Raw genomic sequence first — 57,671 nt, forward strand, 5'->3', positions numbered from 1 at the left:
ACGGCGACACCGGAGCAGTCCTGACCTCCGGCAGCGGTGCGGGCGTCATTGCGGTCCCCCGAACCTCGCTGAGCAAGATCACCTTCGAGATCACCAGCTCGACGGGCACGCCGAAGATCGCTGAGTACGAGACCTACGCCGGATAGCGACGCGGTCCCGTCGACCGTCTGGGGTCGGCATCCCCGGACGCGCCGGGCAGCCGCCACGGGGGCCGTCGCACCGACGGCCCCCGTTCAGGTCCATCAGCAGAGCGTGGCGGTCACGGCGGAGCGCGGTGAGAACGAGCCCAGACGCATCCGAGTCCACCACCATGGCGTGCCGTGAGGGGCGCGGGCCACGAGGCCGGACCCCATCTCCCTCGCGCACTCGGGTACTTGGCGCAGCGGATGGCGCCCGGGAATTGTCGGGGTTCTACGCGTTGAGAATCTCGGTTCGTCGGGCCCTGCGAAGTCGGTGCTCAGGATGCCGGCCGGCTGCCAGAGATAGGCTCGATCATAATCGCGAGATCGCTGACGTTGATGGTTCGGGCATTGAGGAGTCGTTGATGGACCACCCGGACCCGCGGCATGTCGCACGTCTGGCCACGTACGGATCCGTTTCCACGCACCTGTCGCTGCTCAGCGACCATCGACTTGGCGAAGTCGTGGCCGCTGCCACCCCTCTCGGGTCCGGCATCGGGGGCAGGTCGGCGGAGCTCAAGGTCGGTGGGACCCGAGTCTTCGTCAAGCGAGTCCCTCTGACGGACATCGAGATGCGGCCGGAGAACCTACGGTCGACGGCGAACCACTTCGGCCTGCCGATGTTCTATCAGTACGGGGTGGGCTCAGCCGGCTTCGGGGCCTGGCGTGAGCTGGCCGTGCACACGATGACCACCAACTGGGTCCTCGGGAACGAGTACGAGGGCTTTCCGCTGATGTACCACTGGCGAGTCCTGCCGGACTCCCCTCCCCAGGGATTCACCGACGCCTTTGGGGGCATCGACGGGGCGGTCGCTCACTGGGAGGGCTCATCAGCCGTGCGTGAGCGGCTGGAGGCCATCGGTCGGTCCTCCTTCAGCCTTGTGTTCTTCCTGGAACACGTCCCGCACACACTTGCCGGGTGGCTGGGCGAGCAACGGAAGGCCGCTCCGGAAGGCGAAGACGGTCCTACGTACGCGTGGGCGGAGGAAGCTCTGACGCGTGGAGCCGCCTTCATGAGCACCCGCGGGCTCGTACACTTCGACGCCCACTTCAACAACGTCTTGACCGACGGCCGGTTGGTCTACTTCGCGGACTTCGGTCTCGCCCTGAGCTCCATGTTCGAACTCTCGCAGGGTGAAGTCGAATTCCTCACGGCCCATCTCACGTATGACAGCTGCTACATCGGGAACCATCTGCTGCGCCACCATCTACCCGACGGCGTGCGCGGCAAGGTGGAGCACGAGGTATTTCTGCACAACTGGGTCGCAGGTGAAAGGCCCGAGGAGGTCCCGTCCGCGATCGCCGCGATCATCGACCGGCACGCCCGGGCTTCCGTTGTGCTGGACGGATTCCACCGCCAGCTGCTTGCGGTGAGCAAACGGGCACCGTATCCGGCTGCCGACATCGAACGGGTCAGGCCGGGTGGTTGTTCGGCGCGGTAGGGGCAGGCGGGTCGGCTTGCGTTCGCAGGCACGGTCACGCGTCATCTCTTCACGGTCGATGGGGAGCGGCCAGGTCATAGGCGGACGACGACCACGGCCGTGTCATCGGTGGCGGAGCTGAGGTCGATGAGTGCATCCGCCAGTTCCTCCACCTCACCGTTGCCATGGCGAGCGAGGTGGTCGGCGAGGCGCTGCAGGCCTTGGTCGATGTCCTCCCCGCGGCGCTCGATCAGCCCGTCGGTGTACAGGACGAGCGTGGCGCCGTCGGCGTAGGTGGTGGAGGCCTGGGGCCGGGGGGTGTGTTCGAGGCTCGCCCCGAGTGGCGGGTCGGTCGCCTGGTCCAGGAAGCGGACGGTGCCGTCGGGGTCGGCCAGGGCCGGGGGCGGGTGGCCGGCGCTGCTGTAGGTGATGCGGTGGTCGGCCCAGGCGATGACGGTCTGCACCGCGGTGGTGGACAGGGCACCGGCCACGGAACGTGCGTACAGATCGAGTCCGTCGAGCGCCGATGCGGGGCCGCCCACGACGCGGATGGCGGCGCTGAGGGCGCTGCGCAGCTGGCCCATGACGCCGGCCGCGGCCAGGCCGTGCCCGACCACGTCACCGACGGCCACGGCGTACTTGCCGTTGGAGAGCTGGGTCACGTCGTACCAGTCGCCGCAGACGTTGAGGGCGTGGACGGCGGGGCGGTAGCGGACCGCTGCCTGGTGGTGGGCGAGGGCCTGGGGAGCGGGCAGCATCGAGTCCTGGAGCGCGAGGGCGATTTGTCGTTCGCGGGCGTTGGCCTGCCGCAGTCGCTCGTTGACCTGCTGCAATTCGCGGGAGCGGGCGTACAGCTCGAGTTTCATCTGGCGACGCCGGTGATCGGTGTCCGGGCCGCCGATGCGGACGAGGTCGGTGATTTCCTCGAGGCGGTGCACGATCAGTGCGACCTGTCCGTCGGAGTCCAGGACGGGGGCATTGAGCGGGCTCCAGTAGCGCTCTGCGAACACTCCTGGCCGGTCCGGTTCCTCCAAGTCGTGGCGCATAGGGCCCGCAACGTCCATGTCGCGGCTCTCCAGCACCCGGCGCAGTGACGCCTTCAGGTCCTCCATTTCGGATTCGTCGTTCTGTGGGAAGGCGTCGAACACGTACTTGCCTATGAGCTCGTCGCGGGTGCGACCGACCAGATTCTGATAAGACGGGTTCGCGTCCACAATGACGAACACGCAATTGAGCACCAGCATTGCGCTGGGTGACGCCTCGAAGATGGCGTGGTAATCGATCCCCGGTTCTCTCACGGCATACCCCGGACACGTTGGCGATCGAGTCCGCTGTTCGTGCTCCCTGCGTTCAGTATGCTGTTGGGCTGCCGTGGTCGCCTGTCGGCCGCATATACCTGCCGTCGCAGCTGTGAGCCGGCAGGAACGTCATGGTCCGTGCCCGGCGAAGATCGCCGTCCGACCCTGGCCCGCCACGCTCAGCACGCTTTGCGTATGGGGCATACAGTCTTGCTCATGACGCAAGGTGATGGTGGGCTCGACAGCCTGGTACGCAAACGGATCCGCGCGCTGCGGGTGGCGCAGGGCTGGTCGCTCGACGACTTGGCCGCCCGAGCCCGGCTCAGTCCCTCCACACTCAGTCGGATCGAGACCGGTCAGCGCCGCCTTGCTCTGGACCAGCTCGTCACCCTCGCCCGCGCCCTGGACACCTCGCTGGATCAGCTCGTCGAGACGGCCACAGACGATGTCATCTCCAGTCCGACGATCGACGCGGCCCACCAGATGATGCGGTGGCCCGTCCGGGCGGACCCGGGCATGACGGTCGTGCGTCAGCGGATGACGGATCCGCCGCCCGACAACCTTTCGCGTATGCGTGCCCATCCCGGCCACGAATGGCTTGTTGTCCTCTCCGGCACCGCGATCCTGCTGTTGGGCAACCGCCGCTTTCGCGTAGAGACCAATCAGGCCGCGGAGTTCCCCACCATGCTTCCGCATGCCATCGGTGCAGAGGGCGGCCCGTGCGAGATCCTGGGCATCTTCGACCGCGACGCCCGCCGCGGACACCAAAGCGGCGAGAGCTCAGGGGGCGCCGGCCGTCCGGCGCAGTGATGCGAGCGTCGCGCAGCCGCCTCTACTTGCCGCGAGGCAGCTGCCGCTTGCCGATTCAGCAGGCCAAGGTGCCATCGTCTTGCGCATTCGGAGAGCAACCGTGCCGCACGCCTCTGATCCTCTTAGCGTGGGTGCCATGACGCACACATCCCCGCATGCGGCGCACGACCACGGCGCGCACTCGGTCCACCAGCACGGACAGCAGCAGGACGCCGACGACCACGCGGAGATCCTCGACCTCGATGCGGAAGTGCTCGCCGAGCACATCGACTCCATCACAGCATGGCTGCCCGTCAAAGCCGCCCCCCGTCACATCGTGGACCTGGGCAGTGGGACCGGAGCCGGCACCCTCGCACTGCTCAAACGCTTCCCCGACGCCGAGGTGACCGCCGTCGACGCCTCGACCAGCCACCTGCGCCGCCTGCTCGAGAAGGCGAAGTCGGAAGGGCTGACCGACCGGGTGCATACCGTTCACGCCGACCTCGACACCGCCTGGCCCGATCTCGGCACGCCCCATCTCGTGTGGGCATCAGCCTCTATGCACCACATGGCCGACCCCGACCGCACCCTGCGCAAGGTCCACGACACGCTGGTGCCAGGCGGTCTGTTCGCCGTCGTCGAATTGGCCGGCTTCCCGCGATTCCTGCCCGAGGACGCCCCAGAAGACCGGCCCGGCCTTGAGGAACGCTGCCATGCCGCACTCGACCAGCACCATGCCGAGCACATGCCGCACCGCGGCGCCGACTGGGGGCCCATGCTGACCGCCGCCGACTTTGCCGTCGAGGGCGAACGCACCATCAGCGTGAACCTCGGCCCGCCCCACACCGAGGCAGTCGGCCGCTACGCACTCGGCAGCCTGCGTCGCATGCGCGGCAGCGTCGCCGAGGCACTGACGGTCGAAGACCTGACCGCTCTCGACCAGCTGCTCGATACCGACAGCCCTCGCAGCATTCTGCGCCGCGACGACCTGACGGTACGCACCGAGCGCAGCGTATGGGCGGCACGACGTACCTGATCGGGTACCAGGCGGAAGCCACTGCGGTCGGCACCATAGGCATAGGCGCCGGGGTCCGCGCGGCCGACGGGAGTTCAGGTCACCGTGAAGGTGCAGCGGCAGAGTCAGAGGCGTCTACTGCGGCAGGTGCCCCCATCCAGCGAGCCGTTTCCAACCTGCTTACAGTGCCGAAGCGTCGGCGGGCATGGGCGGTAGGCAACGACGAAGCTCGGGTGGCTGCAACGCCAAGGGAATTATTTCCGGCGGCAGCGACAACAGTGGCGAGTTGTTCGACCTGTGCCGGCTGTACTTCACCGACATCGCGACGGCGAACGCATCGACACGGCGAACACTGCCCGTCGCCGCGCTCTCAGCCGCGACCTCCAGGTCATTTTTCAGGACCCGTACACCCCCTTGAACCCGTCCCTGACCATCGGCGACATCCTGGCCGAACCGCTTGTCGGCCAGGGCATCGATGCCCGCGATGCCCGCAGCCGCGTCGGAGACCTCCTCGAGCGGGTCCACCTTCCGGTGGACGCGGCCGGGCGCCTGCCCCGCGAGTTCTCCGGAGGGCAGCGTCAGCGGGTCGCCATCGCCCGTGCTCTCGCGCTCCACCCGCGGCTCGTCGTCTGCGACGAACCGGTCTCCGCCCTGGACCTCACGACTCAACGGACGGTCCTCGACCTCCTCCTGGAAATTCAGGAGGACACCGGCGTCTCCTACCCCTCGTCTCCCACGACCTGTCCGTGGTCCGTGTCATGAGCCACCGGGTCGCCGTGATCCAGCGCCGACGACGAGGGCCGCGCGGGGGAGTGGATGGGCGGGAGCCCACGCACCGGTGGCTTCAGGCCGAGCCCGTCGTGCAGGTTGGCACCGGAGTCCGACATGTACACACAACCGCTTGATCACCCCCGCGGGACGGCGGGGCCAGGGCGCGGGTTGACTCGTGCCATGCTGGAACTTCCGTTTTATGGTGGCGAGCGGGGAAAGCGGCAGGGTGAGGACAGTGACACGGGCGAGCCGGACGAGGATCTGGGACCGGTTCTCGGCCTCCGATCCCGGACTGTTGCGGCTGATGGCCGGCCTGCGGACAGTCGGCGCCATCGCGCTCACGCTCGCGGTCCTGGCGCTGCTCAAGGCCGATGTGACCCACATGGTGGCCGGTGCCATCTCCGCAATGGTGGCGACCTTCGCGATCAAGGAGAAGCAGCAGCGCGAACAGGCCATCACGCTCGCGTTGGGCCTGCCCGTGGCGCTCGTGGCGATGTCGCTGGGAGCGCTGTTGAGCGCCCAGGTCGTCGCGGGCGACCTCGTCTTCCTCGCCTTGATCTTCGCCGCGGTCTACAGCCGCCGGTTCGGCGATCGCGGTACGGCCCTGGGGCTCATCGGGTTTCAGATCTACTTTGTGTCCCTGTTCGTCGGGGCCGCGGTCTCCGCGCTGCCGGGGCTGTGCGGAACACTGGTGGTCGCGTTCGTCTGCAGCGCGGTCGTACGGTTCGGCCTGGTTGTTGAGACGCCCGAACGCATTCTGCTGCGACTGCGCGAGGCATTCCGCGCCCGCCTAGCCCAATTGGTGTCCGCCCAGATCGAGTTGCTCGTCGCCGGGCCGGACCACGTCGAGAAGGCGCTGGAGGACGTACGCCGGCACACCGCGCGCCTCCACCAGAGCGCGATGATGATCCAGGGGCGGTTGGAGGAGGGCACCAGCGACAGTGCCACCGCCCTGCTCGTCCAGCGCCGTGTCGCCGACGCCGAGATCGCCGCCGAACGGCTCGGCGTACTCGTCCTCACCGCGCGCAGCTCCGAACGCGCCGATACGCTCACGCTGCATCTGCCGCACGCGCCCGCGCCGGCGCCCGGCAACCAGCTGCGGACACAGGACGACATCACCGCGACGCTGCGCCGTGATCTCGATGCGTTGCGTCTGCTCATCGGCCGCCCGGCCTCGGACAACCGCGGCGCCGCGGTGGCCCACCTGCGCAACCGGCTGCTCGGCTATCGGGACGAGGAGAATCTGCCGCGCGCCCCGGTCCCTGTCCAGGACGTCTTCCGCGGCATCGGGGAGGCGGCGCGCGGTGTCATGGGCCTGCGGCTGGCCCTCGACGGGCCCCAGGACGAGTCCGACGACACACCTGCGACGACGCGTTCCCGCGAGGAACTGGACGCCGAGGACGTCGCGATCGCGCAGGCCGAGGAGACCGAGCCTGTCGAGGACGTCCGCAAGGGACTGGAGCGTCCCACGACCCGTGCCGCGGTGCAGGTGTCGGTGGGTTCGGCGCTGGCCATCGTGGGTGGCGAATTCCTCTCCAGTCAGCGGTGGTACTGGGCGGTGCTGACCTGCTGGGTCGTCTTCCTGAACACTTCGTCCACCGGGGAGATCCTGGTCAAGGGCTACCGTCGGCTGCTGGGCACGGTTCTCGGCGTCGTCGCCGGTGTCGGCCTGGCGGGGCTGGTGGGCCACCACACCTGGACGGCGTTCGCACTCGTGCTGCTGTTCGTCTTCGCCATGTTCTTCACCGCGCCGCTGTCGTACGCCCTGATGTCCTTCTTCGTCACGGCGGCACTGGGGCTGCTGTACACCCTGCTCAACACCTACAGCTCCGCGGTGCTTGTCCTGCGCATCGAGGAGACCGCGCTCGGCGCCGCATGCGGCGTGATCGCGGCAGCCTTGATCCTGCCGGTGCACACCGATCGCCGTACCGACGAACTCCTCGGCACGGTGCTGACCCGGCTCGGTGTCGTCACCGATGCCGCGGTGGAGCAGCTGAGCGGCGGCCCAGCGCGCGATCTGCTGGATATGGCCCGGGAACTCGATACGGCACTGGAGGATCTGCAGTCCTCCACGCAGCCGTTGACCCACCCGATCACCCCGTTGCGGACCCGCCGCCAGACCGCTCGCTACGTTGTGGCGCTGCTGGAGACGTGTGCCTACCACGCGCGTTCGCTGGCAGCGACGGCCGAACTCCTCCCGAACAGCAAGAGCGTCGCCGCGGACCCCCTCCTGAAGGGAGCAGGACGGCGCATCGCCCACAACATCGAGGTCCTCATCGCGCGTGTCGAGGACGACGACAGCGACGGCGTGGTGGAGACGGGTGCGAGCCTGGCCTCCATGCTGGAGACGGACACGCCCGGCACCCCTCGGCACGACCGTGTCACGGACCGCGTCCTGCGGCATCTGCAGCGCCTGGACGAAGGGTTGATCGGTCTGGCCCGCCCTCTCGGGGTGTCTGTCGCGACACCCGACCGGGCGTCGTCCCGCGGCAGGGGCAGGGGTGCGTAGCCGGGCCGACCGCGCCGACGACCTCGACGCGGCAACCGTGAAGGGCTGACTGGCCGTGAGGTCGGATCGTCTGGCGGGAGGCTTCGGGTCCATGGACCGCGGCCAGGCGGGCCTGGACCTCACAGGTCGTCAGGCCCTTTGCGGACTGGGAGATCACCATTTCGTCCACGCCGGACGGGCGCTTCTGCCGCTTGCGGACGATCTTCGGCTCGAAAGATCCGTCACGGTCACGGGGGCACGGAAGTCTCCACCGGGCTGACGTCCGTGAGTACGGTCTCGCCACGGGTGTCCGTGGAGGGAGTTTCCGCCGTTCCTCCCGGCCGGGCTGTGTTCGTCATGGCCGAGGAGATCGGTGGTGTCGCCCTCAAGGGCCGACTTCAGCAGCCGCTAGGACGCGTCCTGTGTCGCGAAGCCGTATCGCCACGTCTCGTGCTCGGGCTGCCATCCGCGGGAGCGGGCCAGGGCGTTGGACGCTCCCCGTGCCCAGCTCTGCCGTCCTGATGTGGCTTCCGGGGTGGGTACGCCGAGTGCCTCGGCCAGGACGGGCAGCCACTGGCGCCCCTGTGCCGGCTCGTCGTCCACGATGTTGACAGGGCCGGATGGCCAGTTGAGGGCGGCGACGGTGGCTTTTGCGGCATCGGCCACGTGCACGAACGAAGTGACGGAACGGTCCGCCTCAAGGTATGCGAGAAGACGCGCGGTCGAGTCACCTGCCAGGGCCGCGGCAACGGCGCCGCCGGGCGCGTACCAGGTGCCGGGGCCGTACAGGATGCCGTACCGCAACGCCACGGCAGTCCCCAGCTCAGCCGCGGTTTCTTCCAGGGCCTGGATACCGTCCACCATTCCTCCTCGCGGCTGCGCTGCCCCGGTATCGAGCGGGACGGTCTCGTCGGCCGGCGCCTCTCCCGGCGCGTAAGCCCAGGAGATCGATTGCGCGACGATCCTGCCCACCCCGACGGACTTGGCCGCGTCGACCAGGTTGCGTGTCCCCTCCCGGCGCAGCCGGTTGGTCGCTTCCCCGTCTGCGTCCGACAAGGCGGTGAGCTGGTGGATCACCGCATCTGGTGCGTTTGCCGTCATCACCTGCAGTAGACCGGTTCTGTCCAATGCGTCCGCCTGGACGGCTGAGGCGCCCTGGCGTCGCACGCGCTCGGCTCCTGCAGGCGTTCGGGAGAGTCCTGTGACCTGATGTCCGGCGTCCAGCAGGAGGGGGACGAGCAGTCGGCCGACCGCGCCGGTCGCGCCGGCGATCAAGATGCGCATGGGGATCAGTCCTTCGTTCGGTTCGGGAATCAATCCTTCTCACAGGGGAGGCCGCGCAGAGGGGAAGCCGTCCTTGGAGGTCTGGATGTCGTTCATCCAGATGCAGTGCAGTGGTGTGTCGCGTATGACGACGTCGATCGCCAGGCGGCTCGGCAGTGGCAGCGTGCCCGGGAGCGACTCCACCCCCGTCGCAGCCGGGGTGCGGATCGAGGAACGTCGGCTCACACCGGCGGCAGCATTGCCCTCCGGTGGCGACTGCTTGCTCGCCGGTACCCGCACTTTGCGTGTCAGCGGCCGGCGCCGGCTGAGAAGGTGGTGCAGCCAGGCCCCCAGGACCGCTCCCAGGACCGGCGCGACCAGGTAGATCCACAGATCAGTGCTCTGCCCGGCGAGTGCGGCTGGGCCGAACTGGCGGGCTGGGTTGATTGAGCCGCCGCTGCGGGGACCCAGGACAGCGATCACCAGCGCGACGGACAGCCCGATGACGTACGGCACCAGGCGTGCATAGCGGGCATGGGCCATGGTGAACCCGACAGCGACGATGATGATCGTCATGCTGCCCGCCTCGGCTACGAAGACGGACGTGGGCTGCCACGTGGGTGCGGGCGCGATCGCCGCGTAGTCCACCGACGGAAGCGAGACCGCAGGCCCCCACACCAACCGCCCAAGACCGGTCCCCGCCGCGGACCCGGCGAGTTGGGCCAGTACGTAGGGCACAACGCTGCGCCCGGGGAAGACGCCCATGAGCCACAGGGAGACCGTCACGGCGGGATTCAGGTGGCCCCCACTGCGCCGGCCAGGCGGGCTGAAAATCAGCCCGGTGAGGATGGCCCCGCTGAGACCGCCGATGGCTGCGAGCGCGGCGTCGAGGTCCTCCACGTACAGAGCGGAGTCCGGGTCACGCAGCCACCTGACGACCGTCACCGCCAGGAACAGCATGACGGCGGTGAGCGCGAACTCGTCGGCGGCACGCGACAGGCGCAGCCGACGTGACAGAGAAGAGACGGTACTCACCAAAATCTCCTGGTGTTGGCCTGCCCGAAGCAAGATCGGAGCCGGGATGGTGCCGAACAGCGGGTCCGGTCGTCCCGGACCCGCTCCGGACCTGTCAGCCGACGGGGGTGTAGTGGCCGGGGACGAGGCGAGTGGAGACGCCGAAGCGGTTCCATGCGTTGATCGTGGTGATTGCGACGATGAGGCGGGCCAGCTCGGTCTCATCGAACTCCGCCGCGGCACGCGCGTACACCTCGTCCGGCACGAACCCGTCCGTGAGCACGGTGACCGCCTCGGTCAGCTCGATCGCCGCGATCTCTTTGGCCGTGTAGAAGTGCCTCGACTCCCGCCAGGCGTCGAGCTGGAAGATCCGCTCTGCGGACTCGCCTGCCGCAAGCGCATCCTTGCTGTGCATGTCCAGGCAGAAGGCGCAGTGATTGATCTGAGAGGCGCGGACTTTGACCAGGTTCAGCAGGACGGGCTCGACTCCCTGCTTCGCCGCCGTGTCCAGGCGGACCATGGCCTTGAACGCCTCCGGGGCAAGCTTCGCCCAATCCAGTCGGGGTGCGTGCTCGGGAAGACGTTCCAGGCTTTCGTGTGCTTCGTTCGTGTTCATGGCTGCAACGCTACGCATCCGGTGGCACTGAAGTAGGGTCCATTTCCGTGACAGATTCACAGACCAATTCAGAGACCGGCCCGTCCACGGAACCCGGCACCGACCTCCATCTGGAACTGCGTGGACCCGGGCTGCGCGCCGGTCTGACGAATGCCCTCCGGGACGCCGTGCGCACGGGGAGGTTGGCCCCCGGCACCCGGCTGCCACCATCCCGCTCGCTCGCAGCCGATCTCGGTGTCTCGCGCAACACCGTGACCGACTCCTACGCCGAACTCGTCGCGGAGGGCTGGCTCACCGCCCAACAGGGATCCGGGACCCGGGTGGCCGCGCGGGCCGAGCCGCGCGGGGCCGCACCCGCCGCCTCCCGCGCGCAGCCGCCCCGGAAAAGTCCCATGTACGGCCTGCAGCCGGGTTCACCGGACCTCGCGAACTTCCCCCGCGCGCAGTGGCTCACCGCTGCCCGCCGCGCCCTGACCTCGGCACCGAACGACGCCTTCGGCTACGGCGACGCCCTCGGCCAGGTCAGACTGCGCACCGCCCTCGCGGACTATCTGGCGCGAGCCCGCGGGGTGTACGCCGAGCCGGAGCGGATCGTCATCTGCTCCGGCTTCCACCACGGGCTTGCGCTGATGGCACAGGCGCTCGAGGCGCGGCAGGTCCGGGCGGTGGCCGTCGAGTCGTACGGACTCGACCTCTATCGCGACCTGCTGACCGGCGCCGGCCTGCGCACCCCGCCCGTCCACGTCGACGAACACGGCGCGCGCACCGAAGACTTGGCGCGGTTGGACGGCATCGGCGCGGTGCTGATGACACCCGCCCATCAGTACCCGACGGGGGTCGCGCTGCGCCCGGACCGTCGCACTGCGGCTGTCGAATGGGCGCGGCGCACCGGCGGACTGATCCTCGAGGACGATTACGACGGGGAGTTCAGATACGACCGTCAGCCGGTGGGCGCCCTGCAGGGCCTCGACCCCGACCGGGTGGTGTACTTCGGCTCGGCAAGCAAGTCACTGGCGCCCGGGGTGCGGCTCGGCTGGATGGTCCTGCCGGAGGTACTCGTCCCGGAGATCGTTGCAGCCAAGGGGTACGGCGACTACATGTCCAGTGCGCTGGAACAACTGACGCTCGCGGAGTTCCTGACGTCAGGCGCGTACGACCGTCATGTTCGCTCGATGCGGCTGCACTACCGGCGCCGCCGCGACCAACTGGTCACGGCCCTGGCCCAGAGAGCCCCCCACGTACGCGTGACCGGCATGGCCGCCGGACTGCAAGCGGTCCTCGAACTCCCACGCGGAACGGAGCACTCGGTCACCGAGGCGGCAGCGCGGCAGGGCCTCGCAGTCAGCGGGCTCGCTGAGTTCCGCTACGAAGTGCCGGAGGCCGGCCGGCGGCTGCCCGAACAGGACGCGCTCGTGGTCAACTACGCGGCTCCCTCGGACAGTGCGTGGACGGGTGCGCTGGACACCCTGTGCAGGGTGATGCCCCAGACGCAGGCTTGATGCCATCGGCAGGGCCGCCGTGGCCCGCATGCTGCTTCAGGTGGTCGATCACCAGGGGCCGACGCTCTCGACTCACCGCGATCCGACGGATGCCTCGACGTAGGCGAAGGCGTCGGCAGCCGTGTCGGCGGGGAAGAACAACTTGTTCAGGGGTACCGGCAAGAATCCCTCCTCCTCCATCCGGCGGAGTTGGAGTGTCAGACCGTCGTAGAAGCCAGCCGTGTTCAGGAGCACCACCGGCTTGTCGTGCAGGCCGTGCTTCTTCAGCTCCAGGATCTCGGTCACCTCGTCCAGCGTGCCGAGGCCGCCCGCCATCACGACCACCGCGTCCGCCTGGGCGAGCAGCAGTGCCTTCCGTTCGGCCAGATCATCGGCGAACACCATTTCGTCGGCGTCCTGCTTGGCCCACTCCCGCAGGAAGGTGACCGAGACCCCCTCGAGCCGCCCTCCGGTCTCCCGCACCCCGTCGGCGACGACCTTCATCAGCCCGGTATCGGATCCACCCCACACCAAGGTGTGACCCCCCTTGCCGAGCAGCTCCGCCAGCTCGCGTGCAGGCCGGGTGTAGTGCTCGTCGAGGTCTGCGGCGGAGAGGAAAACACAGATCTTCATCGCGGTGGGCGCTGCTGTCGTCATGGTCCCGACCGTACGTACTGGACATCCCGGCTGCATGGACCAATTCCCAGGTGGCGGAGGGGACCAATTCGCCGATCGGTCGAGCCCTCGCCGTCGGCTGACCGCCGGCGCCCGTCGCCGTCCGAGGGGCCCGCGACACACCTCACGCACGAGCGGTCGACGGACCGTGATCGCTGTGGCCCACGCGACATGCGCCCCGCAGGGCACCCCGGTGAAGGTCATCGACGGTCGGGATGAGGACATGGCCAGGAAGGCCGTACGCGCGCGCCCGCCTTGCCATGCCCGTGCCCGGGTGTTCGGAGATGTCACGGGCGGGGTTGCTGTCTCGTCGTATGAGGTGCAGGCAATGCTCGATCAAGGAGTAGATGATGAACCTCGCATTGTGGATCGCTGCCGGACTGCTGGCCGCAGTAGCCCTGACCGGCGGCATCAGCAAGACATTCGTGCCCAAGGAGAAACTGGCTGCGGTCCATGGTGGGGGATGGACCGAGGACGCCGGCGTCGGCTTCGTCAAGACGCTCGGTCTCTTCGAGCTCCTGGCTGTGTTGGGCTTGATCTTGCCCGTCGCGGTCGACATCGCACCGGTTCTGGTGCCGGTGACTGCCGTCTGCTGGGTCTTGCTGATGGTCGGCGCGATGGTCACCCACGGCCGCCGCGGCGAATCCAAGTTCGTGGTGCTGAACCTGATCTATCTCGCACTTGCAGCATTCATTGCGTGGGGCCGCTTCGGCCTCGAGCCCTTCACCGGCTGACCGGCGGCAACGAGAGTTCCCGATCGCCCGGCCCGTCCCACTCGGGACCAGGGTCCGATGACACCCTCTGGCGGCCGGGCAGTCTCGTCTCGGGATTGAGAGTCGATCGTCGATCATGGAAGGTGATGATCATGCGAGTGTTCGTGGCAGGCGGGGCCGGGGCGATGGGGCGGCGCCTGGTGCATGAGCTCGTGGCGCTGGGGCACCAGGCGTGCTACCCCTCATGGCGCCAGGGCTGCAAGGAGGAGCTGGCATGAGCAGGACCGAGGAGTTCCAGGAGCTGCGGCCTCTGTTGTTCTCGATCGCCTACCGGATCCTGGGCAGTGTGAGCGAGGCCGAGGACGCGGTCCAGGAGACCTGGCTGCGCTTCGAGGCCTCCCCGACACAACCCAGGTCGACCAGGGCCTACCTCTCGGCCGCGGTGACCCGGATCTCGATCGACGTGCTGCGCTCGGCCCGCGTCCGGCGGGAGGTGTACGTCGGGCCGTGGTTCCCCGAGCCGTTGCTCGTCGACCCTTATGAGGATCCGGCGCGGTCGGCGGAGCTGGCCGACTCGGTATCGATGGCAGCCCTGTTGCTGCTCGAGCGGCTCAGCCCGCTCGAGCGGGCGGTCTTCGTACTGCGGGAGGTGTTCGACTTCGGCTTTCCCGAGGTCGCGTCGGCGGTCGGGCGCTCGGAAGCGGCGTGCCGCCAGCTGGCGGTGCGGGCGCGGCGCCATATGGCCGCAGGCCGGCCCCGCTTCGAAGCGGACCGCGAAGAGCGGGCGGAACTGGCGTCGCGGTTCTTCGACGCCGTCCGCGAAGGCGATGTCGTCGGCCTGCAGGAACTGCTCGCCGCCGACGTATCGGTGGTCGGCGACGGCGGCGGCAAGGCCCCGCAGCTGGCCAGGGCCGTCATTGGTGCCGAGAACGTGGCCCGGCTGCTTGCCTCCATCTTCCCCCGGCTGGCCCGGATCGACGTGACGTTCGAGCCGCACGAGGTCAATGGCCAGCCTGGCGCGATCTTCCGCGACCGCGGCGGCAAGGTGCTCCATACCCTGGCGCTCGATGTACTCGACGGGCAGATCCAGACGATCCGCTTGGTGATCAACCCCGACAAGCTCGGGCACATGGGCCCAGTAGCGGACGCCTGGGCAATCGCCCGCGAAGTGAGACAGGCACGCCGGACGACGGGACAGCCGCAACAGCCGACCGCACATCGACCCCCCTACAAGCAGCTCAACTCCATCACCGGCGGAAGCACTTCGCCATCCCGGGGGGATGAGGCAAGGAAGACGGCTGGGGAAGGCCCACACTTCGTGGACGTTCCCCAGCCGCAGTCGGACTGAGAGAACCGACGTCACCCAGGTGGCCGGTCATACAGTGCTCGACGGTTCGCCGACCGTGCCGTCATCGTCTGCGGGTCAGGTGGTGAGGCGGCCGGCGATACGCAGACAGGTCTTGCAGGTCGGTGGGCGGCCGGCATCGACGAGATCGAACGCTACCGAGATCGACCGGATGCAGACAGTCGCTGTTCGCCTCACGGACAGCCGATCGGCGATCTTCGTGTTGCAGTCTCACCACACATGACCAACTCTTTGAGAACTCTTGATCGGCGCAGATTCCTCACCTTGACCGGTGGCGTGGTCGCCGTCCTGACTGTCGCTCAGCTGAGCGAGGCACTCGCCGCCCAGGCCACTGAACTCGACATGGCGCCCTTCACCCTCGGTGTCGCCTCCGGCGACCCCGACCATGAAAGTGTCGTGCTGTGGACCCGCCTGGTGCCGGACCCACTGAACGCCGAAACCGGTGGCATGCCGGCGGAACCCGTCGAGGTGCAGTGGGAGGTGGCGCGCGACGAGTCGTTCAGGAAGGTGATCCGGAGCGGGTCTGTGTCGGCTCTGCCCGAAGCCGCCCACACCGTGCACGTGGTGGTGGACGATCTCGCACCGGACCGCTGGTACTGGTATCGGTTCCGGTCCGGCGGAGTGCTCAGCCGCACAGGACGCACCCGCACCCTGCCCGCACCCGGCAAAAAGGTGGACCGTATGCGGTTCGCCTTCGCCTCCTGCCAGTCGTGGACCGGCGGCCGCTACTCCGCCTACCGCGACATGGCCCAGCAGGATCTCGACTTCGTTCTCCACCTCGGCGACTACATATACGAAACATCCGGTGGCAGCCTGGCCGAGTTCCGCCGACTGCACGCGCTCTACAAGACCTCGCCGGACCTGCGCGCGGTGCATGCCCGCTTCCCGTTCATCCTCACGTGGGACGACCACGAGGTACAGAACAACTACGCCGGTGACATACAGGGCGCGACCGGTGACGGCCGCCCGTTCCTCGAGCGGCGGGCCAACGGCTACCAGGCCTACTACGAGCACCTCCCGATGCGGCCGGAGCAGAAGCCGAACGGCGCCGACGCGCTGATGTACCGCAAGGTCCAGTTCGGCAAGCTCGCCGAGTTCAGCGTGCTCGACACCCGTCAGTATCGAACCGACCAGGCGAACGGGGACGGCCGGAAGCCCCAGACCCCGGAGGTCTGGGACCCCGAGCGCACCATGACCGGCCCGGAGCAGGAGAAGTGGCTGCTGAACAACCTGGCCACCTCAAAGGCTCGTTGGAACGTCATTGCTCAGCAGACCATCATGGCCCAGTTCGACTACGACCTGGGACCTGACAAGATCGTCAACCTGGACCAGTGGGACGGCTATGGCGGGCGCCCGCGACCGCATCCTCGAGTTCATCGCCAAGGAACGGCCGTCCAACCCCGTGGTGCTCGGCGGTGACTGGCACACCCACTGGGTCAACGACCTCAAGACCGACTTCGACGTCTCCACTTCCGAGACCATCGCGACCGAGTTCGTCGGAACCTCGATCTCCTCGGGCGCGGGCTGGGACGCGGACGTCCGCGCGGGCCTGCCCGCCAACCCGCACGTGCGGTTCTACAACGGCACGTATCGCGGCTACGTCATATGCGACGTGACACCTGATCGTTGGCGCTCCGACCTGCGTATCGTCCTCGCGGCGGGCGACGGGGCCTCACCCGCCTACACCATCGCCGCTTTCAAGGTGAAGGACGGCAGACCCGGCGCCCGGCGCATCGACGCGGGTGACGGACTGGTCGGCCGGATAACCAGCCGGGCCACGGGCCGGAGCGCACCGAACGTGCAGATCGCAATCAAGAAGTCGGACGGTTCCACCCTCGGCACCAGCACCACCGACGCGACCGGTGAGTTCCTCGCTTTCGCACCGCCCGGCGACTACACGGTTACTGTCAACGGCGTCGGCTACGAGCCGGTGACCGCCGCGGTGACCGTACGCCCCGACAACCAGACCCGAGTCGACATCGCCCTGCGGCAGGCGGCGGTACGCGTGGGCACCGGCCACTCGGTGCCCGGTCCGCAGTCCCAGGCGACGGCCGATGACCTCGTCCTGTCCAACAGCATGATGGCAATGGCCGTCTCGGCGGGCTCGGAAGATCCCCAACTGTCCGGCGTGACACTGGGCAAGCCGCTGGACATCGCGGCTGTCGGACATCTGGACCAGCTGGACTGGATGAACCTGCCCTACGCCTCGACCGCCCAGCCGCGCGGAACCAACGCCTGGCAGCAGTTGACCGTACGCTCCACGGGATTCGAAGTGCTGTCGGCCGACGGGCCTGCAGCCTCCGCGCGGTTCACCGGCGCCAGCACCCAGGTACCCGATATCGCAGTGGCCACCACCTTCACGATCCGTCAGGACGAGCCCTGGGTCTCGGCCGAAACCATCTTCACCAACAACGGCGCCGTGCCCCGCACCTTCTGGCTGGGCGACGTACTCGACCACGACGGGGCAGGCCAGCGCAGCGGGGTAGCCGGACACGGCACCATCACCGCATCTGCCCCCGCGGACTTCACGCCGGCTCAACCGTGGATCGGCATGACGGGTTCGGATTCCCAGACGTACGGCCTGCTCTACGACGAGCCCGGCTTCACCGCTTATGCCACCGGTATCTGGGTGATGAGCCAGCGCAATGTCACGATCGAGCCCGGCACCACGTTCGCGCTGCGCCGCAGGATCGCCGCCGTCGACAACGGCGGTACGGCCGACCCGTTCGCGGTGCTTGCCACCCTGTGACGAACGAGGTGCGGGCCCGCGAGTGTTGTGTCCGCGGAGGTTGGTGACGGCTCGCACCATGCGGTGACCTCGTCTGGGGAAGGGCCACCCTGATCAGGGCCTTGGGCCTGAAGCAACGGCCGGCACGCGGGAGGGGCGGGGCCGCGGGAGCGCGGTCCCGCCTCGTGCGTCGCGAAGCCGGACGAGTGAGTCGCAGGGGAGAGGCTGTGTCACGAGTTGAGGCTGTCGCTCCTGGCGTTGTGGCGGCGCCGGTGCGGATGAATGCCTTGATCTCCTGTACGAGGGTGGGCATCGCGGCCCGGACAGTAGTCCGAAGAGCACGCGGACGCCGTGCCATGCGTTCCGCTGAACCTCTGTGTGTGCCACAAACGATCGTTCGTCACCGGAAACTCCGGTGCGGCTCGACGGTTTCCTGCGGAATCGCGTACGGCCTCTGGACAACGACGCCCGCTGCGGCCACGATGATGGCTACTCCATACGGTATGCAATCTACAGTGTGGGGTTGTGCAGGCGCGATGACTGCCGTCGTCGCGCAGGGTGTGCGTGTGGGGGCCGGGCCCTCACACGACCGTGTTCCTCTCCAGCCCGAACCCGACGACACGACACATCAGCGAGGTGAGGACGGCCATGGCAAAGGCACTGGAAGGCATCCGAGTTCTGGACATGACGCACGTGCAATCCGGGCCCTCGGCCACCCAGCTCCTCGCGTGGCTCGGCGCGGACGTCATCAAGGTGGAGGCGCCGACCGGCGACATCACGCGCAAACAGCTGCGCGACCTCCCGGACGTCGACTCCCTGTACTTCACGATGCTCAACTGCAACAAGCGGAGCGTCACTCTCAATACCAAGACGGAGCGCGGCAAGGAACTGCTGACCGAGCTGATCCGGCGCTCCGATGTGATGGTGGAGAACTTCGGGCCGGGCGCCGTCGACCGGATGGGGTTCACCTGGGAGCGCATTCAGGAGATCAACCCGAAGATCGTCTATGCGTCCATCAAGGGATTCGGCGAGGGTCCGTACACCAACTTCAAGGCGTACGAGGTCGTCGCCCAGGCCATGGGCGGTTCGATGTCCACCACCGGCTTCGAGGACGGTCCGCCGCTCGCGACCGGCGCGCAGATCGGCGACTCCGGAACCGGCATCCACGCCGTCGCCGGCATCCTGGCTGCACTCTTCCAGCGGGAGAACACCGGGCGTGGGCAGCGCGTGAACGTCGCCATGCAGCACGCCGTGCTCAATCTGTGCCGGGTGAAACTGCGGGATCAGCAGCGGCTCGCGCACGGCCCGTTGGTCGAGTATCCGAACGAGGACTTCGGGGACGAGGTGCCGCGCTCCGGGAATGCCTCCGGCGGCGGGCAGCCCGGATGGGCGGTGAGGTGTGCTCCCGGCGGGCCCAACGACTACGTGTACGTGATCGTGCAGCCGGTCGGCTGGCAGCCGCTGAGCGAGCTGATCGGGCGGCCCGAGCTGGCCGATGACCCCGAGTGGGCGACCCCGGAGGTGCGACTCCCGAAACTCGGCAAGATGTTCCAGCTGATCGAGGAGTGGACCTCGACACTCCCCAAGTGGGATGTCCTGCAGAAGCTCAACGCCCACAACATCCCGTGCGGGCCGATCCTCTCCACCAAGGAGATCGTCGAGGACGAGTCGCTGGTCGCCAACGAGATGGTCGTCCGGGTGGAGCACCCGGAGCGCGGCTCGTTCGCCACCGTCGGATCCCCGCTCAAGCTCTCCGATTCCCCCGTCGACATCACCAGCTCGCCGCTGCTCGGCGAGCACAACGAAGAGGTCTTTGTCGGTGAACTCGGCGTCAGTGACGAGGAGTTGGCACTGCTGCGGACCGGCGGGGTGATCTGATGCCGCTCGGATCGGCCGGCGGCGTGTTCGTACGTACGTGTTGTCGTCATGGCCACGCCGGTCGGCGTCGGTCGTGCGCTGTGCACCGCGTCGCTCGGATTCACGGGTATCCGCACTGCACCGCCCGTACCGCCCGTATGGCCTCAGGCTGAGGCGTCGGCCCTCATCGTGCCCGCGGCGGCGGACCCCGTCCGCCGCCGCGGCGCGGGTGCGAGGCCGGACGGTGTGTTCTCAGGCGCCCCCTGGCACCGTCCGGCCCGCCCACCCGGCGTCATCTCACCTCACGACGGCGCAGTGGAACGGCAAACCGAAGCCATGAGCGCCACCGTGAGCGCCGTCGACGACCCGTCGCACGATCGCACGAGTATGCGGTGCCCACCATCCGCGAGGTCGTCAACTTCTTTCGGCTGCACGGAAATGCAATATCGGCAGGCCCAGGGGCGGGGTGTGCCCTGCGCGCGTCCACAGCGACGTGCGGAGCGACCGCGCCATTGGGGTGCCCGGCCCCTCTTGACGCGCTCAGCACGGAGATCGGCTTCACGCCGCCGAGCCTGCGCGGTCTCGACTCCGTGGATGCGATCCGGCCCCTGAGTGACGGGAGGCGCATCGAGGGCCGCGTACCGCCCGGAGCCCCTGCGCCGGTGTCGCTGGGCTTCGCTGACTTGAGCAACACCCCAACGCCCAAAGGAGATCATGGTCCGATGGGAGCCTGCCGCGGTCCGATGCGACGTACGCGGACCTCCGCGCGACATCCGGGCGAGAAAGACGGAGTGCGGCCCCTAGACAGAGCGGCGGCCCGTCTACAGAATACGGTCTACTCCATATCGTATGCAAAGCGTTCGGCGTGTGGAGTGGATCACTGTTCCCGTCGTCGTGGAGGGGGTTGCACATGTGGTGACGCGAAGTCAGGACTTGTGAGCGCACGCGCGCTCCGGGCCGGGTCAGGGTGCAGGGAACCCAGCCGGCCGTGGGGCGGATCGCGGGGCGGACTGGTCCTGACGGCACGTGGGAACCGGACAGGGGGCGCTGACCAGGGTTCTGCGACGTAGGGGAAATGGCATGACGACAACTGACACACTGTCACACGTCCCGTTCAGGGAGGTGACGGACCGCAACGGCCGCGTGTACCGGCTCGGTGAGAGTGACCGGGACATCATGCGGAGACCGCGCTGGACCATGGTGTTGTTCCCATGGATCGGCATGATGGGCATCAGCTCGTCGGAGTACGCGTTCACCTCCGCCGAGGAGACCTTGCACGACGCGCACCTGTGGGCCAGCGGCCACATCTTCTGGCTGATGGGGGTCTGGATCTTCTTCCAGGCAGCTGTCGCCTTCCCGGCCGGTCAGCTCCGTGAGAGCGGGCGGCTGCCGGCCAAGAGCGCGATGATGCTCGGAGCGCTGGGCACCCTGCTCGGCTATCTCTCGCTGGCGTACGCGCCGCATGTCATCGTCGCCTACTTCGGCTTCGGCATGTTCAGCGGTATCGGCGCCGGACTCGTCTACGCGACGTGCGTGAACATGGTCGGCAAGTGGTACCCGGAGCGCAAGGGCGGCAAGACCGGCATGGTCAACGGCGGTTTCGCCTATGGCTCGGTGCCGTTCGTGTTCCTCTTCACCTCGTACATGGATCTGTCCAACTACCAGGGTGTACTGGTCTCCGTCGGGGTCATCTGCTGTGCGGCCGTCGCGGTCGCCGGCTGGTTCTTCAAGGACCCGCCGAAGAACTGGTGGCCCGATCACGTCGACCCGCTGAAGGTCTCGGACGACCCGAGGATCGTGCGTTCGCTGGCCAAGAACCCGCCGTCGGCAAAGCAATACACCCCGCGTGAGGCGGCCCGGACCCCGGTGCTGTGGATGATGTGGTTCTGCCTGCTCTGCACGGCGGGCATCAACATCTTCGGAATCGCCATGCAGGTGCCGTTCGGCAAGGAGATGGGGTTCGCCGGCGGCATCGTGGCCACGGCCATGTCGCTCAAGGCGATCGTGAACGGGACCGGCCGGGGTGTCATCGGCTGGATCTCCGACCGGTACGGACGCCGCAACACACTGATCATCGTCTGTCTGGTCCTGGGATCCGCACAGTTCGGGGTGTTCTTCTCCGGCGACATCGGTTCGATGCCGTTCTTCCTGTTCTGCTCGATGGTCTCCGGCTTCGGTGGCGGCGCCATCTTCCCGCTGTTCGCGGCGATGACCGCGGACTACTTCGGTGAGAACAACAACGCCTCGAACTACGGAATGGTCTACAGCTCGAAGCTGATCTCCGGCCTGGTCGGCTCCGGTGTCGGCGCCCTCGTGGTCGGTGCCTGGGGCTACGGCGGTGCCTTCGCCCTGGCAGGCAGCATCGGTCTCGCCTCCGCCGTGCTGGCGGTGTTCCTACGGGCACCGAGCCGGCCGAAGGAGGGGACCGGCGCGGCCGCAGGCGCGGTCGAGAGGGAGGCGTTCTGAGCAGGAGGTGAGGGTTCGGCCCGCCGCGCGGGGGGCGCGGAGCCGGGGGGTCCCGGCGCGGCGCCCCCGCAGTGGGCCGCCCACGCTCCTGACGACCACTTCTGGTCTCCCTTCTGTCGCCCCGGTTCGCCGGGGCGACAGCGTTCTGCCCGGCTCCGTTCTACCCGAGCATCGACCCTGAGAGGCGACCGAGCATGTTGACATCGACACCTTCCGGTGCACGCCCGTCCACCGGTTCCCCTGGCCAGGAATCGGTCATCGACTCCCTGGTGCGGGCCAACCGCGCCTACGCCGACGCGTTTCGCGACCCCGGAATGGATGCCCGGCCCGTCCTCGGAGTGGCGGTCGTGGCCTGCATGGACGCCCGAATCGACCTGCACGCCGCGCTCGGCCTCGAGCTGGGGGACTGCCACACCATCCGCAATGCCGGTGGAGTGGTCACCGACGACACCATCCGCTCCCTCACCATCAGCCAGCGCGCCCTGAACACCCGGAGCGTCGTCCTCATCCACCACACGGGGTGCGGCCTGCAGACGCTCACCGAGGAGTTCCGGTACGAGCTGGAGCGGGAGGTCGGGCAGCGGCCGGCTTGGGCGGTGGAGTCGTTCCGGGACGTCGACCAGGACGTACGGCAGTCGATGCGGCGGGTGCATACGTCGCCCTTCCTGCCGCACACCGACGACGTGAGGGGCTTTGTCTTCGATGTGGCATCGGGGCTGCTGAGGGAGATCTCGGACCTCGACTGAGCGATCCCCGCGTCCGCGCGACTTTGCGCCTTTCGAAGGGGAGTCGGGTGGCCGTGGCCGTCCGACACATAGCGCCGCGGGCATCAATGGCATACTGTATGCAATGCAAGCAGTGCCTCGCCGCTCCGCCATCCGCGGCCGAGGCCATCGGGACCGCCCGCCCGGGGCGGATCGGACATCGCACCTGAGGGGGCGCCCCGTGTCGAATCCCAGCGCACTGCAAGACGTCCTGGACCACGTCATCGCTCCGGCCGGCGAACTGGCGCGCCGGGAAGGGAAGTTCCCGCGCGAGGCGGTCTCGGCCCTCGGTCGGGCCGGGCTCCTCGGGCTGACCTGCTCGGCCGAACCGGAAGGTGGCGGCACCTACTTGGCGCGAGCCGCCGAGGTGGTCGCCCGGGTCATGCCCGTGTGCCCGGCCACGGCTGCGGTGCTCCAGTCCCACTACGCTGCGGCCACGGTGGTCGAGGCGTACGGCGGCCGGTGGCTGCGGGGTGAGGTCGCGGCCGGCCGCCACCTGTGCACCCTCGCGTTGGTGGAGGACGGCGCCGGGGCGGTGCGCTCGACCGCGCGGCGTACCGGAGGCGTGGTGGTGCTGCGGGCACACAAGCGTGATGTGGTCGCCGCAGGTGAGGCGGACAGCTATGTCTGGTCGTCGCCACCTGTCGCCTCGGACGGTGGCCTGACGCTCTGGGGCGTGCCGGCCCACGCTCCCGGCCTGTTCGTTCCGGCGAGCGCCAACGGGGCGCCGTTTGCCAGCGCCACGTCCACGGTGGTCGCCGACCCGGTGCGCGTCCCGGCCGAGGCGATGCTGGGGGCGGACGGCGAGGGTTCCAGGATTCTGCTCGGCGCCGTGCTGCCGTGGCTGCTCGAGTTGAGTGCCGTCATCGGGTCCGACGCGGTGCACCCCTCACTGGGCGCGCTGGCGCGATCCGCTTCCGGGACCGCGCGCTCCGGCGACGGTCAGGCGTTCGCGGCCTCGGCTGCGATGGCTTTGCGGTAGGTGCGGGTGCGCTCGGTGTGCTTGCGCATGATCTCGCCGGCCCGCTCCGGGTCGCCCTTCGCGATGGCCTCGATGAGGCGGGCGTGCTCGTTCCAGGAGCCCTTGGAGCGGGAGTTGGCGATCGGGGTGTAGTACCAGCGGACCTTGCGCCCCACCTGCGCGATCAGCTCGGCGAGCACGTCGTTGCCGCCCACGGATGTGATGTAGGTGTGCAGGGCCGTGTTCGCGGCGACCAGGCGGTCGGTCGTACTCTCCGCCAGTGCGTCCACGCCCTCCTGCTGGAGCTGCCACAAGCGCTCGATGTGCTCAGGCTTGGCGTGCTGCGCGGCCAGTTGTGCGGAGTAGGTCTCCAACACCGTACGGACGTCGAGGAGCTGGGTCGCCTCCTCCTGCGTGGGGGTGTGCACGAACGCGCCCTGGGCGGGCCTGAGGTCGACCCAGCCGTCCGTGTGCAGGCGCTGCAGCGCCTCGCGCACGGGCTGCCTGCTGACCCCCAGCTGCTCGGCGAGTTCTGATTCGACCAGATGCTGGCCCGATTTCAGGGTGCCACTGATGATCAGCTCTGCCAGGGCATCGGACACCGCCTGGCGCAGCGGCGTCGGGCGGGCGACGCGTCGGGCGGAGCCAGCAGTCAGGCCTTGGCGCATGGTTCTCCTGTTCCGCCCCCGAGCTCACCGAGTCGGTGGCTGTGCCGGCCGTTACCCCCGGGCGGACCGCGCGGCGGTCCATTCAGGATACAGGTTTTCGTATGCAGTGTGATGTCCCGCGACGACCTTGCGTGATGTCCCACCGGGGCGGAGGGTGGTCGCGCGCTGGATCAACGCAGTGCCCCAACAGCGGAGTTGACCGGCCGCCGGAGCGGGAGCGGCAGGCGACTCCATATGGGATCCTGTATGCAAAAAGCTTGTATGCATCAGGGTTGCATGCTTCGCTAGGACTGTTTCGCCCCTTGCGCCGTGCGCGCGAGGGGAGGTCGAGGTGCCCCTGTGAACGCGAACCGTGGTGCTCGGACCGGACCCCCAGGTGCCCGTGCCCGTACTCCTTCCACGGCCCTGACGAAAGGCCGCACGACCATGAAGATCCGGACCAGTGATCCGACGGTGGAGCAGGTGGTGAGGAAGATCGCCGCCGCCCATCGCGAGCAGCGTGGCGCTCTGTTGCCGATCCTCCACGCCGTGCAGGCCGAACTGGGGCATGTGCCCAAGGAGGCCGTGCCGGTGCTCGCCGACGAGCTCAACCTCTCGCGGGCCGACGTACACGGAGTGGTGAGCTTCTACCACGACTTCCGCGCCGAGCCCGCGGGCCACCGCACCGTCCGCGTCTGCCGCGCGGAGGCCTGCCAGGCTCAGGGCGCGGGGCATCTCGTGGAGTACGTACGGCAGATGGGACTCACCCTGGGCCGGACCGCCGAGGACGGTTCGGTCACCGTCGAGCAGGTCTTCTGCCTCGGCAACTGCGCCCTCGGCCCCGCCGTCGAAGTGGACGGACGCCTGCACGGCCGGGTGGACACGGAACGGCTCGGCGCGCTGCTCCACGGAACCGACCAGACGCGGCGCAACGGCGTCGGCGCCACACCCGACGGAAGTGAGGCACCCCGGTCATGACCCAGCATCCCGCACAGCCCCATGTGCGGATCTACGTCCCCCGCGACTCGGCAGCCCGGTCCGTGGGTGCCGACGAGGTGGCCTCCGCAATCCAACAGGCCGCCGACAGCGCTGACGTGGCCGTCGATCTCGTACGTACCGGATCGCGCGGCATGCTCTGGCTCGAGCCGCTCGTCGAGGTCGCCACCGAGCACGGGCGTATCGGCTACGGTCCGGTGACCCCGGACGACGTTCCCGCACTGCTTGCCGCCGGCCTCCTCGACGGCGGCGAGCACCCCCTGCGCCTCGGCCCGGTGCACGAACTGCCCTGGCTGGCCAAGCAGAACCGGGTCACCTTCGCGCGCGTCGGCGTCATCGATCCGCTCGACGCCGACGACTATCTGCGCCACGGCGGTCTCACAGGGCTGCGTACCGCGCTGAAGCTCCCGCCGGCCGACGTGGTCGCCGAGGTGACCGACTCGGGCCTGCGTGGGCGTGGCGGGGCGGGCTTCCCCGCAGGCATCAAATGGAAGACCGTCCTCGACTGCCCGGGCGAGCTGAAGTTCATCTGCTGCAACGCCGACGAGGGCGACAGCGGGACCTTCGCCGACCGCATGCTCATGGAGGGCGACCCGTTTCTGCTCATCGAGGGCATGACGATCGCCGCGCACGCCGTCGGCGCCCGCGAGGGCTACCTGTACATCCGCTCCGAGTACCCGGACGCGGTCGCCACGATGCGCGCCGCCATCGACACGGCCCGCGACCGCGGCTGGCTCGGTACCTCGGTCCTCGGCACGCCGCTCGAGTTCGATCTGCACGTGCGGGTCGGAGCGGGCGCGTACATCTGCGGCGAGGAGACCTCCATGCTGGAGAGCCTGGAGGGCAAGCGCGGCATGGTCCGCGCGAAGCCGCCGATCCCCGCGATCGAGGGCCTGTTCGGCAAGCCGACCGTCGTCAACAACGTCCTGACGCTTGCCACCGTCCCCGTCGTCCTCGCCCAGGGCGCCAAGGCGTACCAGGAGCTCGGCGTGGAGCGTTCCCGCGGCACCCAGGTGTTCCAGCTCGGCGGCAACATCGCCCGCGGCGGCATCGTCGAGACCGCCTTCGGTATCACGCTGCGCGAACTCATCGAGGAGTACGGCGGCGGCACGCGGTCGGGCCGGCCGGTGCGCACCGCGCAGGTCGGCGGGCCGCTCGGCGCCTACCTTCCGCCCTCCTCGTTCGACCTGCCGATGGACTACGAGGCGTTCGCCGCGGCGGGGGCGATGGTCGGCCACGGCGGCATCGTGGTCTTCGATGACACCGTCGACATGGCCGCCCAGGCGCGCTTCGCCATGGAGTTCTGCGCGGCCGAGTCCTGCGGCAAGTGCACACCGTGCCGGGTCGGTTCGGTGCGCGGCGTCGAGGTGATCGACAAGATCGTGGCGGGAGAGCAGAGGGACGAGAACCTGGCGCTCCTCGACGACCTGTGCGAGCTGATGACCGAGGGCTCGCTGTGTGCGATGGGCGGACTGACCCCGCTGCCCGTGCGCAGCGCCCTTACGCACTTCGCGGACGACTTCCTCGGCGAAGTCGCCGCCGACACGAGGACGGAGGGCACGGCATGACCCTGCTCAAGGAACCCGATCACGGCACCCCGGGGCGACCGGGAGAGGCCACGGTGGCGCTCGAGGTGGACGGCATTCCGGTGAGCGTGCCGGAGGGCACCTCGGTGATGCGTGCCGCCTCGCTCGCCGGCGTCGACATCCCCAAACTGTGTGCCACCGACTCCCTGGAGGCCTTCGGCTCCTGCCGGCTGTGCGTGGTCGAGATCGACGGCCGGCGCGGCACACCCGCCTCCTGCACCACCCCGTGCGCCGACGGTATGCAGGTGCGCACCCAGACACCCAAGGTGGAGAAGCTGCGCCAGGGCGTCATGGAGCTCTACATATCCGACCACCCGCTGGACTGTCTGACGTGCCCCGCCAACGGCGACTGCGAATTGCAGGACATGGCGGGCGTCGTCGGACTGCGCCAGGTGCGCTACGGCTACGAGGGGGAGAATCACCTCGACGCCGAGAAGGACACCAGCAACCCCTACTTCGACTTCGACGCGTCCAAGTGCATCGCCTGTTCCCGCTGTGTGCGTGCCTGCGGCGACATCCAGGGCACGTTCGCCCTGACCATCGAGGGACGTGGCTTCGACTCCAAGGTGGCGGCGGGCGCGGGGGAGTCCTTCATGGACTCCGAGTGCGTCTCCTGCGGAGCCTGCGTGCAGGCGTGCCCGACGTCCACGCTCCAGGAGAAGTCGGTCGTCGACCTCGGCATGCCCACCCGCTCGGTCCTCACCACCTGTGCGTACTGCGGCGTCGGCTGCTCCTTCAAGGCCGAACTGCGCGGCGACGAACTCGTCCGCATGGTGCCGTACAAGGACGGCGGCGCCAACGAGGGCCACGCGTGCGTCAAGGGCCGCTTCGCCTTCGGCTACGCCACGCACCCCGACCGCGTCCTCAAGCCCATGGTGCGCGAGAAGATCACGGACCCGTGGCGTGAGGTCGAGTGGGACGAGGCCATCGCCACCGTCGCGCGCCGGATGCGGGCACTGCAGGACACGTACGGGACGGGCGCGGTCGGCGCGATCACCTCCTCACGGTGCACGAACGAGGAGGTGTACGTCGTCCAGAAGATGGTGCGCGCCGCGTTCGGCAACAACAATGTCGACACCTGTGCGCGCGTCTGCCACTCGCCCACCGGCTACGGGCTCAAGCAGACCTTCGGTGAATCCGCGGGCACCCAGGACTTCCGCTCGGTCGCCGAGGCCGACGTCATCATGGTGATCGGAGCCAACCCCACCGACGGGCACCCGGTGTTCGCCTCCCGGATGAAGCGCCGGCTGCGCGAGGGCGCTCGCCTCATCGTGGTCGACCCGCGCCGCATCGACCTCGTACGCTCGCCGCACATCGAGGCCGACCACCATCTGCAACTGCGACCGAGCACCAACGTGGCCGTGGTCAACGCCATGGCGCACGTGGTGGTCACCGAGGCGCTCGTCGACCAGAGCTTTGTGGCGGAGCGGTGCGAGGGCTACGAGGAGTGGGCCGCGTTCGTGGCCCGCCCCGAGAACAGCCCCGAGGCCGTCGAACCGGTCACCGGGGTTCCGGCCGAGGAACTGCGCGCGGCCGCCCGGCTGTACGCCGGCGCACCCAACGGGGCGATCTACTACGGTCTGGGCGTCACCGAGCACAGCCAGGGCTCGACCATGGTCATGGGAATGGCCAACCTTGCGATGGCGTGCGGGAACATCGGCCGCGACGGCGTGGGCGTCAATCCGCTGCGCGGCCAGAACAACGTCCAGGGCTCGTGCGACATGGGCTCCTTCCCGCACGAACTGCCCGGCTACCGGCATGTCTCCGACGACGCGGTGCGCACCGTGTTCGAGGACCTGTGGGGCACCGCTCTGCTGTCCGAGCCGGGGCTTCGCATCCCCAACATGTTCGACGCGGCCATCGACGGCTCCTTCCGCGGCCTGTTCGTGCACGGCGAGGACATCGCGCAGTCCGACCCGAACCTGAAGCATGTCACCGCGGCCCTGGAGGCGATGGAACTCGTCGTCGTCCAGGACCTGTTCCTCAACGAGACCGCCAAGTTCGCGCATGTGTTCCTGCCCGGGGCGTCGTTCCTGGAGAAGGACGGCACCTTCACCAACGCGGAGCGCCGTATCAACCGGGTGCGCGCGGTGATGGCGCCGAAGGCGGGCAAGCACGAGTGGCAGATCGTCACCGAGATCGCCACCGCCATGGGGTATCCGATGGCGTACGACCACCCGAGCCAGATCATGGACGAGATCGCCGCGGTCACCCCGACCTTCGAGGGCGTCTCCTTCGGGCTGCTCGACAAGGTGGGCAGCGTTCAGTGGCCGTGCAACGCCGAGGCGCCCGAGGGGACGCCCGTCATGCACATCGACGAATTCGTCCGCGGCAAGGGCAAGTTCGTCGTCACCTCGTACGTGCCGACCAATGAGCGCTCCACCCGCCGCTTCCCGCTGGTGCTCACCACCGGGCGCATCCTCAGCCAGTACAACGTCGGGGCGCAGACGCGCCGCACAGGCAACGTCGCCTGGCACCCCGAGGACGTACTGGAACTGCATCCCCACGACGCGGAGGACCGCGGGATCACCGACGGTGACTCGGTCACTTTGGCCAGCCGGGTCGGCCGCACCACGCTGCGGGCCATGGTCTCCGACCGGATGCCGACCGGCGTCGTCTACACGACCTTCCACCACCCGGTCACCGGCGCCAACGTGGTGACCACGGAGAACTCCGACTGGGCGACCAACTGCCCGGAGTACAAGGTGACGGCCGTCCAGGTCGCCCTGGCGTCGCCGGGGCACGAAGGGGCCACCGCGGCCGCCGAGGCCCCCGTGGGCGCCCTGACGGCGGGAGACTGACACACATGGCCGCCACCGAGCCGTCCGAATGCCGCATGGCCAATGACATCGCGCTGAACCTCGCCCATCTGCCCGCAGGGCAGGCGGCCACCGAACTGGCCGGACACATCGGCAGGTTCTGGGACCCGCGGATGCGCACCAGGCTGCGCACGCTGGTGGACTCCGACGCGCCGGGCGTGCACCCGCTGGTCGTCGAGGCGGTGAAGCTGCTGCGCTGACAGCGGAGGTGAGGACGCGGCCCGCTGCGATGTGACGCAGCGGGCCCTGTCCCGTGCAGCCCCGCGGGGAGCCCCGCGGGGCCCTTCGGCATGCCCGGAACCAGTCGTCCCACTCGACTGCGGCGCGTAACGGCACGGCGTCCAAAGGTAGTTGGGTAATGCACTGGTCAAGCTTCATGCCGCCCCACTGGACACACGATTTCAATACTCCATACCGTATGCAATCACCGGTCGGGCTCCCTGCGCCGTGACCGGCAGGTCAGTTGTCTGCCATACCTCGCTGCGGCCCCGAACCTGCCGCGCCGAGGCCGAACCACCAGGTCACCGCCTGCACGCCGGCGGACTCCGGGATGCCGCCCCGGACCCGTGACGCGCCGACGGCGTACCCCCTACCCGCGCCCGGCGAGAGCCCGGGCGCGCACCGTGGAGGGGAGTCGCTTTCACCCACCGCATGAAGAGCAAGGCCCCAGGGGGCGCACGCCAAGCTCTTTTTCAGGCAAGGGAAGGCACACATGTCAGTAACACCGCAGGCGACTCCCTCGTACCGAGAGGTCGTCGATACCAACGGACGCGTCTACCGCGTCGGGGAGAGCGACCGCTCCATCCTGGGCAGGCCTCGGGCGTGGATGGTCTGGCTCCCGTGGATAGCGATGATGGGCGTCAGCGTCTACGAGTACGGCTACAGCTCGGCGGAGTCGACCCTCGAGCACGCCCATGGCTGGACCCTCACCGAGGCCTTCTGGATCGCCAGTATCTGGGCGGTCTTCCAGGCGGGCGTCGCCTTCCCGGCGGGCAGGCTCCGCGAGACCGGAAAGCTCTCCGCCAAGACGGGCATGCTCCTCGGAGCGGTACTGTCCGGGTTCGGGTTCCTCTCCATCTCCCACGTCTCGAACCCCATCGTGGTGATACTCGGCTACTCGGTGCTCGGTGGCGCCGGCTCCGGACTCGTCTACGCGACCTGTATCAACATGGTCGGCAAGTGGTATCCGGACAACAAGGGCGCGCGGACGGGCTTTGTCAACGGCGGATTCGCCTACGGCACACTGCCGTTGATCTTCGTCTTCAGCTACTGGTTCCACGCCGACAACTACCGGTTGGTCCTCGACCTGATCGCCCTCGGCATGGTCCTCCTCGTCGGCGGCTGCGGCTTCTTCTTCCGCGACCCGCCGAAGAGCTGGTGGCCGCACGACGTGGACCCGCTCAACCGGGGCGGCGGCGAGGACGCCGAGCGTGTGGCGCGCAGACTGCGCAAGAACCCGCCGGCCAAGGGGCAGTTCACCCCGATGCAGGCGATCAGGACCGGGCAGCTGCCGCTGATGTGGTTCGCCCTGGTCTGCATCGGCGGCGTCTCGCTCTTCGGCATCAACTTCCAGGTCCCCTTCGCCAAGAGCCTCGGGTTCGGGCCGCTGATCGCCGCCTCGTCGGCGGGTGTGCTCGCCGTGGTCAACGGGGTGGGCCGGGCCGCCGTGGGCTGGCTGTCGGACACCATGGGCCGCCGGCAGACCCTGACACTGGTCCTCGTGATCGCGGGCGTCGCGCAGTTCGGCGTGCTGTGGTCGGGCCAGGCCCATAACGAGCCGCTGTTCCTGATTTTCGCCTTCGTCAACGGCTTCGGCGGCGGCGCCTTCTACCCGCTGTTCGCGGCACTGGTCCCGGACTACTTCGGGGAGAACAACAACGCCACCAACTACGGCCTCGTCTACAGCGCCAAGCTGGTCGGCGGTGTCGGCGGCGGTGGCTTGGCCGCTTCGGTGATCAGCGCCTGGGGCTACTCGGGCGGCTACTACCTGGCAGGCGGCATCGCCTTCTTGTCGGCTCTGATCACCTTGCTGCTGCGCCAGCCCGGCCGGCCCGCGGACCAGGAGCGGCCCGCCGTGCAGGCCGTCGCCGACAACCGGGGGCTGACCGGCGCGGCGAACTGAGCGAACGCCCGGGCGCGACTTCGCGCCCGGGCCCGCAGACCGTGCGCGGGTGCGTACACAGCGTTGGGCGGCGGCGGCAGTCGTCCGGCGCGGCGCCCGTGGCACGGGTGGGGCCGGACGGTGGGGTGCGCTCCCTGCTCCGTCCGGCCCCGACCACATTGCCGTGTCAGGTCCCTTGCCTGAGGTGAGGTCGGCTGGAGTCGCCGCGGTCACGCCCGGGCCGGGGGTGCAGCGGTCAGCTGCCGGCAGTAGAAGTCGGTGGTCGTCCGGGTGTGATGGTGCATCAGCTCTTCGGCCCGGTCGGCGTCACCGGCCGCGATGCGGTCGATGATGTCGGCGTGCTCGTTCCAGGCGTCCTTGCCGCGTGGCCGGGCGATGGGCATGTAGTACCAGCGCACCCGGCGGTCGACCTGCCGGATCAGCTCGGCGAGGATGGGGTTGCGCGCGAGCTCGGTGATGAAGCCGTGCAGCGCCGCGTTCGCCTCGACGATGCCGCGTGCGTCGTCCGCGGAGAGCGCAGCTATTCCGGCGGCCTGCAGTTCCCACAGGCGCTTGATGTCCGGACCGGTCGCGTACTGTGCGGCGCCGCGCGCCGAGTGGGTCTCCAGGACGGCGCGGACGCTGAGGAGTTGAGTGGCCTCCTCGACGGTCGGGCTGTGCACGAATGCGCCCTGTGCGGGGCGCAAGTCCACCCATCCGTCGGCCTGGAGGCGCAGGAGCGCCTCGCGCACCGGTTGGCGGCTCACGCCGAGGTCCTCGGCGAGTTCGGCCTCGATCAGATGCCGGCCCGGCTGGAGTACGCCCCCCACGATCAGCTCGATCAGGACGTCGTAGACGGCCTGGCGCAGGGGCGCGGGCCTGTTGACGGGTGTCGTCACGGTGGCTGGGAAAGTGCGTGGCTCGCGCATGGGCTCCCTGGTGGGCTGCGGGGAGGTGCTGGTGATGGAGCGAGAGGAATCACGTACAGCATATAGGCTTCTGTATGCAATCTGTGTATGTCAGGCAGGTGCGGGTTGTTCCGCCGGCCGACTTCCGGAGCTCGCCGCCGGGCTCGGGTCACTCGCCGCCAGTTCGCGCAGGATCGCTTCCACGCTCTGCTTGGCGTCGCCGAAGAGCATGCTGCTGTTCTCCCGGAAGAACAGCGGATTCTGCACACCTGCGTACCCGGAGGCCATGGACCGTTTGAACACGACTACGTGCTCCGCCTCCCACACCCGCAGCACCGGCATCCCCGCGATGGGGCTGGCCGGATCGTCCATCGCCGCCGGGTTGACGGTGTCGTTGGCGCCGATGACCAGAACCACCGAGGTGTCGGCGAAGTCGTCGTTGATCTCGTCCATCTCCAGGACGATGTCGTAGGGTACGCGGGCCTCGGCAAGAAGTACGTTCATGTGCCCCGGCAGCCGCCCCGCCACGGGATGTACGCCGAAGCGCACGGTCACGCCGCGCTCCCGCAGACGGCGCGTCAACTCCGCCACCGGGTGCTGCGCCTGGGCGACCGCCATGCCGTACCCCGGGGTGATGATCACCTGCGTGGCGCCCGCAAGTGCGCTTGCGGTGTCCTCGGCGCTGATCTCCCGGTGCTCGCCCTGCTCCTGCTCGCCGCTGGGTGCGGCCTCGACGCCGAAGCCACCCGCGATGACGGAGAGGAAGGACCGGTTCATCGCCCGGCACATGATGTACGACAGGTAGGCACCGGAGGAGCCGACCAGCGCCCCGGTCACGATGAGCAGGTTGTTGTCCAGCAGGAAGCCGGCCGCCGCGGCGGCCCAGCCCGAGTAGCTGTTGAGCATCGAGACCACGACGGGCATGTCGCCGCCGCCGATGGAGGCGACCAGATGCCAGCCCAGGACGAGCGCGAGCACGGTGACGGCGATCATCAGAGCGAGGTTCGGGCTGACGGTGAACCAGACGGTCAGGGTCACGAACGCGACAAGGGCGCCGGCGTTGAGCAGGTTCTTCCCGGGCAGGGTCAGCGGCCGGGACTTGATGCGCGCCGACAGTTTCAGGAACGCGATCACGGAACCTGTGAAGGTGACCGCGCCGATGAAGATGCCGATGAACACCTCGGCGTGATGGATCCGCAGCAGCGACCCGGCCAGCTCGGTGGAGCCCGGGCGCTGTGCCTCGACCTCCAGGTAGCTGTTCCAGCCGATCAGTACGGCGGCGAGCCCGACGAGGCTGTGCAGCACGGCGATCAGCTCGGGCATCTGGGTCATCTCGACCCGACGGGCCTGCCATAGGCCGATCGCGCCACCGATCGTGCCCGCGACGGCGATCAGCGCGATCGACTCGCCGGAGACGGAGCGCCCGGCGACGACGACGGTGGCGACGAGCGCAAGCGCCATTCCCGCGATGCCGTAGGCCACCCCCGCCCGGGCGGTGTGGTGCCGGGAGAGCCCCGCCAGGCTGAAGACGAACAGCAGCGCGGCAACGATGTCGGCGGCCTGGGCCGCCGTGGATGCGTTCATCGAACATCAGCCTTTCGAGAACATGCCGAGCATGCGACGGGTGACGGCGAATCCACCGAAGATGTTCACGGTGGTGAGCAGGATTGCCAGGAAGGCCAACACGCTGATGGCCAGGGGCGGGTGGCCGATCTGGAGCAGTGCCCCGACCACCACGATCCCTGAGATCGCATTGGTCACCGACATCAGCGGGGTGTGCAGCGCGTGGTGGACCTTGCCGATCACGTAGTAGCCGATGACCACGGCAAGCGCGAACACCGTGAAGTTGGCGGCGAGTTGTGGGGGCGAGACGGCGATGAGCGCGAACAGGGCGAGCATCCCGAGCCCGATCAGTCCGTAGCGGCCCGCGGGTGGCAGGCGTCGCGGCGTTGCCGGATCGACCGGTGACGCCGATGTGGCCGGGGCCTTCGCGGGCGTCGCCGAGACCGCGACGGGGGGCGGCGGCCACAGCGTCTCGCCCTCGCGCACCACGGTCACCGTCCGCTGTACGACGTCCTCGAGGTCGAGCGTCAGCTGCCCGTCCCGTTCCGGGGTGAGCAGCTTCAGCAGGTTCACCAGGTTCGTGCCGTACAGCTGTGAGGCCTGGGCGGGCAGTCGGCCCGCGAGGTCGGTGTAGCCGATGATGGTGACGCCGTTCTCGGTGACGACGGCCCGATCGCTCACCGTCCCTTCGACGTTCCCGCCCTGCGCCGCCGCCATGTCGACGATGACGCTTCCCGGCTTCATCGAAGCCACTTGATCGGCCGTGATCAGCCGTGGCGCCGGGCGCCCCGGGATGAGGGCCGTCGTGATGATGATGTCGACATCCCTCGCCTGCTCGGAGTAGATCTCGGCGGCGCGCAGGTCGTACGCCTCGGAGGTGGCTCGCGCGTATCCGTCGTCCGCCGACTCCTGTTCGACCTCGACGGGCAGGAACTCACCACCCAGTGACCGTACTTGGTCGGCAACCTCGCCGCGCGGGTCGGTGGCCCGGACCACCGCGCCGAGGCTTCCGGCGGCTCCGATGGCCGCGAGGCCGGCCACACCGGCGCCGGCCACCAGTACCTTCGCGGGAGGCACTTTGCCCGCTGCGGTGACCTGTCCGGTGAAGAATCGTCCGAAGGCGTGGGCCGCCTCGATGACCGCCCGGTAGCCGGCGATGTTGGCCATCGAACTGAGCACGTCCAGGGACTGGGCCCGCGAGATGCGGGGCACGGCGTCCATGGACAACGCGGTCAGCCGCCTGCTCGCGAGCTGGGTGAGGAGTTCGGCGTGCTGCGCGGGGGCGAGCAGGCCGATGATCGTCGCCCCGTCCCGCAGCCGTCGCACCTCGTCGTGGGACGGCGCGTTGACCTTGAGCACGACATCGGCGTGCCAGGCGTCGTCGAGGCGCGCGCCCGCCTCGACGTACGACGCGTCGGAGAAGCCCGATGCGGTTCCGGCGCCGGTCTCGACGACGATTTCGTAGCCGAGCCCGATCAGACGGCGGACGGTGTCCGGGGTGGCCGCCACTCTGGTCTCCCCGGAGGTCGACTCGGCGACCACGCCTATGCGTTGTGGTGGTGACGCAGACATTGCTCTCCATTTCTCAGGGGCCTTGCGGGTCCGTCGGTGCGCAGGGGGCGTCAGGAGCGGAGGAAGCGGGCATCGGACAGGAGGCGCGCAGCTTATTGTGTGCAGTTCGCTCGACGCCAGGGCGAATCCGGGCGGGTGGTCGGGGGCATCGCGGCCGTATCGGTTCGGGTTCGAAGGGTATACATCGGACCCGCAGACTGCATACAGTATTCAATCACAATCACTCGCCCTTCCTCCCGAGAGGAGATGACGTGAAGATTGCTGTCCTCGGAGCCGGCGCGATCGGAGCCTTCGTAGGAGCGGCCCTGCACCGGGGTGGTGCCGATGTCCACCTGATCGCCCGCGGTCCGCACCTGCAGGCCATCCGCGAGCGCGGCGTCAGGGTCATCAGCCCGCGCGGCGACTTCGTCGCCCACCCGCACGCCACCGACGACCCCACCGAGATCGGACCCGTGGACTTCGTGTTCCTCGGGCTGAAGGCACACTCCTATCAGTCCAGCGGCCCGCTGATCGAACCGCTCCTCGGCGCGCACACCGCCGTCGTCGCCGGGCAGAACGGCATCCCATGGTGGTACTTCCACCGGCTCGCCGGCCCCTACGAGGGGCGTCGGATCGAGGCGGTGGACCCGGGCGGCGCGACCAGCAAGGTCCTCGCGCCGGAGCGGGCCGTGGGCTGCGTGGTCTACCCCGCCACCGTCATCGAGGCCCCCGGCGTGATCCGCCACCTCGAAGGCACCCGCTTCTCCATCGGCGAACCCGGTGGCGGGATCTCGGCGCGGTGCACCGCGCTGAGCGAGGCGATGATCGCGGGTGGACTGAAGTGCCCCGTGGAGCCGAACCTGCGGGACGACATCTGGATCAAGCTGATGGGCAACGTCGCGTTCAACCCGATCAGCGCGCTCACCCGGGCCACGATGGTCGAGATCTGCCAACATCCGCCGACGCGACGGCTGGTGGCCCAGCTCATGGAGGAGACGCTGGACATCGCCGCCAGGGTCGGCAGCACACCGGACATCTCCATCGAGAAACGCCTGCGGGGTGCGGAGGGGGTCGGCGACCACAAGACGTCGATGCTCCAGGACCTGGAGGCGGGCAAGCAGTTGGAACTCGACGCCATCGTGACCGCGGTGGTGGAGATGGCCGATATCACCGGTGCCGAAGCACCCAGGCTCCGCGCAGTGCACGCGGCCACGGACCTGCTGGCGCGCCGCACCGGCACGGGATGAGGGCCGGCCCGGCTCCCGCAATGACCAGGGGAGCCGGGCCTTCGGCGTGGGCGAGGCGCCGCCCGGGTCGCCGGGTAAGCTCGGGCAGCGCAGCCACCGCAGGCGTGTTCGGCCTGGTCGGGGCGGGGACGTATGGGGTGCGGGGGACGAAGCAGGAGGCGAGCATGCTCTTCCGTCAGCTGGAGTACTTCGTGGCGGTGGCCCGCGAGAGGCACTTCGCGCGGGCCGCGGAGGCCTGCTTCGTCTCGCAGCCCGCACTGTCTGTGTCGATCGCCAAACTGGAGCGCGAGCTCAACGTCACGCTGATCAACCGCGGCCACAACTTTCAGGGCCTGACGCCCGAAGGAGAGCGTCTGGTCGTCTGGGCCAAGAGGATCCTCGCCGAGCAGGAGGCGTTCAAGGCCGAGGTGGCCGCGGTCCAGTCGGGCATCACCGGGACGCTGCGGCTGGGCGCGGAGCCCACAGCCTCGACGACGCTCGCGCTGCCGGTGACGGCGTTCTGCACCGCGCACCCGCTGGCCAAGGTCCAGGTGCGGTCCCGCCTGTCCACCACGGAACTCATCCGGCAGCTCCGCGCCTTCGAACTCGATGCGGCCATCGCCCACTTCGGCCCCGAGGACCGGGACGGGCTGCAGGTGACGCCGCTTTACGAGGAGCGGTACATGCTGCTCGCCGCGGCCGATCAGCTGCTGCCCCAGTCCGATACCCTGACCTGGGCCGAGGCGTCCCAGCTGCCGCTCGCGCTGCTCACCCCCGACATGCGGATCCGTCAGGTCATCGACGCAGCGTTCACCCGCAGCGGAGTCACCGTCATCCCGCAGGTGGAGACCGACTCCGTGGCCACTCTGTACGCGAACGTGGGCGCGGGCGCCTGCACCAGCATCGTGCCGCACACCTGGCTGAGGGCCCTGCCGGTCACCGGCCGGATGCGCGTGCTGCGGCTTGTCGAGCCGGACGCGCGGGCGCTCATCTCGGTCGCGATCCACGACGCGACGCCGGGCTCGCTCGCGGCCCGCGCGTTCATCACGGCGGCGGCCTCACTGCGCCTGGACGAGTTCTTCGACCGGCCGCTGCCCGTGCCGGAACCCCTTGTCCGCTGAGCCGAGGCGGCTACGGCCGGCCCGCCCGGCCGGAGGTCACCGGGCGAAACGCAGCTGGACCGCCTGCCGGTCCAGCGCTCCCTTGGCCGTGCGCGGCAGCGCCGGTACGACCTGGATCCGCTCGGGCACCTCGAAAGGGGCCAGCCGTCCCAGGCAGTACCTGGCGATCTCCGCGGGCTCCGCGTCCTCCCCCTCGCGCAGCACCACCGCCGCGCCCACCCGATGCCCGTGCCGCTCATCCGGCACCCCGAACACGGCTGCCTCGGCGACGGCGGGACAACCGCACAGCACGTCCTCGACGTATTCGGGGGAGACCTGGTCGCCCGCCCGCGTGATCAGGTTCCTGATCCGGCCGGTGAGGAACAGGGCGCCGTCGCCGTCCAGATGACCCAGGTCCCCGGTGCGCAGCCAGCCCTCGCCGAACCCGCGCACAGTCGCCGCCGGATCGGCGAGATAGCCCCTGGCCACGCTGGGGCCGCGCACCCAGACCTCGCCCTGCACACCGGGCGGGCACGCCTGCCCCGACGGGTCGACGACCTGGATCCGCGTCCCGGTCGGCCGGCCCACCGAGCCGTGCTTGGATGTACCGGGCGGCGGCAGGGGCTCACTGCTGGCCTGATGGGCGGCCTCCGTCATGCCATAGGCCGACAGCAGTGGCACCCCGAGGGTGCGCTCCAGGGCCCGCTGGGTCGCGGTGTTGAGCGGAGCGCTGGAACTGCGGGCGAAGCGCAGGGGCGGTGCGAGTGGCGCGGGATGTTCACCGGCCGAACGGTCGAGGAGGATCTCGTGGATGGCGGGCACCGCGGTGAACCAGGTGGCCCCCACCGCGCGCATGTCGTCCCAGAACGTGTCGGCCGAGAAGCGCCCCCCGGCCGGGAGCAGCACGCAGCCGCCGCCGGCGAGCGTGGCGAGCAGCGCCGCGACCAGCCCGTGCGTGTGGAAGAACGGCATGACCGCCACCGTCGCGTCCCGCGGCCCCAGTTCGTACGTCGTGCACAGCACACGCACCGCCGCGGCCACGTTCCCGTGGGTCAGCGGCACCAGGCGGGCCTGGTCCATGGTGCCCGCCGTCGACAGGATCAGGGCGTCGTCCAGGGCCAGGCCCGGCGGGGGTGTCCCGTGCAGCCCGAGCGGCGCGCGCGTCGTGTCGAGCGTCACCTCACAGGGGGCGCCGGGCGTGACCCGTACCCGCACCGGCCAGGCGGCCGGCACGCCCGCGGGTGCCTCGGGCCCGCACAGCACCACCCGCGCCCCGAACACCCCGAGCCGCACGCCCAGCTGACCGGGAGGCAGGGCCGGATCCAGTGGGGCGACGACCGCGCCGGCCCGGGCCGCTCCGAACAGAGACACGACGAACTCGACGGTGTTCGCGGCGACCAGTCCCACCGGGTCCCCGGGCCGTACCCCGGCGGCCGTCAGCCGGCGGGCCAGGTCGTCGGCGAGCGAGGCGAGGCCGGCGTACGACAGCTCGATGCGCTCGGCGCCGACGACGAGGGCCCGCGAGTGCGGACGCGCCCGCACGGGCCGGGACAGCAGATCGACGAGGCCGGTGAGCGCGGGCGGGTGGTAGCGGTCCGGCTCATGCACGGACGCCGTGGCCACTGTGGTCATCACCGCACCTCCTCGCGCCAGTTGAGGCGAACAGCCGACACGGCTGAAACGGTCGACTGCGAGCCTGCGGGCCACGGCCCGTGAGCGTCCAATGCACAACCGCGAACGGCCGATAGCGGGCGGCTATCACCGCAGGTGCCAAGGCCTGTTCCCGCCGTTGATAAACGCCGGTTATCGGCTGGTCGCCGTCAGGTCTTGGACGGGGCGAGGGTCCGGTGCGGAAGGTGGATCCACAAGCCGCACAGCATCACTTGCCCAAGGAGGACCTCGGACCATGACCGCCCCCTCACCACAGGAGACAGCGGCGAACGCCGACGCACCGGCCGAGCTCACCGACGGGTATCACCTGGTCGTCGACGCTCTGAAGCTGAACGACGTCGAGACCATCTACGGCGTGGTCGGCATCCCGATCACGGATCTGGCCCGGCTCGCCCAGGCCGAGGGCATCCGCTACATCGGCTTCCGCCACGAGAGCAACGCGGCCCACGCCGCGGCCGCGGCCGGCTACCTCACCAAGAAGCCGGGCATCGCTCTCACGGTGTCCGCGCCGGGGTTCCTCAACGGCCTCGTCGGCCTGGCCAACGCCACGACCAACTGCTTCCCGATGGTGCAGATCTCGGGGTCCAGCGAGCGCCACCTCGTCGACCTCAAGCAGGGCGACTACGAGGAGATGGACCAGCTCGCCGCCGCGCAGCCGTTCTGCAAGGCCGCGTACCGCATCAGCCGGGTCGAGGACGTCGGCCGGGGGATCGCCCGTGCGCTGCGCACCGCCGTCTCCGGCCGGCCGGGAGGCGTCTACCTCGACATCCCGGCCGCCGTGCTCGGCTCCATCATGGACAAGACGGAGGGCGCCAAGACCCTCAGCCGGCTGGTCGACCCGGCCCCGCGCCAGCTGCCCGCGCCCACGGCGGTGGACCGTGCCATCGAACTCCTCGCCGGCGCCGAGCGGCCGCTGGTGGTGCTCGGCAAGGGCGCCGCCTACGCCCAGGCCGACGACAGGATCCGGGAGTTCGTCGAGTCGACCGGCATCCCGTACGTACCGATGTCGATGGCCAAGGGACTGCTGCCCGACGACCACCCGCAGTCGGTGGCGACCGCCCGGTCCCTCGCGCTGCGCAAGGCCGACGTCGTGATGCTCGTCGGAGCCCGCCTCAACTGGCTGCTGGGGCACGGCGAGGCGCCGCAGTGGAACCCCGACGCGAAGTTCATCCAGGTCGACATCGAGCCCAGGGAGCTGGACAGTAACCAGCCGATCGCGGCGCCGCTCGTCGGCGACATCGAATCCGTGCTCGAGGCGCTGGCCGAGCGCGCCAAGCCGGGTCAGATCTCCGCGCCCGCTGCATGGCGCGAGGAGCTCGCGGCGCGCTCCGCGCAGAACGTCGAGAAGATGGCCGGGCGTCTGGCGGCCGACCCGCACCCGATGCAGTTCATGGGCGCGCTGCGCGCCGTGCGCGACGTGCTGCACGACAACCAGCACGCGTACCTCGTCAACGAGGGTGCCAACGCCCTCGACATGGCGCGCAACGTCATAGACATGCACGTCCCGCGCCACCGCCTGGACGTCGGCACCTGGGGTGTGATGGGGATCGGCATGGGCTACGCGATCGCCGCCGCCGTGGAGACCGGCCAGCCAGTGATCGCCGTCGAGGGCGACAGCGCCTTCGGGTTCAGTGGCATGGAGCTGGAGACGATCTGCCGGTACCGGCTCCCCGTGACCACCGTGATCATGAACAACGGCGGTGTGTACCGCGGAAACGACGTCAACCCCCTCGACGACGCCCCGTCGCCCACGACCCTGATGCTGTCCGCCCGGCACGACCTCATGATCGAGGCGTTCGGCGGCAAGGGCTATCGCGCCACCACGCCCGCCGAGGTCACCGCGGCCCTCACCGAGTCGCTCGCCGCGGGCGGCCCAGCCCTGATCGACTGCGCCATCGACCCGGGCGCGGGCACGGAGAGCGGTCACATCTCGCACCTCAACCCCAAGGGCATCACCGTCGGCAACATCGTGCCGTCGAAGAAGTGACCCGCCCACCACACCCGGCAAGCCGCCTCTCAACATCAGCAAGCACAACCGCCGTTCGCCGCGCAACCCATCACGAGAAGGATTCAGACATGAGTGAACAGCCGCTCGCAGGCCTCAAGGTGATCGACTTCACCGGGGTCCAGGCCGGTCCCGCCTGTACGCAGATGCTCGCCTGGTTCGGCGCCGACGTCATCAAGGTCGAGCGCATCAACGGCGGTGACGTGACCCGCCAGCAGCTCAGGGACATCCCGGACCTCGACGCCCTGTACTTCACCATGCTCAACTCCAACAAGCGCTCGCTGGCGATCAACACCAAGACGCCCGAGGGCAAGGAGGTCATGGAGAAGCTGATCCGCGAGTCGGACATGCTGGTCGAGAACTTCGCGCCCGGCGCCATGGACCGCATGGGTCTCGGCTGGGACTACATCCACGAGCTGAACCCGCGCCTCATCTTCGGCTCGGTCAAGGGCTTCAACGACGACTCGAAGTGGAACGACCTCAAGGTTTACGAGAACGTCGCCCAGGCCGCCGGCGGCGCCGCCTCCACCACCGGATTCTGGGACGGGCCGCCCACCATCTCCGGCTCCGCGCTGGGTGACTCCAACACCGGCATGCACCTCATGATCGGCCTGCTCACGGCGATCATCCAGCGCGACCAGACAGGGCTCGGCCAGAAGGTCTCGGTCTCCATGCAGGACGCCGTCCTCAACCTCACCCGCGTCAAGCTCCGCGACCAGCAGCGTCTGGAGAAGGTCGGCTACCTGGAGGAGTACCCGCAGTACCCGCACGACGAGTTCGGTGAGGCCGTGCCGCGCGGCGGCAACGCGGGCGGCGGCGGCCAGCCCGGCTGGATCCTCAAGTGCAAGGGCTGGGAGACCGACCCCAACGCGTACATCTACTTCACGGTCCAGGAACAGAACTGGGCCCGTACCTGCGAGGCCATCGGCCACCCGGAGTGGAAGGAGGACCCGGAGTACACCACCGCCCGGGCGCGCCAGCCGCACATCATGGAGATCTTCGGCGAGATCGAGAAGTGGCTCGCCGACAAGACGAAGTACGAGGCCGTCGACATCCTGCGCGAGTGGGAGGTGCCGTGCGCCCCGGTCCTGTCGATGAAGGAGCTCGCCGAGGACCCCGACATGCGCAAGAGCGGCACCATCGTCGAGGTGGAGCAGAAGGAGCGCGGCACGTACCTGACGGTGGGCAGCCCGGTGAAGTTCTCCGGGTTCAAGCCGGACATCAAGGGTGCGCCGTTGCTCGGCGAGCACACCGACGAGGTCCTCGCGGACCTGGGCTACGACGCGGACGCCATCCGTAAGCTGCACGAGGGTTCCGTCGTCGCCTGACGCCGTGTCCGCCTGGTGACAGAGGGACAGAGGGACAGAGGGACAGAGGGACAGGGGGAGGTGTCCCGCGCGCGACCAGCGTGCGGGGCACCCGCGTGTGCGGACCCGGGACAGCGAGGAGGGCAGGGAACCCGGGGTTCCCTGCCCTCCTCGCCGCTATGCCCCGTGTCTTCACACGGTCGTGGCGCGAACGTTCGCGTCGGCGAGGCGGCGGCGCAACTCCTTCTCCTGGGCGCGGCGCGCGGTGACATCACGGATGACCGCGCCGACATGTCCGGCGCCGCCCTGCGGATCCGGTAGGAGGCACACGCTGAACTCGATCGACAGGCTCGACCCGTCGGCCTTGAGCGCGGGCACGGTCAGCAGGTCGCTCGCGCCGTAGTGGGTGGTGCCCTTGGCCATCGCCGCGTGGAAGCCGTTCCAGTGCGGGCGCCGGTGCCGCTCGGGGATGATCAGGTCGAGACTCTGTCCGAGCGCCTCGTTCTCCTTCCACCCGAAGATCCGCTCCGAGCCGCTGTTCCAGAACAGGATGAGCCCCTCGCTGTCGACGATGACGATGCCGTCGGGCGCGTGGATGGTCATGTGCGCGAGCAGTTCGGGGTGCGGGACTGTCATGGCTCCTCCGGGTGGCGCGATGCGGGTGTACGGCCGGCCGCAAGTATACTGAATACAATCTCCCGACCGAGAGGTGGTTGAGAAGTAACGAAGAGTCGCTGTCGCGCAGTTGACGAACCTGACCAAGTCGGGAACCGGGGCGCCTTGAGCGACTCTCTGGGCCCGAAGGGTCTGGATCCGCTCGGACGCGTACACCGGCCAACCGGTCCCCTGCAGGGGACCGCACGGGACCTCGCCGAATCGGAGTTGAGTTTCCCGAGCGCCACCGCCGCCGGCCGGCCTAGTCAGCCCCGGGCTCACTCGCATGGTCGGCATCGGGCGCACCCTGGAGTGCCTGACGCCTCAGCAGGTGAGCCGTGCGTCCGCCCAGTCGGCATGGTCGTACTGGTTGCCGTCTCCGCCGTCGGTGACGCGTAGTTGGAGCGTGGTCGCCCCGGCGAGGTCGACATCGACGGGGCTCGCCGGGTCGGTGTTGGTCAGGAGAGGGCTCTTCCAGACCTGCTCGCCGTCCGCCCAGACTTCGAAGACCACACTGCCGCGCCCCGCGGCCTCGGCGTCGACGCCCACGGCCGCAGTGAGCCGGGAGCACTGCTTGCCGAGGTGGAACCCGACGTCGGAGGCCGCGTGCACGCCGAGGCCCTTGGTATAGGCAGTGGTGCCGATCGTGACGGGACCACCGTCGTCGACGGCCTGCTCACCGTTGCTCTGGTCGCGTTCGACGGGGCCCCAGCCGTTGGTCTGGGAGACGAAGGTCAGATCGCTCAGCCACGCCTGCCCCGTCGGCGGGTCCGGTGGGGGAGCCACCGACACCGTCACAGGGTTGGAACGGACGCGATGGCCGTCGATCGTGGCCCGGGCGGTTACCACGGCCTGCCCGATGCGGACCCCCGTGACCACGCCATGGCCTTCGACCGTGGCGACGGAGGGATCCGAACTGGTGTAGCTGACCGTCACGGGTGTACTGGTGGTGTTGTCGGCGTTCAAGGCCAGGCCGTCACCGGTGACGGTGACCTCGGAGGCGGCCATATCGGCGGTGTTGACACGCTTGTTGAAGCCGTTGGCGTAGGTGTTGCCGGCGAGAGTGATGTTGTCGGCGCCGTCAAAAGTGAACAGCGGCACGGTGCTGCTCGGGGGTGGTGCGTCCGTGGAGACAGTTGCCGTGGCCCCGATGTACAGAGGTTGTTCCGGTCCGGTGAGACGTAGGTGGGCGTAGTGCTGGATCCTGTTGCCGCGGAAGGTCAGGGCACCAACGCTGCGGCCGGAGACCACCGTCGAGGAGGTGAGGTTGAAGTCGTTGTCCTCGACGAGGACGTTGCGGTGTACCGGCTGTCCGGCGACGAAGTCCTGGTTGGTGGGGTCGATGGAAATGACCGGGCTCGCCGGGCGGTCGAAGACGTTGCCCCGGATGACGACGTTCCGCACGGGTCCGGACTCGTACCAGGCGCGCGCGTCGGACGAGATGTAGATACTGGACATGCTCATGCCGTCAAAGTGGTTGTTCTCGATCCGGACGGGCTTGCGGGTGGTGACGAGAATGCCTCGAGTGGGGACCGCCTGAAAGGTATTGCCCTTGATCTCGACGGACGGCGTGTAGCTGACATTCTCCGCGGTGTAGTCGCCGGGGGCGTCGACGACGGAATCGGGCAGGTGCCGGTCGAGTGCCACGATCATGGTGCGCAGGTACGTCTCCGGGTCGGCGCCGGCAGGGACGCTCGTACCGGTGGGCCCGTCCACCGAGACCACGGTGGCCGTCGCGCCGGGCACCACCAGCATGGTGCGCTTGTTGACGAGTTCGATCTCGTCGCCGGGGTAGAACTGCGGAAAGCCCGATGTCTCGTTGTGCATGTACCGCAGGTGCAGCCTCTTTCGTTTCGCTTCCACGGCGGTCACCTGGAGATAGGTGCCATGGATGTTGATGGGGTCATCCTGCGGGTTGTCGAAGACGCAGTTGGTGATGCGAACGGTGCCCTTGACGCCGGACATCTGGATGTGGTCGGCGAAGCTCGACGTCACGCGTCCGGTGCTGCGATTGGTCTTGAACACGACCGAATCGATGGTGATGTCCTTGCTGAACTGACCGACCATTCCGAAGCCGTGGAGGTAGCCGAGCCGCAAATGATCGACGGTGACCCGGGACGACTCCCAGAACAGGGCGGCGGGGGTGTCCCGTGTGGTCTCGCGCATCGCGTAGACGTATCCGCTGTCCATTGGAACGGTGCCGTTGGTATAGACGATCTCAAGTCGGTTACCACCCAGGTCGGTGATCTTGGCGACGTTCTCGAAGACCGGGTTCGACGTGCGCCAGGTCCTGTTGGTCGCAGGATCGTGAACCTGCGCGTAGTTGAAGGAGTTCATGCCCGTCCAGTACGGCTGCCCAGTCGCCGGGCTCCGCTCACCGGACCACCGCACCGAGGTGCCCTCCACTGCGTAGTGGTAGGTCCGGGGTACGGAGATGACGCGGTAGGCCCGTCCGTTCGTGACGCCGGCCTTGGCCACCGTGATGTCGACCGTCTTGGGAGCCACCCAGTCCTGCGAGAAGTTGGTGAACCGCACGTTGGTCGAGCGGATCGCGGCGAACACGGTCTGGAACCCGTGATCGAAGATCGTCGAACCGCCGCCGTCGACCACGACATCGTGCATGTCTTCGATGAGAATACCGATGTTCTTCTTCTTGAACGGCTGGTCGGCGCCGATCGTGTTGCTGACGTAGAGCTCCCGCTTGGGAGTGCGCTCGGGATAGATCTGGTACGTGCCGGGCGCGAAGTGAATGGTGGTGGGACGGTGGATGCTCTTCGCATGCACTATCGCGGCTGCGACGCCGGCCGCCGAGTCCGACCTTCCAGTGGGGTCCGCGCCGAAGTCCGTGACCTCGACGACGGTGCGTCTGGCGTTGTCGACTGTCACTCGTCCCAGCATAGATCCGATGACTGAAGTCTGTTGAGATTGACCCGCACTCTTTTCGGCGGCGACAGCGGAGGGCGTGACGCAGAGGGCCGCAACACCGTACGCCACGACAGCAAGGGCGACCGCCTTGAAGCTGCACGAAGTACGGGCGGTCCACGGATGCATGGATCTCACGGCGTCCCCTTCTGAGAGCTGAGCTCGACATCCGATGAATTCGACGCTTGGAAGATAGGGGCCGACCAACCAAAAGGGCAAGGGAAGTAACAAAAACCGACACACTCAGTTCATGGATCGTCTTCAAATAGATCTTGCCCGGAGTAGGAACGACGCCAACGGGATTGCGACCAGATACGACAAGACCGCCACCTCCTACGAAGCAGCGGTCAGCTCAGTGTTTCGGTCGGCCACATCACGCTCGGACCGCCGTGCCCGGTGCGGCCCACTCCGAGTGCAAAGGTCTGTGGGTCGGCGGCAGTCTGCGGTATCTGATGTCGTCGTCGGTGGGACACCGCAGGGTTGTCAGGCGATGTCCTTCAGGAAGTCCGGGGATCGGTGGAGCTTGATCCTGCCGCAAGAGTCTCGGTGCGTTCGACGAGCTGGCCGCGTTCGAAGCGTGCTCCGGCGTGAACGAGGGGGACAACGGTAACGAGGTGGGGCGCGTTCACGGACCAGTTGCGGTGGCGGTGGGGGTGGCGTTCGACGGGGGCGGGTGTGGGCTTTGGGGTCTTGTCAGGTTCGGTGCGTGCGGACGCCGTCCAGGGCGATCTTGAGGATGTGATCGCGTTGGTCGGGTTCGGGGTAGGTGGCTCCGGTGATTCCGGCGACCATGCGGATGAGGTCGTCGAAGGTCATGTCGGTGCGGGCCTCGCCGGCTGTCTGGGCGCGGGTGAGGAGGGGGGCGCCTGCTTCGTACATGGAGGCACGGCAGGAGGTGAACACGGCTGATTGTGTGTCCATCGCCTCGCGGATCGCGCGTTTGGTGGCCATGTAGTCCACGAAGCGGCGGAGCCATGTGGTGAGTGCTTGCCAGGGGGGCTCTGCGGCGACTTCGTCGGCGACCCGGCACAGTGCGTGGACCTCGTCCGCGTAGACGGCTTCGAAGAGTTCGGTGCGGGAGGGGAAGTTGCGGTACAGCGTGCCGATGCCGACGCCGGCGCGGCGTGCGATGTCCTCGAGTGAGGCGTCGGCGCCATGTGCGGCGAAGGCCTCGCGGGCAGCGAGCAGCAGCGCGTCGTAATTGCGTCGCGCGTCGGCGCGGCGAGGGCGCCGGGCCGCGACGATCTCGTTCACCGGGGTGTGCGCCACGAGGGACTCCTGACTTGAACCGGAGGCATGCCTCCGGTAATGTGGAGGCGTACCTCCACTTTAGCAGTGGGCGGGCGGCAGCACTGGTCGTGCCCTGCCCTGGACCCTCCATCCTCCCCGACGCGGCAGTGACGCCGCGCTCCTCATCGTGCCTCCGGGCACCCCTGCGTCCCCATCGGCGCGGGCACCCGTTTTTCCAATCGGAGCGAGTGGCTCTCGCCGCGCCCCTTGCGTGAAAACGGCCTGCCCGCACGCCCGAGGAAGAAGAAGCTGACTGTGTCCGTACCATCTCGCCGGCGGTCCTCGCACCGCACCACCTTCGCCGTCCTCGCGGCCGGCTCAGGGGTTTTTTCCCTCCTGCAGTCGCTGATCGCGCCCGCCCTGCCCACGGTCCAGCACGCGATGCACACCTCGCAGACGACGGTGACCTGGGTGATGACGGCTTACCTGCTGTCCGCCTCGGTCTTCACCCCGATCCTGGGCCGCGTCGGCGACCTGCTCGGCAAGAAGCGCACGCTGGTCGCCGCGCTGCTGACCGTACTGGCGGGCTGCCTGCTCGCCGCGCTCGCACCGAACATCGGCGTCCTGATCGTGGCGCGTGTCGTCCAGGGCATGGGCGGCGCCCTGTTCCCGCTCTCCTTCGGCATCATTCGTGACGAGTTCGACGCGTCGCGGGTCGGCTCCGCCATCAGCAACCTCTCCGCGGTCATCGCGGCCGGAAGCGGCCTCGGCATGGTCCTGGCGGGGCCCACCGTGGCAGCGCTCGACTACCACTGGCTGTTCTGGCTGCCGGTCATCGTCGTTGCTGTGACGGTCGTGCTCGCCGTCCGGCACATACCCGAATCGCCCCGGCGGGCCGAGGGCAGCGTCCACTGGCTCGGCGCCGGCCTGCTGTCGGCGTGGCTGGTGGCACTGCTGCTGCCGCTGAGCCAGGCGGGCTCCTGGGGATGGGGGTCGGCTCGGGTCCTGGGCCTGCTCGCCGCCGCCGTCGTCCTGTTCGCCCTGTGGCTGATCGCCGAGGCCCGGGCCGCGCATCCGTTGATCGACCTGCGGATCATGCGGCTGCCCGCGGTGTGGACGACCAACACCGTCGCACTGCTCTTCGGCGCGGGCATGTTCGCCCTGTGGTCGTTCTTGCCGGCCTTCGCACAGACCCCGACCGTCGCCGGGTACGGGTTCGGGGCGGGCGTCACCGGGGCCGGTCTGCTCATGCTGCCGATGCTGGTCGCGATGTTCGTCTCCGGGGTGCTCAGCGGCCGCCTCGCGCCGGTGTTCAGTGCCAAGGCCCAGCTCGTCACCGGCTCCGCGCTCGCAGCGGTGGCCGGTGGGCTGCTCACCGTCCTGCACGCGCAGGCCTGGCAGGTCGCTCTCGCCGCGGGCATCTTCGGTCTGGGCATCGGGCTGGCGTTCGCGTCGATGGCGACGCTCATCGTGCACAGCGTCCCGGCCACCCAGACCGGCGCGGCAACCGGCATGAACGCCAACATCCGCACGATCGGCGGCTCGCTGGGCGCCGCGATCACCGGCCTCCTGGTCACGGCCCGTCTCCAGCCGACGGGCCTGCCCCAGGAGTCCGGCTACACCCACGGCTTCGCTCTCCTGACGGCCCTCTGCCTCGCCGCCGCTCTGATGGCCCTGCTGATCCCGTCGGCCCGCACGGTGCTGCGGCGCCTGGAAGCCGGCTCCCCGGACGGCTCGCGCACGGCGCGGGAGACGGCGGGAGCGGTTGCCGAGTAGACCCCGGCCGGGTCAGGTCCGACATGGTTGTCCCTCCAGGTCGTGCCGATGATGCTGCGTGACTCGGCCAGTCCGCCTGTCAGGTGAGGTGCTCGCGGAACCAGGCGAGGGCGGCGGTGCTTGCCTGGTCGAACTGGGCGGTGTACGGGTCGAAGTGGCCGCCCGGGATCATCCGCAGTCGCTTCGGTTCCAGCGCACGTTCGTAGGCCGTGAGCGCCAGATCGGTCACTGTGACCGTGTCGTTGAGGGCGACCACCATGAGCAGCGGCGTGGGGGAGACCCGTGTGATCCAGGTCCCGGGCTCGTACATGCGGGCCGCGCGGGTGGAGCGGACGGTGACCTGGTTCTCCCACACGCCGTCGGGCGTGGGCTGCAGGTAGAAGTCGATGGCCTCCTGCGACCGGTAGGAGGCGGGTACCGCCGGGTCGCTGCTCACGATGGTCTGGGTGTGCGGCGCCTCGCCGCGGAATTGTGCCCGCTCGTCCTCGGCGAAGGACTCCTCGATGCCTGCGACGGCGTCCGGTGCGATGCGGCGCAACCCCTGCTCGAACCCGCTGATCGTCGGCACCTGGGAGACCACGGCCCGCAGGCGGCGGTCGGTCGCGCCCAGCACGATGGCGTGGCCGCCGGCGTAGCTGGTGCCCCACAGGCCGATCCGGTCGGCGTCGACCTCGGGCCGGCTCTCCAGGTAGGAGATGGCCCGTCGCCAGTCGGTGATCTGCTGCCAGGGGTCGACGTCCTGCCGTGGCTCGCCGTCGCTGGCTCCGAAGGTGCGGTGGTCGTGGAGCAGGACGACGAATCCGTCCTCTGCGAAGGCTCGCGCGAAGGGCTCGAGGCCGTGGTCCCTGACGGCCGCGTAGCCATGGGCCATCGTGATCGCCGGATGCGGACCGGGCCCATCCGGCGGGAAGAGCAATCCGCGCAGCGTGACTCCGCCGTCGGCTTCGAACGCGACGTCCTTGCGCTCAACCATGAATATCCTCCTCGGTGAAACCGGGGCCTCGGCCCTGGTGGAAATGATCGGCGGCGACGACGCCGCGCAGTTGTCTCCGCAGCTCTGCGGAGAACCGGTGCCCCGCATCCAGGGGCGTGGTGAAGACGTTGTCGACCACGGTGTATTCGGCCGCGAGTCGGCCGACGGCCGGTAGCGGGGCCGTGTCGATCCGCCCATGCTCCATGTGCAGGTCGTCCCTGACGTGGAACCGCACCACTGCCCCACACGACGTGATCGACCTCGTGACCTCCCATCGGATCAGGCGCGGCACGTGGACGGCGCTGCGCGCGCTACAGCCATTGCCGGAGCCCAGCGCCCCGGCGGTTGCCCCCGCGTGACGCCGACCCGGCAGGCGGTTGATGTACGAGAGGCCCGCGGAACCCGGAACGTCAACGTGCGGCATCGGCCGAGAAGGAGGACAGCCGGCGGATCAAGCCGAGCCTCTTCGGGATTCGAGGAGAACGATTCGTCCGACCTGGTGGACCTGATGTCACCCGACGTAATTTTCCATTTCCCCACGTCCCTGCCCTATGGCGGAACATTCCGCGGCCCGGAAGGTTTTCGCGCCTTCTATCAGGACCTCTTCGATCATTACTACGAGTACTTCGACTATGACGCGTACGCGGTGCTCGATGCCGGGTCGCACGTGGTGGTTCCCGTCAAGGCCAGGGCGAAGGCGAAGAACGGCCGCACCATGGAGAACGAACACTGTCTGCTGTTCACCGTGAACGACGGGCTGATCACGGAGGCTCGGCTGTACGCGGACACTGCCAAGGGGCGTGATGTGATCGACGGCCTCGAGGTTTTCCCCTCGGCGGCCTCCTGAAAGTCCTGAATCGGCGCAAAGGGCGCACGAAGAGGGCTGCGCCGTCGACTACCGGAAATTCCTTTGGGATCAGCCGACCCGATTCGTCGAGATCCGGCTCCCCGCCAATCGAAAGAAATTCGAATGACTCTGGGATACAACATTGCGGGCAGCGGACCGACCAAGGTCCTCTGGGCGCACTCCTGGCTGGCCGGCCACAAAGCCTATGACTGCATGCTTCCATTTCTCGACACCGAGCGGTTCACGTGGGTGTTTCCGGACTTCCGCGGATACGGGCGGTCCAGGGAGCTGACGGGAGACTTCTCGATCCCGGAGATGGGGAGGGATCTCATCCACGTCGCCGACAACCTGGGATGGGACGAGTTCCATCTTGTCGGGCACTCCATGGGCGGTCAGGCCGCGCAGTGGGTCTCCGGGCAGCCGGCAGCCCGGGAGCGCCTGAGCAGTCTTGCTCTGCTGTGTGCGGTTCCCAGCCGCGCCTTCCCACTCGATGCTGACGGCTCGAAGCTGTTCGAGGCGGCCACCGACAGCCTTGACGCCCGGGCCACGGTCATCTCCGCAGTGACCGGAGGACGACTGGGAACTGGATTTGTCCGCTACGTGAACGAGCTGTCCCGTAAGACGGTGGATCCCGCGACCATGTGGGCCTACCTTCGGACCTGGACCCAGGACGACGTATCCGGCGAGGTCCAGGGCTATGAGCGCCCCGTCCTCGTACTCACCGGCCAGTACGACGTCGTGCTGACGACTGCTGCGGCCGAGGAGCAGATCGTTCCCCAGTACACCGACGTGCGCAGCCTCGTCCTCGACGGCGCGGCCCACCTAGCCCCCATGGAAACCCCTGCCCGCACCGTCGCCGTGATCGCGGACCACTTCCTGAAGGAGGTCGAGACGACGAGCAGTTGATGAGTAGCCGCCCCTCGTGGGGCAACAGCAGGGACAGGTCCCGTGATGTCGTGGACCGTGTGTGGCCATCTGCGCCCCGCCCTCAGTTCCCACGCCACATCTTCTTCGGCGGGACACCGCCGCGCACGTCCGAGAGGCCATCAACGTGATCATCAATGCCGACGAGCTGGATGTGAGGTCCGCGTACAAGCTCCTCATCGGGTCGGTCACGCCGCGCGCGATCGGCTGGGTGAGCACTCTGTCGCCATCCGGTATCGCCAACCTGGCGCCCATCTCGTTCTTCACCGTAGTGAGTCGAAAGCCCCCGATGGTGTCGCTGACCATTCAGCCCCGGTCGGACGGGACGACCCTCAAGGACACCCTCGTCAACATTCGGGAGACGGGTGAGTTCGTCACCAACCTGGTCACGCTCTCCCATGCCCACCACATGCATCGCAGTGCCGCCGAATTCGACAGCAGCCAGGATGAGTTCGACGAGGTGGGCCTCGCCAAAGGGACCTGCGAAGTAGTACAGGTGCCGCGCGTGCGGGACGCTCCGATGGGCGGATCGACACCGGAGCGATCCCGACCGTCGGCCGCCTCGCTGCCGAGTACACCCTGGCCGACAACGCATTCGTCACACCCCTGACGGAGGACGTGCTGAGTGCACGCTCCGGCAGGCGCATGCACCGCATCGACGAGCGTCAAGACGGATGGTCGCCGGTGGACACCGCCGACTGGTCCCCGTCCGGATCCACCAAGGCATAACGGGACCCAACGCAGGCCCGGGCGGGCACCCCTCACCTCGGATCGCCGAAGCCCGGTCCTGTGCACGGCGCAGCGCAGAGGCAGCACAACACCCCTGTACCTGGAGCCGATCGACCCCGAACCCTACTCACCCGACACCGCACTCCTCGAAGGAGAATCTCGTGCCTGTTTTCAACGCCCACCTCCCGGCCAACCGCTTCTCGCCGGAACAGAAGCGCGCACTGGCCGATGCGCTCAACCAGTCACTGGTACAGGGACTCGGAATCCCCGAGGGCGACCGCTTCATCGTGATCAGTGAACACCGCGACAGCGAACTGTTCCTGGACCCGACTTTCATGGGCATGGAGCGCAGCAGCGATGCCATGATCATCACGGTTCTCCTCGGGGCTCACCGTCCCCTGGACGACAAGCGGGCCGTGTCGGCGGCCATCAACAGGCTGGTGGTCGAGGCGCTCGGCGTCTCGCCCGACGACATCTTCATCGCGTTGATTCCGGTCCCGAACGAGAACTTCTCCTTCGGCAGAGGCGAACTACAGCTCGCCGAAGGGGCTCCTCGCTGGTGAACTCCGATCCCCGATCCTCGAGGTGGTCTTGATCGGATTGCTGGAAGGGCTGGTGACCGACCGTGCGTCGGTGGTCAGGGGAAGGCGCCCCGCGTCCCACTGGGGTGCAGGTGCGCCTACCGGGGGACGGAAAGGCCGACGCGAAAGACGCCTACGTCATCGCCGACCAGACACGAATGCGCGGTGACCTGCAGCCCCTGCAGGAGCGCGACGAGATCGCGGTGGACCCGAAGATCCTCACCGGCCGCCGCCACGACCTGGCCGCGGACCGCACCCGTGCCATCAACCGCCTGGGTGCACAACTGCTGGAGTGCTTCCCAGCCCTGGAGCGAGCCTTCGACTGGGCCGCTTCCAGGGCGGCACTCCTCCTGCTGACCGGCTACCAAACGCCGGCCCGCCTGCGCCGGACCGGTTCGGGCCGCCTGGTGACCTGGTTGAAGAGGCGCAACCAACGCACCGCTGTGGCCGGGACGAGTATGGCTACGGCAGTGGTGAACACCCTGGCCAGGAGGACCTCAAGCAGCCGGGGCAACACGCCGGCCTCAGCCCACTCAGCCGGCCGGCGCCAGCAGGTCATGCCCGAACCGAAGCAGAGTTCCTGCGCTTGTTGCTCCCAGGGGATCCCGGTGTGCAGGACGAACAGGATGCCCTGGAACACCAGCCGGTCCGGATGCCGCCTACGCCCGTATCGGAGATCCGTGGCGCACGTCTGGTGATCCTGCCGCGCACTCGGCACGGCATCACCTTCGAGGCCCGTGAGCAGGCCGCACGACTGGCGCGCGAGTTCGTACGTCTGCCGCCCGGCCGCCCGCTGATATCGCCGCCGCGCCGGCGCCACTTGCCGAGAGGATGGGCGGGTGGTCGGATCGGCTGCACGTATGCCTTGACGGGCATATTCCTGAAGAGGAATATATGAGGCGTGTCCGTCGATACCTTCTCCGTGCTCTCCGAACCGACCCGGCGCCGGATTCTCGACCGGCTCCTACAGGCCGAGAGCAGCGTGAACGAACTGGTGGAGGCGCTCGACGTCAGCCAGCCCACGGTGTCCAAGCAGCTGAAGGTGCTCAGGGAAGCCGGTTTCGTCACCTGCCGCACGGAGGCTCAGCGGCGGATCTACCGCATCCACGCAGGTCCCTTCCAGGCATTCGACGACTGGCTTCAGCCGTATCGCGCCCTGTGGGACCGGCATCTCGACGCTCTCGAGCGCCACCTCGACAACCTGGAGCAGTCATGACCCCCGACGCCTACCACCCGAGCCCGCTGGCCCAGGTCGAGTGCGCGGCAACGGAAGACCGCTGGACGCTGGTCTTCACCCGCGAACTGCGTCACCCGACCGAGAAGGTGTGGGCCGCGCTGACCGAGCCCGAACAACTCGCCGCGTGGGCGCCCTACACCGCTGACCGCAACCTCTCCGAGGCAGGCGACGCCACGATCACGATGATCGACGACGAGAAGCCCCAGGACATGACGGCCCAGGTCGTACGCGCCGAACCACCGACGCTGCTGGAGTACACCCTCGGCACCGACCTGCTGCGCTGGGAACTGGCGGCCACCGACACAGGTTCGCGGCTGACACTCCGGCACACTGTCCAGGACCGCGACTGGATCCCGAAGGTCGCGGCTGGCTGGCACCTCTGCCTCGACGTGGCCGAGAAGCTGCTCGACGGGCATCCGATCCCGCCGATCCGAGGCGCCGCGGCGGTCGACTTCGGCTGGTCCGAACTCAACGACCAGTACGCGCAGAAGTTCGGCATCCCGAACACCGGCCTGCCCGAGCACGTGGAGGATGCGGACGAGCCGACCTGCTGAAGGACTTACCTCATCGCGCGCTCATTGCTCAGGATCGGCAAACCTGATGGGGACTTGGAAGGCGTTGCACTGTCCGAAGCGGTGCAGGCCGTACTCGAGCGGCCCGAGCCCTCCATGCGCGCCCTGACGGACGTGCTCGTACTGCGCGGGGGAGAGGACACCCCAGCCGGAACTTGGCTCGCAAGCTCGAGGCGGTGGCGCGCAAGGACCTCGCCGCCGTCGTCTACAACGAGACGCTGCCGGTCGTGGACAAGGCCCGCGCCGACAGCGTCGTCTTCCTTGTCAACTCCCTGGCACCACCGAAGAAGAGCGAGCTCGCCTCCGACCACCGCGTCGAGCGCCTGGAGATCGAGAAGGTCCTGGGCCGCTCGCTGATGTACCTGATCGCCGCTGTGGCGCGCGAGACCGTCATGCGGCACAAGGATGAGTTCGACGCCGCCGTCTTCGACCCCGAACTGCTGGACCTGGTCACCGCCGGCCTGTCGCCGCTGGACCTGCCCGAGGAAGAAAAGCTTGCCGGGGCGGGGGAGTGCCTGTACCGGGACCGGGCCGGGCGGATCGGACTGATGAAGGCGCTGATCCCGATGGGCCCGGTCGTCATGCGTGTAATCCACACCACACCCAGCGACTACCGGACCGCAGCATGACCACGATCCTGACCTGGCGAATACGCCTGAGGGTTCTCGGCGCCGCCCGACTCCGCGTGGCGCTGCTGTTTGCCGCGCTCGCCGCCACCACCTTCACCCTGCTCACGTCACTGCTCGCCCACGCGGAACCCACCCCCCACGCCCGCCCCGTCAGTGACCTCGCCAGCCACCCGTGCGCAGCAGACTCCGACACCGGGAGAGGTCGAGGCCGATCGAGGAGGTCATGCGCGAGCAGGGTGAGAAGTTCTCCAAGGCGGCGCAGGAGGCGATGCCCGACACGGAGAAGGAGCGGCTGCGCAACCTGCTCCCCGACGAGGGTGGTGTCCTCGGCGTTTTCGATGTCACCGACGTCAACGGCCTGCCGATCAGCGTCTGGGGGTGCCGAACAGCAGCTCCCGCTTGATCCGCTGGACATTGCGGCGTACCCGAAATTCCCCCGTCTCCAGGTCGATGTCCGACAAGGTGAGCCCGAGAGCTTCCCCGCGTCGCAGGCCCGTGCAGATCAGCAGCAGCCACAAGGCGTAAAGGCGGTGGGACCCGGCCGCGGTCGAGCGATGGAAGTGCGAGGAGTTCCCCGCGATCAAGGCCGAGGCGGAACGACAACGGAACCGGAAGTACAGCCACGCACAGTGGGAATTCACCGACCGGATATCGGTGCCCGTTGCGCGACGGCGATGTGCTCACCCCAGACAGCCAGACAGCCCCTTCCCGGCATGATCAACCCGAAGATCATCCCACCCGCCCAGTCAACGTTTCAGCGGCCCGCGGCGGGTTTCTCCTGGGCCTGATTGGCCCGAGCTCCTTGCGGATTGGGCGCACGTCGTATCAATTCAGCATCTCCCCCTGTCACATTTCGTCCAGCTATTTCGTCAATACTCTGGAACCTCCAGCGGGTTCCATCTTCCAACCGGATCGTCTCCGACCCTGCGGCACTCCAGGTCGTGCAGGGCGACGACCGCTAACCATCCCTTGGAGGGACTCCATGTTCAGTACGTCCAGGCGCTTGCGCCGCTCTGTTCTCACCACCCTGGCCGCCACACTCGGCGCAGCCGCGGTGGTCACCCCCATGGCCACCGCAGCCCCCGGGCAGCAGTCGGCCGAGCCCCGGCCGACCGTCGTCCTGGTTCACGGCGCCTGGGCGGACTCCGCCGGTTGGGACGGTGTAGTCAAGCGCCTGCAGGCGGACGGCTACAAGGTGACCGCCCCGGCCAACCCGCTGCGCGGCCTGGCCGGCGACTCCGCCTACCTCGCCGCC

49 protein-coding genes and 6 pseudogenes (2 of these 55 running past the window's edge) are annotated in these 57,671 nt (G+C 68.6%); 37 read left to right on the top strand and 18 right to left on the bottom strand.

Features of this window, described 5'->3' with window-relative positions; all coding sequences use genetic code 11:
• Together OHB49_RS40760 and OHB49_RS40765 are read left to right on the top strand one after the other, a co-directional pair.
• Nucleotides 1-146, top strand: partial view of a pectate lyase family protein gene (locus OHB49_RS40760; RefSeq protein ID WP_329166007.1) — the 3' end only. It extends 1,402 nt beyond the left edge of the window; the window shows 146 of its 1,548 coding nt (coding positions 1,403-1,548); its start codon lies off the left edge, out of view; the stop codon is at nt 144-146.
• A gap of 398 nt (nt 147-544) precedes the next feature.
• The gene (locus OHB49_RS40765) at nt 545-1,621 is read left to right on the top strand and encodes a protein kinase family protein (RefSeq protein ID WP_329166009.1); all 1,077 of its coding nucleotides are present in this window, start codon (nt 545-547) and stop codon (nt 1,619-1,621) included.
• Nucleotides 1,622-1,695: 74 nt separating this feature from the next.
• Here OHB49_RS40765 and OHB49_RS40770 read toward each other — a convergent pair whose 3' ends face one another.
• On the bottom strand, nt 1,696-2,898 hold the full coding sequence (locus OHB49_RS40770) for a PP2C family protein-serine/threonine phosphatase (protein WP_329166010.1): 1,203 nt from the start codon (nt 2,896-2,898) through the stop codon (nt 1,696-1,698).
• A gap of 216 nt (nt 2,899-3,114) precedes the next feature.
• Between OHB49_RS40770 and OHB49_RS40775 the strand changes: the two genes are divergently transcribed.
• The 4 genes and pseudogenes from OHB49_RS40775 (at nt 3,115) to OHB49_RS40790 (ending at nt 7,982) form a co-directional block, all read left to right on the top strand.
• Nucleotides 3,115-3,708 (top strand): helix-turn-helix domain-containing protein, encoded by a 594-nt coding sequence (locus tag OHB49_RS40775; protein ID WP_329166012.1) that lies wholly within the window; start codon nt 3,115-3,117, stop codon nt 3,706-3,708.
• A gap of 136 nt (nt 3,709-3,844) precedes the next feature.
• Nucleotides 3,845-4,723, top strand: a complete 879-nt coding sequence (locus OHB49_RS40780) for a class I SAM-dependent methyltransferase (RefSeq protein ID WP_329166013.1) — start codon at nt 3,845-3,847, stop codon at nt 4,721-4,723.
• Nucleotides 4,724-5,029: 306 nt separating this feature from the next.
• Nucleotides 5,030-5,607: pseudogene (locus OHB49_RS40785) on the top strand (ATP-binding cassette domain-containing protein); the annotation flags it as partial.
• Between the two features lie 65 nt (nt 5,608-5,672).
• Nucleotides 5,673-7,982 (top strand): FUSC family protein, encoded by a 2,310-nt coding sequence (locus OHB49_RS40790; protein ID WP_329166014.1) that lies wholly within the window; start codon nt 5,673-5,675, stop codon nt 7,980-7,982.
• Nucleotides 7,983-8,046: 64 nt separating this feature from the next.
• On the opposite strand, the pseudogene OHB49_RS40795 reads toward OHB49_RS40790, so the two are convergent.
• From OHB49_RS40795 to OHB49_RS40810, 4 genes and pseudogenes are all read right to left on the bottom strand, one after another.
• Nucleotides 8,047-8,369 (bottom strand): annotated as a pseudogene (locus OHB49_RS40795) (transposase); the annotation flags it as partial.
• Complete coding sequence (locus OHB49_RS40800) at nt 8,370-9,245, bottom strand: NAD-dependent epimerase/dehydratase family protein (RefSeq protein ID WP_443079622.1); 876 nt, start codon at nt 9,243-9,245, stop codon at nt 8,370-8,372.
• A gap of 39 nt (nt 9,246-9,284) precedes the next feature.
• Nucleotides 9,285-10,259, bottom strand: coding sequence for an MIP/aquaporin family protein (locus OHB49_RS40805; RefSeq protein WP_329166016.1), 975 nt, complete (start codon nt 10,257-10,259; stop codon nt 9,285-9,287).
• A 94-nt stretch (nt 10,260-10,353) separates the two neighbouring features.
• Nucleotides 10,354-10,854, bottom strand: a complete 501-nt coding sequence (locus OHB49_RS40810; protein ID WP_030980001.1) for a carboxymuconolactone decarboxylase family protein — start codon at nt 10,852-10,854, stop codon at nt 10,354-10,356.
• 47 nt (nt 10,855-10,901) lie between these two features.
• Here OHB49_RS40810 and pdxR point away from each other — a divergent pair, with 47 nt between their 5' ends.
• A complete protein-coding gene (gene pdxR / locus OHB49_RS40815) occupies nt 10,902-12,353 on the top strand; it encodes a MocR-like pyridoxine biosynthesis transcription factor PdxR (RefSeq protein WP_329166018.1) in 1,452 nt (483 codons plus the stop codon).
• 72 nt (nt 12,354-12,425) lie between these two features.
• Here the strand turns inward: pdxR and OHB49_RS40820 are convergent, their stop codons facing one another.
• On the bottom strand, nt 12,426-12,965 hold the full coding sequence (locus OHB49_RS40820; RefSeq protein WP_329166798.1) for a TIGR00730 family Rossman fold protein: 540 nt from the start codon (nt 12,963-12,965) through the stop codon (nt 12,426-12,428).
• Nucleotides 12,966-13,357: 392 nt separating this feature from the next.
• Between OHB49_RS40820 and OHB49_RS40825 the strand changes: the two genes are divergently transcribed.
• From OHB49_RS40825 to OHB49_RS40870, 10 genes and pseudogenes are all read left to right on the top strand, one after another.
• A complete protein-coding gene (locus OHB49_RS40825; protein ID WP_030980004.1) occupies nt 13,358-13,741 on the top strand; it encodes a DoxX family protein in 384 nt (127 codons plus the stop codon).
• 131 nt (nt 13,742-13,872) lie between these two features.
• Nucleotides 13,873-13,998, top strand: coding sequence for a hypothetical protein (locus OHB49_RS40830; RefSeq protein WP_329166021.1), 126 nt, complete (start codon nt 13,873-13,875; stop codon nt 13,996-13,998).
• Nucleotides 13,995-14,906: pseudogene (locus OHB49_RS40835) on the top strand (RNA polymerase sigma-70 factor); the annotation flags it as partial. The gene OHB49_RS40830 and the pseudogene OHB49_RS40835, both read left to right, overlap by 4 nt.
• A 399-nt stretch (nt 14,907-15,305) precedes the next feature.
• Nucleotides 15,306-16,505, top strand: coding sequence for an alkaline phosphatase D family protein (locus OHB49_RS40840; protein ID WP_329166022.1), 1,200 nt, complete (start codon nt 15,306-15,308; stop codon nt 16,503-16,505).
• The gene (locus tag OHB49_RS40845) at nt 16,429-17,835 is read left to right on the top strand and encodes an alkaline phosphatase D family protein (RefSeq protein ID WP_329166023.1); all 1,407 of its coding nucleotides are present in this window, start codon (nt 16,429-16,431) and stop codon (nt 17,833-17,835) included. Before OHB49_RS40840 ends, OHB49_RS40845 begins: the two co-directional genes overlap by 77 nt.
• 627 nt (nt 17,836-18,462) lie before the next feature.
• Nucleotides 18,463-19,692, top strand: a complete 1,230-nt coding sequence (gene frc / locus OHB49_RS40850; protein ID WP_329166025.1) for a formyl-CoA transferase — start codon at nt 18,463-18,465, stop codon at nt 19,690-19,692.
• Nucleotides 19,693-20,051: 359 nt separating this feature from the next.
• A pseudogene (locus tag OHB49_RS40855) lies at nt 20,052-20,291 on the top strand (hypothetical protein); the annotation flags it as partial.
• A 460-nt stretch (nt 20,292-20,751) separates the two neighbouring features.
• Complete coding sequence (locus tag OHB49_RS40860; RefSeq protein ID WP_329166027.1) at nt 20,752-22,137, top strand: OFA family MFS transporter; 1,386 nt, start codon at nt 20,752-20,754, stop codon at nt 22,135-22,137.
• A 194-nt stretch (nt 22,138-22,331) separates the two neighbouring features.
• Nucleotides 22,332-22,883 carry a beta-class carbonic anhydrase gene (locus tag OHB49_RS40865; protein ID WP_030976136.1) on the top strand — a complete coding sequence of 184 codons (552 nt, stop codon included), beginning with the start codon at nt 22,332-22,334 and terminating at the stop codon, nt 22,881-22,883.
• Between the two features lie 199 nt (nt 22,884-23,082).
• Nucleotides 23,083-23,883: an acyl-CoA dehydrogenase family protein gene (locus OHB49_RS40870; protein ID WP_329166028.1), complete on the top strand. Its 801-nt coding sequence runs from the start codon at nt 23,083-23,085 to the stop codon at nt 23,881-23,883.
• Here the strand turns inward: OHB49_RS40870 and OHB49_RS40875 are convergent.
• Nucleotides 23,844-24,530, bottom strand: a complete 687-nt coding sequence (locus OHB49_RS40875) for a GntR family transcriptional regulator (protein WP_030976140.1) — start codon at nt 24,528-24,530, stop codon at nt 23,844-23,846. The two genes, OHB49_RS40870 and OHB49_RS40875, sit on opposite strands and share 40 nt — an antisense overlap.
• 426 nt (nt 24,531-24,956) lie before the next feature.
• Between OHB49_RS40875 and OHB49_RS40880 the strand changes: the two genes are divergently transcribed.
• From OHB49_RS40880 to OHB49_RS40900, 5 genes are all read left to right on the top strand, one after another.
• Nucleotides 24,957-25,487 carry a formate dehydrogenase subunit gamma gene (locus OHB49_RS40880; protein ID WP_329166030.1) on the top strand — a complete coding sequence of 177 codons (531 nt, stop codon included), beginning with the start codon at nt 24,957-24,959 and terminating at the stop codon, nt 25,485-25,487.
• Nucleotides 25,484-27,073, top strand: coding sequence for a formate dehydrogenase beta subunit (locus OHB49_RS40885; RefSeq protein ID WP_329166031.1), 1,590 nt, complete (start codon nt 25,484-25,486; stop codon nt 27,071-27,073). Before OHB49_RS40880 ends, OHB49_RS40885 begins: the two co-directional genes overlap by 4 nt.
• Nucleotides 27,070-29,892 carry a formate dehydrogenase subunit alpha gene (fdhF, locus tag OHB49_RS40890; protein WP_329166033.1) on the top strand — a complete coding sequence of 941 codons (2,823 nt, stop codon included), beginning with the start codon at nt 27,070-27,072 and terminating at the stop codon, nt 29,890-29,892. Before OHB49_RS40885 ends, fdhF begins: the two co-directional genes overlap by 4 nt.
• Before the next feature lie 5 nt (nt 29,893-29,897).
• The gene (locus tag OHB49_RS40895; protein ID WP_329166035.1) at nt 29,898-30,110 is read left to right on the top strand and encodes a formate dehydrogenase subunit delta; all 213 of its coding nucleotides are present in this window, start codon (nt 29,898-29,900) and stop codon (nt 30,108-30,110) included.
• Between the two features lie 512 nt (nt 30,111-30,622).
• Nucleotides 30,623-32,032: an OFA family MFS transporter gene (locus OHB49_RS40900; RefSeq protein ID WP_329166036.1), complete on the top strand. Its 1,410-nt coding sequence runs from the start codon at nt 30,623-30,625 to the stop codon at nt 32,030-32,032.
• 209 nt (nt 32,033-32,241) lie between these two features.
• On the opposite strand, the gene OHB49_RS40905 is transcribed toward OHB49_RS40900, so the two are convergent.
• The 3 genes from OHB49_RS40905 to OHB49_RS40915 all read right to left on the bottom strand — a co-directional run bounded on the left by OHB49_RS40905 (nt 32,242) and on the right by OHB49_RS40915 (nt 36,054).
• Nucleotides 32,242-32,940, bottom strand: a complete 699-nt coding sequence (locus tag OHB49_RS40905) for a GntR family transcriptional regulator (protein ID WP_329166038.1) — start codon at nt 32,938-32,940, stop codon at nt 32,242-32,244.
• Nucleotides 32,941-33,030: 90 nt separating this feature from the next.
• Nucleotides 33,031-34,503, bottom strand: coding sequence for a Re/Si-specific NAD(P)(+) transhydrogenase subunit beta (pntB, locus tag OHB49_RS40910; protein WP_329166040.1), 1,473 nt, complete (start codon nt 34,501-34,503; stop codon nt 33,031-33,033).
• A 6-nt stretch (nt 34,504-34,509) separates the two neighbouring features.
• Nucleotides 34,510-36,054 (bottom strand): Re/Si-specific NAD(P)(+) transhydrogenase subunit alpha, encoded by a 1,545-nt coding sequence (locus OHB49_RS40915; protein ID WP_329166042.1) that lies wholly within the window; start codon nt 36,052-36,054, stop codon nt 34,510-34,512.
• Between the two features lie 251 nt (nt 36,055-36,305).
• On the opposite strand from OHB49_RS40915, the gene OHB49_RS40920 reads away from it, so the two are divergent.
• The gene (locus OHB49_RS40920) at nt 36,306-37,280 is read left to right on the top strand and encodes a 2-dehydropantoate 2-reductase (RefSeq protein ID WP_037853192.1); all 975 of its coding nucleotides are present in this window, start codon (nt 36,306-36,308) and stop codon (nt 37,278-37,280) included.
• Nucleotides 37,281-37,444: 164 nt separating this feature from the next.
• Nucleotides 37,445-38,380 (top strand): LysR family transcriptional regulator, encoded by a 936-nt coding sequence (locus OHB49_RS40925; protein WP_030976161.1) that lies wholly within the window; start codon nt 37,445-37,447, stop codon nt 38,378-38,380.
• Nucleotides 38,381-38,416: 36 nt separating this feature from the next.
• Here OHB49_RS40925 and OHB49_RS40930 read toward each other — a convergent pair whose 3' ends face one another.
• Nucleotides 38,417-39,991: a FadD7 family fatty acid--CoA ligase gene (locus tag OHB49_RS40930; RefSeq protein WP_329166044.1), complete on the bottom strand. Its 1,575-nt coding sequence runs from the start codon at nt 39,989-39,991 to the stop codon at nt 38,417-38,419.
• Nucleotides 39,992-40,265: 274 nt separating this feature from the next.
• On the opposite strand from OHB49_RS40930, the gene oxc reads away from it, so the two are divergent.
• Complete coding sequence (gene oxc, locus OHB49_RS40935; RefSeq protein WP_329166046.1) at nt 40,266-42,017, top strand: oxalyl-CoA decarboxylase; 1,752 nt, start codon at nt 40,266-40,268, stop codon at nt 42,015-42,017.
• A gap of 89 nt (nt 42,018-42,106) precedes the next feature.
• Nucleotides 42,107-43,363 (top strand): formyl-CoA transferase, encoded by a 1,257-nt coding sequence (gene frc, locus OHB49_RS40940; RefSeq protein ID WP_329166048.1) that lies wholly within the window; start codon nt 42,107-42,109, stop codon nt 43,361-43,363.
• Between the two features lie 171 nt (nt 43,364-43,534).
• Here frc (OHB49_RS40940) and OHB49_RS40945 read toward each other — a convergent pair whose 3' ends face one another.
• From OHB49_RS40945 to OHB49_RS40955, 3 genes are all read right to left on the bottom strand, one after another.
• Nucleotides 43,535-43,978 (bottom strand): PAS domain-containing protein, encoded by a 444-nt coding sequence (locus tag OHB49_RS40945; protein WP_030976168.1) that lies wholly within the window; start codon nt 43,976-43,978, stop codon nt 43,535-43,537.
• 342 nt (nt 43,979-44,320) lie between these two features.
• Nucleotides 44,321-46,882 carry an NPCBM/NEW2 domain-containing protein gene (locus OHB49_RS40950; protein WP_329166051.1) on the bottom strand — a complete coding sequence of 854 codons (2,562 nt, stop codon included), beginning with the start codon at nt 46,880-46,882 and terminating at the stop codon, nt 44,321-44,323.
• A gap of 729 nt (nt 46,883-47,611) precedes the next feature.
• Nucleotides 47,612-48,187 carry a TetR/AcrR family transcriptional regulator gene (locus OHB49_RS40955; protein ID WP_329166053.1) on the bottom strand — a complete coding sequence of 192 codons (576 nt, stop codon included), beginning with the start codon at nt 48,185-48,187 and terminating at the stop codon, nt 47,612-47,614.
• Nucleotides 48,188-48,463: 276 nt separating this feature from the next.
• Between OHB49_RS40955 and OHB49_RS40960 the strand changes: the two genes are divergently transcribed.
• Nucleotides 48,464-49,924, top strand: coding sequence for an MFS transporter (locus OHB49_RS40960; RefSeq protein ID WP_329166055.1), 1,461 nt, complete (start codon nt 48,464-48,466; stop codon nt 49,922-49,924).
• 79 nt (nt 49,925-50,003) lie between these two features.
• On the opposite strand, the gene OHB49_RS40965 is transcribed toward OHB49_RS40960, so the two are convergent.
• A complete protein-coding gene (locus OHB49_RS40965) occupies nt 50,004-50,897 on the bottom strand; it encodes an alpha/beta hydrolase (protein ID WP_329166057.1) in 894 nt (297 codons plus the stop codon).
• Nucleotides 50,890-51,135, bottom strand: a complete 246-nt coding sequence (locus OHB49_RS40970) for a hypothetical protein (RefSeq protein ID WP_030976176.1) — start codon at nt 51,133-51,135, stop codon at nt 50,890-50,892. Before OHB49_RS40970 ends, OHB49_RS40965 begins: the two co-directional genes overlap by 8 nt.
• A gap of 54 nt (nt 51,136-51,189) precedes the next feature.
• Between OHB49_RS40970 and OHB49_RS40975 the strand changes: the two genes are divergently transcribed.
• The 5 genes and pseudogenes from OHB49_RS40975 to OHB49_RS45970 form a co-directional block, all read left to right on the top strand.
• Complete coding sequence (locus tag OHB49_RS40975) at nt 51,190-51,744, top strand: nuclear transport factor 2 family protein (protein ID WP_329166061.1); 555 nt, start codon at nt 51,190-51,192, stop codon at nt 51,742-51,744.
• Between the two features lie 123 nt (nt 51,745-51,867).
• Nucleotides 51,868-52,650, top strand: a complete 783-nt coding sequence (locus OHB49_RS40980) for an alpha/beta fold hydrolase (RefSeq protein ID WP_329166063.1) — start codon at nt 51,868-51,870, stop codon at nt 52,648-52,650.
• 145 nt (nt 52,651-52,795) lie between these two features.
• A complete protein-coding gene (locus OHB49_RS40985) occupies nt 52,796-53,278 on the top strand; it encodes a flavin reductase family protein (protein ID WP_329166064.1) in 483 nt (160 codons plus the stop codon).
• A gap of 280 nt (nt 53,279-53,558) precedes the next feature.
• Nucleotides 53,559-53,960 (top strand): tautomerase family protein, encoded by a 402-nt coding sequence (locus OHB49_RS40990; protein WP_030976186.1) that lies wholly within the window; start codon nt 53,559-53,561, stop codon nt 53,958-53,960.
• 110 nt (nt 53,961-54,070) lie between these two features.
• A pseudogene (locus OHB49_RS45970) lies at nt 54,071-54,268 on the top strand (IS110 family transposase); the annotation flags it as partial.
• A gap of 188 nt (nt 54,269-54,456) precedes the next feature.
• Here the strand turns inward: OHB49_RS45970 and OHB49_RS45975 are convergent.
• Nucleotides 54,457-54,645: pseudogene (locus OHB49_RS45975) on the bottom strand (transposase); the annotation flags it as partial.
• A 234-nt stretch (nt 54,646-54,879) separates the two neighbouring features.
• Here OHB49_RS45975 and OHB49_RS41005 point away from each other — a divergent pair.
• From OHB49_RS41005 to OHB49_RS41020, 4 genes are all read left to right on the top strand, one after another.
• A complete protein-coding gene (locus tag OHB49_RS41005; protein WP_329166065.1) occupies nt 54,880-55,194 on the top strand; it encodes an ArsR/SmtB family transcription factor in 315 nt (104 codons plus the stop codon).
• Nucleotides 55,191-55,769 carry an SRPBCC family protein gene (locus OHB49_RS41010; protein ID WP_329166067.1) on the top strand — a complete coding sequence of 193 codons (579 nt, stop codon included), beginning with the start codon at nt 55,191-55,193 and terminating at the stop codon, nt 55,767-55,769. The genes OHB49_RS41005 and OHB49_RS41010 overlap by 4 nt, the downstream gene beginning before the upstream one ends.
• A gap of 173 nt (nt 55,770-55,942) precedes the next feature.
• Nucleotides 55,943-56,416: an ATP-binding protein gene (locus OHB49_RS41015; RefSeq protein ID WP_329166069.1), complete on the top strand. Its 474-nt coding sequence runs from the start codon at nt 55,943-55,945 to the stop codon at nt 56,414-56,416.
• A 223-nt stretch (nt 56,417-56,639) separates the two neighbouring features.
• On the top strand, nt 56,640-56,819 hold the full coding sequence (locus OHB49_RS41020) for a hypothetical protein (RefSeq protein WP_329166071.1): 180 nt from the start codon (nt 56,640-56,642) through the stop codon (nt 56,817-56,819).
• Here OHB49_RS41020 and OHB49_RS41025 read toward each other — a convergent pair.
• Entirely contained in the window at nt 56,782-57,057 is a 276-nt protein-coding gene (locus OHB49_RS41025; RefSeq protein ID WP_329166073.1) for a tyrosine-type recombinase/integrase, read from the bottom strand. The genes OHB49_RS41020 and OHB49_RS41025 overlap by 38 nt on opposite strands.
• Nucleotides 57,058-57,419: 362 nt before the next feature.
• Between OHB49_RS41025 and OHB49_RS41030 the strand changes: the two genes are divergently transcribed.
• On the top strand, nt 57,420-57,671 hold the start of the coding sequence (locus tag OHB49_RS41030) for an alpha/beta fold hydrolase (protein WP_329166075.1). Its footprint extends 585 nt past the window's final position; only the first 252 of its 837 coding nucleotides appear in the window; its start codon is at nt 57,420-57,422; the stop codon falls past the right edge of the window.

Source organism: Streptomyces sp. NBC_01717 (assembly GCF_036248255.1).
In the GTDB taxonomy this organism is placed as follows: domain Bacteria; phylum Actinomycetota; class Actinomycetes; order Streptomycetales; family Streptomycetaceae; genus Streptomyces.

Bases quoted from the DNA above. Each gene is read 5' to 3' on its own strand.
- OHB49_RS40915 (WP_329166042.1), bottom strand. From the start codon at position 36,054: ATGTCTGCGTCACCACCACAACGCATAGGCGTGGTCGCCGAGTCGACC.
- OHB49_RS40945 (WP_030976168.1), bottom strand. From the start codon at position 43,978: ATGACAGTCCCGCACCCCGAACTGCTCGCGCACATGACCATCCACGCG.
- OHB49_RS40845 (WP_329166023.1), top strand. From the start codon at position 16,429: ATGGCGGGCGCCCGCGACCGCATCCTCGAGTTCATCGCCAAGGAACGG.
- OHB49_RS40775 (WP_329166012.1), top strand. From the start codon at position 3,115: ATGACGCAAGGTGATGGTGGGCTCGACAGCCTGGTACGCAAACGGATC.
- OHB49_RS40865 (WP_030976136.1), top strand. From the start codon at position 22,332: ATGTTGACATCGACACCTTCCGGTGCACGCCCGTCCACCGGTTCCCCT.
- frc (WP_329166025.1), top strand. From the start codon at position 18,463: ATGGCAAAGGCACTGGAAGGCATCCGAGTTCTGGACATGACGCACGTG.
- frc (WP_329166048.1), top strand. From the start codon at position 42,107: ATGAGTGAACAGCCGCTCGCAGGCCTCAAGGTGATCGACTTCACCGGG.
- OHB49_RS40860 (WP_329166027.1), top strand. From the start codon at position 20,752: ATGACGACAACTGACACACTGTCACACGTCCCGTTCAGGGAGGTGACG.
- OHB49_RS40900 (WP_329166036.1), top strand. From the start codon at position 30,623: ATGTCAGTAACACCGCAGGCGACTCCCTCGTACCGAGAGGTCGTCGAT.
- OHB49_RS40905 (WP_329166038.1), bottom strand. From the start codon at position 32,940: ATGCGCGAGCCACGCACTTTCCCAGCCACCGTGACGACACCCGTCAAC.
- OHB49_RS40930 (WP_329166044.1), bottom strand. From the start codon at position 39,991: ATGACCACAGTGGCCACGGCGTCCGTGCATGAGCCGGACCGCTACCAC.
- oxc (WP_329166046.1), top strand. From the start codon at position 40,266: ATGACCGCCCCCTCACCACAGGAGACAGCGGCGAACGCCGACGCACCG.
- OHB49_RS40980 (WP_329166063.1), top strand. From the start codon at position 51,868: ATGACTCTGGGATACAACATTGCGGGCAGCGGACCGACCAAGGTCCTC.
- OHB49_RS40885 (WP_329166031.1), top strand. From the start codon at position 25,484: ATGACCCAGCATCCCGCACAGCCCCATGTGCGGATCTACGTCCCCCGC.
- OHB49_RS40800 (WP_443079622.1), bottom strand. From the start codon at position 9,245: ATGCGCATCTTGATCGCCGGCGCGACCGGCGCGGTCGGCCGACTGCTC.
- pntB (WP_329166040.1), bottom strand. From the start codon at position 34,503: ATGAACGCATCCACGGCGGCCCAGGCCGCCGACATCGTTGCCGCGCTG.
- OHB49_RS40825 (WP_030980004.1), top strand. From the start codon at position 13,358: ATGAACCTCGCATTGTGGATCGCTGCCGGACTGCTGGCCGCAGTAGCC.
- OHB49_RS40810 (WP_030980001.1), bottom strand. From the start codon at position 10,854: ATGAACACGAACGAAGCACACGAAAGCCTGGAACGTCTTCCCGAGCAC.
- OHB49_RS40765 (WP_329166009.1), top strand. From the start codon at position 545: ATGGACCACCCGGACCCGCGGCATGTCGCACGTCTGGCCACGTACGGA.
- OHB49_RS40880 (WP_329166030.1), top strand. From the start codon at position 24,957: ATGAAGATCCGGACCAGTGATCCGACGGTGGAGCAGGTGGTGAGGAAG.
- OHB49_RS40875 (WP_030976140.1), bottom strand. From the start codon at position 24,530: ATGCGCCAAGGCCTGACTGCTGGCTCCGCCCGACGCGTCGCCCGCCCG.
- OHB49_RS40830 (WP_329166021.1), top strand. From the start codon at position 13,873: ATGCGAGTGTTCGTGGCAGGCGGGGCCGGGGCGATGGGGCGGCGCCTG.
- OHB49_RS40895 (WP_329166035.1), top strand. From the start codon at position 29,898: ATGGCCGCCACCGAGCCGTCCGAATGCCGCATGGCCAATGACATCGCG.
- OHB49_RS40780 (WP_329166013.1), top strand. From the start codon at position 3,845: ATGACGCACACATCCCCGCATGCGGCGCACGACCACGGCGCGCACTCG.
- OHB49_RS40820 (WP_329166798.1), bottom strand. From the start codon at position 12,965: ATGAAGATCTGTGTTTTCCTCTCCGCCGCAGACCTCGACGAGCACTAC.
- fdhF (WP_329166033.1), top strand. From the start codon at position 27,070: ATGACCCTGCTCAAGGAACCCGATCACGGCACCCCGGGGCGACCGGGA.
- OHB49_RS41010 (WP_329166067.1), top strand. From the start codon at position 55,191: ATGACCCCCGACGCCTACCACCCGAGCCCGCTGGCCCAGGTCGAGTGC.
- OHB49_RS40965 (WP_329166057.1), bottom strand. From the start codon at position 50,897: ATGGTTGAGCGCAAGGACGTCGCGTTCGAAGCCGACGGCGGAGTCACG.
- OHB49_RS40840 (WP_329166022.1), top strand. From the start codon at position 15,306: ATGACCAACTCTTTGAGAACTCTTGATCGGCGCAGATTCCTCACCTTG.
- OHB49_RS40925 (WP_030976161.1), top strand. From the start codon at position 37,445: ATGCTCTTCCGTCAGCTGGAGTACTTCGTGGCGGTGGCCCGCGAGAGG.
- OHB49_RS40790 (WP_329166014.1), top strand. From the start codon at position 5,673: ATGGTGGCGAGCGGGGAAAGCGGCAGGGTGAGGACAGTGACACGGGCG.
- OHB49_RS41020 (WP_329166071.1), top strand. From the start codon at position 56,640: ATGCGCGAGCAGGGTGAGAAGTTCTCCAAGGCGGCGCAGGAGGCGATG.